Here is a 57,671-nt window from a genome sequence, read left to right as displayed (position 1 = left end):
AGATGATGGATGCTAAGGACGAGAACGGCGATCCTGCTTACAACTACGGAGTTATCCTCAATTATATGTTCAATGAGAAAGCTCTCTATGAAATCGCTCAGAAGGAACTTCCTCTTCACGTTGTTGAGAAGAAAATCCCATATATAGACGAGAATGCTAATCTCGTTAAGCCCGAGTCACCGAACGGATGCAAGTTTGAGCAGCTCGTTCTTGATATGATCCACATGCTTGATACATGCCTTCCTTATGAGGTAGTAAGAGAGCATGAGTTTGCACCTATCAAGAACAAGACAGGTGTTGATTCTGTAGAGTCTGCAAGAGAACTTTGCAAGAAGAACGGAATCGAGCTTTGATCATACGCAGAAATTTGAATGACAGAAAGAAGGTAGTAATATGACTATACTGGTAACAGGAGGAGCAGGTTACATCGGCTCTCACACTGTTGTTGAACTTCAGAACGCCGGATACGATGTTGTCATAATGGACAACCTTGCCAATGCGAGCAAGAAAGTAATCGGAAGAATTGAAGCGATCACTGGCAAAAAAGTACCTTTCTACGAGACAGATATCAGAGACCGTGAAGGTCTTGAAGAAATCTTTTCAAAAGAAAAAATTGACGGAGTTATCCATTTTGCAGGACTTAAGGCAGTTGGAGAATCTGTTGAGAAACCTTGGGAATACTATGAGAATAACATCTCGGGAACACTTACACTTGTTGATGTTATGAGAAAGCATAACTGTAAGAACATAATCTTCTCATCATCGGCGACTGTATACGGAGATCCCGCTTTTATTCCGATCACTGAGGAGTGCCCTAAGGGAACATGCACAAACCCTTACGGATGGACCAAATCAATGCTTGAGCAGGTACTTTCCGATATTTATAAGGCTGATAACGAGTGGAACGTTGTTCTTCTTCGTTACTTCAATCCTATCGGAGCACATAAGAGCGGAACAATGGGAGAGAATCCGAATGGAATCCCTAACAACCTTATGCCTTATATCACACAGGTTGCTGTAGGAAAGCTCCCTCAGCTCAATGTATTCGGTAACGATTATGATACACATGACGGAACCGGCGTGCGCGATTACATCCACGTTGTGGATCTTGCACTCGGACATGTTAAGGCGCTTAAGAAATTTGAGCCCGGAAGCGGACTTAATATCTATAATCTTGGCACAGGTGTTGGATACAGTGTTCTTGATATAGTCAAGAACTTTGAGGAAGCAACGGGAGTTAAGATCCCTTATGAGATCAAGCCCAGACGCGCAGGTGATATTGCTACGTGTTATTCTAATGCGGATAAAGCAGGAAAAGAGCTTGGCTGGCATGCACAGTATGGTATAAAAGAGATGTGCGCTGATTCATGGAGATGGCAGAGCCAGAATCCTAACGGATATGATGAATAATTAAGATGTAAAAATATGTCGGTCGTATGCTCTGTAGGGAACATGCGACCGGTTTTTACTATCGGAATAGCAGGAGATAAGATGTTTAGACTTTGGGTAAGATTGGTGGAAGACAACCACCTTATAAAAGATATGGTCGTTTGCGACGAATCAAACGATACAAGAACACATAAAGTAATGAATGCCATTGAGAAGGCATGTTATGAAATGGACCTTTCCAAACCTATTTGGCTTGATAATATAGTAAAAGATTTCCAGATCCATTCAAAGTGTCGATTCAACAAAGACGCCTTTGTGGAGCAGATTGAGTTTGATTATATGGAGATACAAGTTATCGAAGAAGACTATTAAAAATTTACGTTATTTTTTTATAATAAAATAAACACAATTTCGACACATAATGAAACTATACTTATTTTAACAAATAGAAAAAAGGAAGAAGGTAGATACTATGTATGAAGATGTTACCAAAGAAAACAGTGGTGTAAATTCGTCAAACTCATACAACAGTTATAACTACACTAACTATAATTATTCCGATGATAAGACATATAACGGAGATTTGACAGGAAAGAGCGCATATGGATATGGAAACGGCGGGAATAATTACGGAGCCTATCAATATTCAAATGCAGGAAGTACAATGGGGAATGCTATGGGTAATATGGAAAGACCGGCTAAGAAGAGAGGTCTGAAGATTTTAGTTTCAATTATTGTGTTGCTTGCGATTGTCGGTGGAATTGGCGCAGGCGGATATTTGTATCGAACATACGGTAAGGACAAGCCGTTGTTCTCATTTAATACTAAGAAGACAGAAGAGAATACCGGTGCAAATCCGGATAATATAGCTACCACGACGGTATCAAACGTGGGAAAAGCTACAGTAACGGACGTTACAGGTGTTGTTCAGGAAGTTATGCCTTCAATGGTTATCATTCATAATAACCGTATCAAATCATCAAACTTTTTCGGATACGGTCAGGAATCAGAGGGGCTTTATGCATCAGGAAGCGGAATTATTGTCGGCAAGAATGATTCGGAGCTTTTGATCGCAACAAACTTCCACGTAGTAGACGGAGCTGATTCAATCGAAGTTATCTTTTCCGATGGATCATCCGATGAAGAGGCGGCTAAAAAAGCTGTTCAGGCAGATCTAAAGGGACCAGACCCCGAGATGGATCTTGCGGTAATTGCTGTATCTCTTAAGGATATTCCTGCTGATACGGCGTCAAAGATTAAAGTTGCCACACTTGGTGACAGTAACGCGCTTACGCTTGGTGAGCCCGCTATCGCGATCGGTAATGCTCTTGGATATGGTCAGTCTGTATCTACAGGTGTTATCTCAGCGGTCAACAGAAAGTTTGATATGGGCGAGGGTTCATCCAAAATATATATTCAGACAGATGCAGCTATTAACCCCGGTAACTCAGGTGGTGCACTCCTTAATATCAAAGGTGAAGTAATCGGTATTAACTCTATTAAGATCGGTGAAGCGGCAGTTGAAGGTATGGGATATGCTATTCCTATCTCACTTGCTAAGCCTAAGATTGAAGAGCTTATGAACCAGGAGACCAAAAAGAAAGTAAAAGAAGAAGACCAGGGAGTTATTGGAATCCAGGGTATAAGCGTTTCTGCTGAAGATACAATGAAATATGGTATTCCTCAGGGCGTATATGTATATGAGACTATTCCCGGAGGCGGAGCAGAAAAAGCCGGTATCGAAAAGGGCGATGTCATAGTGAAGTTTGACGGATCAGAGATCGGTTCTATGGAAGAGCTTCATTCGAAGCTTAGATACTATTCGGTTGGAACTTCGGTTAATATAACAATACTAAGGCCTAACGGAAATCAGTACGATACGATAGATGTTACGGTTCAGCTGTCCAATAAGAATATAGGTTCATCGGATGATAATAATTCCAATGCGGAATCCGATAGTGCTTCAGATGATGAGAAGGCAGGAACAGGCGGCTGATATTAAGATAAGAAAGATAACAGAAAAGTATTAAATAAAAGAGGCGGTTCAAAATGGAAAATCATTTTGAACTGCCTCAAATTTTTTTGATCAAATCTTATACAAGAGTGGCCTGTTCCTTGTTAAATACAGGAATCTGAGGGTGAATACCTTCGCCTCGTATCTCGATAAGAGGTGAAGCTTTTCCTTCTATGTAGTCTCTTGTAATGGTTACGCGTCCGATGTTGTCATCTTTGGGAATCTCATACATGATATCAAGCATGAAATCTTCGATGATGGCTCTGAGGGCACGCGCACCGGTTTCTTTTTCCAGTGCTTTCTCAGCGATTGCTTCGAGAGCGCTGTCGTCAAATCTAAGATCGACCTCATCAAGAGCAAGGAGCTTTTGATACTGCTTAAGGATTGCATTCTTTGGCTCTTTGAGAATCTTGATAAGCATTTCTTTGGTAAGAGCCTGTAATGTACAGATGATCGGAAGTCTTCCGAGAAATTCGGGTATCATACCGAACTTCTTAAGATCCTCAACCGTTACATTGGAAAGGACGTTGGGGTCATCTGCATATTTATCCTTTAGATCGGCATCAAAACCGATTGAAGTCTGTTTATTAAGTCTCTGAGTGATGATGTCCTCGAGGTCGGGGAAAGCACCGCCGCAGATAAACAGGATGTTTCTGGTGTTTACTGTGGCAAGAGGAACCATGGCGTTTTTGCTTCCTGCTCCTACGGGAACTTCTACATTTGAGCCTTCGAGAAGCTTAAGCATTCCCTGCTGAACGGATTCGCCGCTTACGTCCCTTGCTGTTGTATTTTTCTTTTTGGCAATCTTGTCTATCTCATCGATAAAGATAATGCCGTGTTCTGTCTTTTCTACATCGTTGCCTGAAGCTGCAAGGAGCTTACTTACAACGCTTTCGATATCATCCCCGATGTAGCCTGCTTCTGTAAGTGATGTTGCATCTGCAATAGCAAGCGGAACATCGAGAAGCTTGGCAAGAGTCTTAACAAGATAAGTCTTACCGCTACCTGTGGGACCAAGGAGAAGAATGTTTGATTTTTCAATCTCAATCTCGTCCATGGTATCTGTCGCAACCCTCTTATAGTGGTTGTAAACCGCTACAGACATGACTTTTTTGGCCTTGTCCTGCCCTATGATAAATTCGTCAAGTTTGGCCTTAATCTTGTGAGGAGCGGGAATGTTCCTTATGTCTATAACGGGTTTTGATTTTGCTTCGCTTTTTTTCTTGATCTTCTGTGAGTTGGGAATGCCACCCATATTGAAATCACCGGGCATATCGCCTAAGTTGAAAAAGCTCACATTTGGAAATGTCCCCATATTCTTATTGAGTTCATTCATAAGATTGGGGTTATTCAGAAGATTCTGATAATCAAACTGTGTGACCGTATCCATTGTCTTGTGCATACAGTCTTCACAGATGCAGATATTATTGGGAAGGTGGAACATCTTGCCCGCCTTGCTCTCAGGTCTTCTGCACACGAAGCAGACATCTTCAAACTCCGACTTGTCATTATTGTCATTGCTGTCGTTGTTTGAAGTGGTGTCTTCTGTATCTTTTGTGTCTTTGTTATTTAGTTCTTCGTCTGTAACTTCTCTGAAATCGAAGTTATCGTCTCTTTTATCTTCCATATTATCTCCATAGAGAAAAGAGGTTACTCAAAAGTTATGAATGTACCTGCTTTTCCTTTGAGTGCATCAGCTACAGAAGCAAGAGAAGTAATAAGAACCGAACCGTCGTGATTTGATTCCAAGAACTCAATTGCTGCCTGAATCTTGGGAAGCATGTCAACTTCACCAAATTCGCCTGCTTCGATGTACTCTTTAGCTTCTTTAATGTTCATTTTAAGGATAGGTTCCTGATCATCCTTACCGAAATTCTTGTATACGTAAGGAACCGATGTAAGAATGATAAGTCTGTCAGACTTAAGGTCTGCAGCGAGTTTTCCTGCGATAGAATCTTTTTCGATTACCGCTGAAGCTCCTTTAAGCACGTGACCCTGCTCAATTACCGGGATGCCGCCGCCGCCGCATGCGATAACTTCCTGACCTGCTTCTACAAGAGTTTTGATAGCATCAATCTCAACAATCTTGATGGGGTTAGGAGCGGCAACGATTCTTCTGTAGCCTTTTCCGGGATCTTCTTTTACAAAGTTACCTTTCTTGATCTCTGTATCGGCGTCTTCTTTGGACATATAACGTCCGATTGCCTTAGTCGGTGCGTAGAAAGCTTCGTCATAAGGATCTACCGTAACCTGTGTAAGGATAGTACTTACTGATTTATAGATTCCTCTTCTTGTGAGCTCTGTTTTAAGAGAGTTCTGAATGTCATAGCCTACATAGCCCTGGCTCATTGCATTACATACGCACATAGGAGCGGATGTGTAATCAATATACATTCTGTGGAGCTCAGTCATTGCTTTGTGGATCATGCTGACCTGAGGTCCGTTACTGTGAGTTATAACAAGCTGATAGCCTGCTTCTATAAGGTCGGCGAGTGCTTTTGCCGTAAGCTTTGTGGCATTTCTTTGTTCGAGTGTGGTTACTCCCAGCGCTTCGTGTCCGAGAGAAACAACTGCTTTGATGTTTTCCATGTTAGCCTCATTTCTGCACGTTGATCGTGCTTAATAAGATAATAATTTATTGTACAATAACTCCGTCTTTTTTGGAAGTAATACAGTAACGCACTACACTGCTAGTCGCGGTGCAGTCTGGCGTATACATTGGGATCGAGATCCGGATTGACCTTGGTTATTTTTCTGTCATAGGTCATAAGTCCGTTTACTTCCTCTTCAACATCGCTAACCTGCGTATATACTGCGCCCGAGAGTCCCTTTGAGATAAGAGGGATAATGTTCGCGTTTATCACGTTGTAGTAAGCAACGCCGAGAGCCTCGAGGTTATCGTATTTTTTGTATCCGAATACTCTGTCGACACTTGAATGTCCGTCTATGTGGCAGGTAAATCCGCCGTATTCGGAGATGACAAAAGCCCTGTTCTTAGGATCTTTTTCTACAGCAAGAGGTCTGAAGTAGTTGTGTACGCTTCTAAAGTCGCCGCTTCCTTCGTCAAACCAGCCGCTGGCCTGGTCGATAGGTCTTGTGTTGTCGAGCTCTTTTGCCATAACGGTAGCACCTGCGGCGTTAAACTGACCCCATCCTTCGTTGAAGAGAACCCACGTTGCTATTGAAGGTACGCTGTAGAGGTATCTTATAGTGTTCTGCATCTCGTTAAGCCATTCTCCCCGTCCTTCTGCCGAGTGTCTTGAGAATGTCTTGTAGTACGCGGGGCCGTCTGACATTCTTCCGAATACTTTCGGGAAAAGAGTCGGAAGATAGGAGACCATGGGCTTTGCGTAGGATGAACCGCCGCTTACCATGTCCTGCCAGACTATCATTCCGAGCCTGTCGCAGTGATAGTACCAGCGCGCAGCCTCGATCTTTACGTGCTTTCTCATCATATTGAAATGAAGTCGTTTCATCTCAGTGATATCGAATATAAGCGCTTCGTCTGAAGGAGCGGTGTAGAGGCCGTCCGGCCAATAGCCCTGATCGAGAACTCCCATGAGGAAGTAGGGCTTGTGGTTAAGGAAGAAACGCTTTGTTCCCGTATTGTCTTCTTCAATGGTAAAAGATCTCATGGCAAAGTACGACTGAACGCTGTCGTCGCCTGCTTCTATGAGAATCGGGTACAGGTACGGATCTTCGGGGCTCCACAGATGAGCATCTTCAATTTCAAAAGAGAAGCTGTAACCTGCGGGAGCAAATTCTTTTACGCCGGCTTCGTTAGAAGGATATGTGTCTGACGAAAAGAGATCCTCGCGCTCAGAGTTAAAACTTTCGCCGGATTTCTTGGGTTTAATCGCCTCGTGTCCGGGAATTCTGACATCGATGTCGCAAGGCTTGTTTGTTGAAACTTCGATAGTCACGCTCTTTAAATCCTGTGAAGGAGTTACGATAAGCTCTCTTATGTAAGTTTCGGGAACTTCCTCAATCCAGACAGTCTGCCAGATTCCGCTCTGAGCGGTGTAGTACATTCCGCCTCGTCTTAGAGTCTGCTTACCTCTGCTGTGGTAGGAGCTGTCGCTCGTATCCCTGACTTTAACATGAATAAGAGTGTTAAGAGCGGTGCTGTCATTATCCGTAAACTTCAGATGATCCGTTATGTCCAGCGTAAAAGGAAGATATCCGCCGCCATGCGAGCCTACAAAAGATGAGTTTATATATACTTCGGCAAACTGATCTACAGCTCCGAAATGCAGTAAAAATCTTGAGTTTTCATGTTTCCTTTTAAGTGTCGGAAGTACCTTTTTGTACCAAAGAACCTGATCGGGTAGAAGTCTTTTTTCCACACCTGATAAAAAGCTTTCTGGTGAAAAAGGTACGAGAATCTCACCGTCAGTGTCCGCAGGGAGAACATTTGCCGATATATCCTGAACAATCTTGTATTCCCAGATACCGTTCAAATTCATAAAGCCGTCTCTTACAAAGCGCGGCCTTGGATATTCGGGAAGAACATTGTCTTTATCAAGGTTTTCTCCCCATACTGTATAAAGTCTGTTAAGCACATCGTCCTCGTGAGGTTTGTCGATTGCTTTTATTGCATCAATTAAGTCCATTTTCAACCTTTCCTGTATTTCCGGCAGCGATGAGATCTTGGTAGAACGCTGTCAATGTTGCATATCTGTAGACAAAAATCCACAAAAGCGGAATGAAAAAGGTCAAGCATCCGAAAATAATAAGCGGAATGAAGCTTATGTGCAAACTAAAGAGCTTAAACCTGTTCCCCTGCATAAGAGTTTTGCTGTATGCAAGGAGCTCTTTTGCCGATCTGTCAGGATAATCATGTAATAAATAAAAAGCCTGTGAATATGTAAGTGACACGTAGATGTTCACGATAAGTCCGAATAGCAGTGCGATGAAGAGTGCGACTCTGACGGAAAAAGGTGATCTCGGTGTCAGGATAAACCAAATTATTGAAGCGGGAAGACTTGAAAGGAAGTCCGCAAGTACAAAGACCGATTGAATCTTTACCGCTTTGTCGGGGTGCTGCTTAAGTCCGAAGAAAATGTCGCCTGTTGAAACCGTCTGTGAGTAGATGAGATTCATGTACAGGTAGGCTTTTCCTGAGACCAAAACACCAAGTAGTATGCTTACTATCAGGAATATTATTTGATTTATCGCAAATATAACAAGGCTACCCGAGCTTGAGATTGTCACAATGCTCGAGATAGCCATTTGCAGAACGAAAATTATAATATTTGCAAGTATTAAAATTCCGTATTTATCAAGTGATCTTTCTTTGGCGATTGCCTTTAATTCTGTCGATGTCTTAAGATTAGTCATTAAATATTGCTCCCAACTTACCCCGTAAGGTCTATATTTGCGCCGACAAGTCCCTGGCGGTGCATTGCTTTTCTCTCTTTTTCATACGGATTGTCTTCGTTTCCGTAGCGGATTTTGGTGGTTGTTTCTCCTCCGCAGACATAGGTTCGGCCACATTCCGGGCAAACGGCAGTCTTTATAGAAACTGAAGCCTGAAGAACTTTGCCGTTATTCATGGCGGCTTCTTTGTAGGCATTACTAACATGTTCAGCCTCATGACCGCGCACTCTTGCAGGAGCGGACTGCGGACTTATGTGCTGAGCGCTCTTAAAAGAAACCATCTCATCGGAACCATCCTGGTATTTGCGGTTCTTGCAGGTTTCGCACTCTGCGGGAGATGATACTCTGCCCGGTGCCTTCTCGGTGGAGGCATTGGGATTCAATATTGGTTTGTTTCCGGCTACAGCACTTGTGCCGATGGCGGCAGATCTGTATGGTGCATATCCGCTGCCTATCGCACCGATAATACTCATAACTTCAAATTACCTCGATTTTATTTCATTTAACATATCATCAAAACTTGTTCCGTACATCTGCTCAGACATTGTGTTAAGTTGCTGGCGCTGTTCGGGATTGGTAAGTACCGTATGTATGCTGGTAACCATCATGGTATATCCGAGAACTACGCCGACAGTTCCGAGTACAAGCGCTTTTTTTGCCTGCGGAAGGAATGTCTTCATGGTTCCCTTTGACAAAAGAGCCAGAACGACCGCTACACCGCCAAGAATAATGCCTGTGTAAAAGATAAGGCAAAGCGGGATTGAAAACATTCCCAGGATCCTGGCAAAAGTAGCAAGTGCCACGTGGCTGTCCAGCTCGTTATGTGCTTTGTTGTAGTTATAATTGTTGTAGTAGTATTTCTCGTCGTCGTTTTCTGCCATTTATATAAGAATGACTCCTTTTGAAATTTTTGGTTAATTACTTAAATTTTAGTATAAAACCCCGTATTTTACAATGCTTCGACATTTTACGGACTCTTGAAATACGTCCGCAAGGCTTGGTATAATATGGGAGTGCGCGGTTTATGAAAAAATAATCAAAAATTATTCTTTTTATCATAATTTCGGGGCACAAAGCATATATATACTGCGAGGTAGGTATGGATATAGTAGTAAAGATAAAAGAGGAGCTTAATGTAGAGAAGTGGCAGGTGGAAGCCGCTATTAAGCTTATTGATGAAGGAAACACCATTCCCTTTATCTCACGTTACAGAAAGGAAGTAACAGGCTCATTAAATGACGAACAGCTTCGTAACCTTGATGAGAGACTTAAGTATTTAAGAGGACTTGAGGAGAGAAGAGAGCAGGTTCTTGCTTCTATCGAAGAGCAGGGCAAGATGACCGATGAGCTTAGGGCTAAGATTGTTGCAGCCGAGACTATGGTTGCGATTGAGGACCTTTACCTTCCTTATCGTCCAAAGAGAAAGACAAGGGCAAGCATTGCCAGAGAGAAAGGGCTTGAAGGATTATCCGAGATCATTCTTGCGCAGGAAATTACAGGCTCACTGGAAGAAGCGGCCAAAGCTTTCGTTGACGCCGAGAAAGGTGTAAATGACGAGAACGAAGCCATCAGCGGAGCAATGGATATTATCGCCGAGGATATTTCCGATAACGCCGACTATCGTACGTATATAAGAGAAGCGACAATGGAGAACGGTATCCTTGTCGGAAGAGCCAAAGACGAGAAGGCTCAGAGCGTTTATGAGATGTATTACAACTACGATGAACCTGTGAAAAAAGTTCTCGGACACAGAGTTCTTGCTCTTAACAGAGGTGAGGCCGAGAAGTTCCTTGTAGTTAAGATACAGGCTCCCGAAGAGGATATCTTAAGATACCTTAATACCAAGATCATTACAAAAGATAACCCGGTGACTACTCCGGTCATTGAAGAGATCACACGAGATGCATATGAGAGATTGATAGCACCTGCTATTGAAAGAGATATAAGAAACGAGCTTACAGAGAATGCCGAAGATGGCGCTATTTCTGTATTTGGCAAGAATCTGACACAGCTTCTTATGGCACCTCCCATCGTTGGGAAAACTGTCCTTGGTTGGGATCCTGCGTTCAGAACAGGATGTAAGCTTGCAATAGTCGATGCTACCGGAAAAGTGCTTGATACAAAGGTTATTTATCCCACAGCACCTCAGAATAAAGTTGAGGAAGCTAAGGCAGACCTTAAGAAACTTATAGATAAATACAACGTAGACCTGATTTCTGTAGGTAACGGAACGGCTTCAAGAGAATCCGAGCAGGTCATTGTTGAACTTATAAAAGAACTTGATAGACCGGTTCAGTACGTAATCGTAAATGAAGCCGGAGCTTCTGTTTATTCTGCAAGTAAACTTGCAACAGAGGAGTTTCCACAATTCGATGTTGGTCAGAGAAGCGCGGCATCCATAGCAAGACGACTTCAGGATCCACTTGCAGAATTGGTTAAGATCGATCCCAAGTCAATCGGTGTAGGTCAGTATCAGCATGATATGAATCAGAAGAAACTCGGCGAGACACTTGAAGGTGTTGTCGAGGACTGTGTTAATAAAGTAGGTGTAGATCTTAATACTGCATCGGCACCTCTTCTTCAGTATATTTCAGGTATTTCAAAGGCAATTGCCAAGAATATCGTAGATTACAGAGAAGAGAACGGTAAATTCAAGAGTAGGGCAGAGCTTCTTAAAGTTCCGAAGCTTGGACCCAAGGCATATGAGCAGTGTGCCGGATTCTTAAGAATAGCTGACGGAGAGAATCCTCTTGATGCTACAAGCGTGCATCCCGAGTCATATGATGCAACACTTAAGCTTATGGATAAGCTTGGAATAACATTTGACGATGTTCGCGCGGCTCAGAAGAATGCAGCAAAGGCTGTTCTTGAAAAGCCTGCCGCTCGTTCCGAGAATAAACCTGCGCCAAAGAAAAAGCCCAAGCAGGTTGTTATCAGAAATACAAATACAGCTATGGGAGCAGCTCTTGCGGCTGCACTTGCAGGAAGCAATCTTGCAGTTGTTGAAGAAAATGCTAAGGGCGGAAACGCTTCTGCAAAAGCGGAAAGCGAAGCCGGAAACAAAACAGCATCAGTTGCCGGAAGTGCAGCAGGTTCTCTTTCACATAAGATCACAGAAAGTGAGAAAAAGAAGCTGTCAGAGGAACTTGGAGTCGGAGAGATCACTCTTACAGACATTCTCAGCGAGCTTGAGAAGCCTTCAAGAGATCCTCGTGAGAGCATGCCAGCACCTATTCTCAGAAGCGACGTTCTTGATATGAACGACCTTAAGCCCGGAATGGTTCTTAAGGGAACTGTTCGTAACGTAATTGACTTTGGCTGCTTTGTTGATATCGGAGTTCATCAGGACGGACTTGTTCATATATCGCATATTACAGACAGGTTCATCAAGCATCCGCTTGAAGCTGTGAGCGTAGGAGACATTGTAGACGTACAGGTTCTTGATGTTGAAGTTGATAAGAAGAGAATCTCTCTTTCAATGAAGCTTCGCGATCCCGCTCAGGTTGCGGCAGAGGCTGCGGAAAATGCAGCAAAGAGACCCGCACAGGAAGCGGCAAAAGCTGCTGAAAGAAAGGCAAGAGATGAAGAAGCTAAAAAAGCTGCTAAAGCGGCAGCTCCTGCAAGAAAGTCTGTAGTTAAGAGGACAACTGTTAAAAAGGCAGAGACTTCGACAAACGCTACTAAGAGTGCAAGCGGCACAATGACTACAGTTGCAAAAAAGGCTACAACAAGCGCGACATCCGATGCCGGAGCAGCTCCCGTTAAGAAGTTCAAGAAAAAAGGAATTGTTATCTTTAAAGGTAATGCAAACGATTAATTAGTTAAATCCCGACCGATTCAGGTCGGGATTTTTTTGCGTTAATCTTCCCAAACGGGTGTAGGCTGCTTCTTTGACTTGATACCGTAGATAAATAATGCGATGAGTACTACTGTGATCACTACGCAGGCAAAATGGATGTTTTACAGATTTAGAAGGAGGAATCGTATAACAATATTTAATGAGATAACAGCAAAAAATGGCGTGATAAGAAAGTGATTAATAGGTATAATGGATATGTATAATGCCGTAAAATAAGTATCTGTTTTACAATGGCATATATAAGTGTAAACAATATGTCGGCGCCTGCTATGGACGCTTATATATTTATTTAGGAGGTTACATATGCTTTATATTGGAGTAGATTTGGGAACGTCATCGGTTAAGCTCGTGCTTATGGATGAGACAGGTAAGATTCACGGAACAACATCAAGGGAATACAAGCTTTACTTCCCTCAGCCCGGCTGGTCAGAGCAGAATCCTTCTGACTGGTATAACGAGGCAATTGCAGGACTTAAGGATCTTCTTAAGGATGTTGATAAGTCAGAAGTTGCAGGTATCAGCTTTGGCGGACAGATGCACGGACTTGTAATTCTTGATGAGAACGATGAAGTTATTCGTCCCGCAATTCTTTGGAACGACGGAAGAACTCAGAAACAGGTTGATTATCTCAACAACGAGATCGGAAAAGAAACTCTTTCTAAGTACACTGCAAACATTGCATTTGCAGGATTTACAGCACCCAAGATTCTTTGGGTAAAAGAGAACGAGCCTGAGAACTTCAAGAAGATCAAGAAGATAATGCTTCCTAAGGATTATCTTGCATATAAGTTATCAGGAACATTCTGCACAGATTATTCTGATGCTTCAGGAATGCTTCTTTTGGACGTTAAGAATCGTAAATGGTCAAAAGAGATGTGTGATATCTGCGGAATCACAGAAAATATGCTTCCCAAGCTCTTTGACAGTTTTGAAAAAGTTGGCGAGTTAAAGCATGATCTTGCAGCAGAACTCGGACTTAAAGACGGTGTTGTTATCGCTGCAGGTGCAGGCGACAATGCGGCAGCAGCTGTAGGAACAGGAACAGTTGGAAACAACAAGTGCAACATTTCACTTGGAACCAGCGGAACAATCTTTATGTCATCAGACAGCTTTGCTGTAGACAGCAACAACGCACTTCATTCATTTGATCATGCCGACGGACACTTCCATCTCATGGGATGCATGCTCAGCGCAGCAAGCTGCAACAAGTGGTGGATGGATGAAATCCTCAAGACTAAGGATTATGCAGATGAGCAGAAGGGAATCGACAAGCTTGGCGAGAACCATGTATTCTTCCTTCCTTATCTTATGGGTGAGAGATCTCCTTGGAACAATCCTAACGCACGTGCTACTTTCACAGGTATCACAATGGATACAACCAGAGAGGATATGACACAGGCTGTTCTTGAAGGTGTTGCATTCGCAACAAGAGATATGTACGAAGTTGCTAAGAGCATCGGCGTAGCTCCCAAGAGAACAATGATCTGCGGCGGTGGTGCTAAGAGCCCTCTTTGGAGAAGAATGATTGCTAACATCCTCAACGTAGAAGTTGATGTTCCTTCATGTGAAGAAGGCCCCGGAATGGGCGGTGCTATGCTTGCTATGGTTGCATGCGGAGCATACAAGAGTGTAGAAGATGCTGCAGCAGCAATCGTTAAGGTAGACAAGACAGAGAAGCCCGATCCTGAGCTCGTAGCTAAGTACGAAGCAAGATACCAGCAGTTCAAGAATATTTATCCTGCACTTGCTGATACATTCGATAAGATTATTTAATAATAATTATTATAATATTCTATTGCTTTTATCGATTTATTAATGTAATATCAAAAGCGAGTCAGAAATGGCTCGCTTTTATAATTTTATACGAAGTTCTCTTATTCAGAGTGGTGGAGGTACATAGGACCTGTGAAGCCACGGCAACCCCTCGCAGTGAGGAAGGTGCCAACCTGAGCGTGCAATTCCAATAATGGATTACGAGCAATAAGAGGATCTGAAAATCAATCAGTTCCGCTTGTTTGTGCACGCAAAACAAGCGGTTTTATTTTTATAGCGCGATAGGCGCAGGAAAGGAAACAGAATGGACAAATTTATTTTCACATCAGAATCAGTAACAGAGGGACATCCCGATAAAATCTGCGATAACATCTCAGACGCAATCCTTGATGCTTGCATGGCAGAGGATCCTATGAGCCGTGTTGCTTGCGAGACAGCTACTTGCACAGGTTTCGTACTTATCACAGGTGAGATCACAACAAAGGCTAACGTTGATTATGCTAAGATCGCAAGAGAGACAATCAAAGAGATCGGTTATGATGACTCAGCTAAGGGCTTCGACGGAAATACATGTGCTGTATTCGTAGCTCTCGATCAGCAGTCAGCAGACATTGCTATGGGTGTTGATAAGGCTCTTGAAGCTAGAGAGAACCAGATGACAGATGAGCAGATCGAAGCAATCGGTGCCGGAGATCAGGGTATGATGTTCGGATATGCTACAAACGAGACAGAAGAGTACATGCCTTATGCTGTAAGCCTTGCTCACAAGCTTACAAAGAAGCTTACAGAAGTAAGAAAGAACGGAACTCTTCCTTATCTTAGAGCAGACGGAAAGAGCCAGGTTTCTGTAGAGTATGATGAGAACGGAAAGCCTATCCGTCTCGAAGCTATCGTAATCTCAACTCAGCATGATGAGAAGGTTACACAGGAGCAGATTCACGAAGATATCAGAAAGCAGGTTATCGATGCAATCGTAGATCCTAAGATGGTTGATGCCAACACAAAGATCTACATCAATCCTACAGGTCGTTTCGTAATCGGCGGACCTCAGGGTGATGCAGGACTTACAGGACGTAAGATCATCGTTGACACATACGGCGGAGCAGCTCGTCATGGCGGCGGAGCATTCTCAGGAAAAGACTGCACAAAGGTTGACCGTTCAGCAGCTTACGCAGCAAGATATGTTGCAAAGAACATTGTTGCAGCAGGCCTTGCAGACAGAGCTGAGATCCAGCTTTCATATGCTATCGGTGTAGCTCAGCCTACATCAATTCTTGTAGATACATTCGGAACAGGTAAGGTTTCAGATGAGAAGCTTACAGAGGCAGTTCGTAAGGTATTCGATCTTCGTCCTGCAGGAATCATCAAGATGCTCGACCTTCGTCGTCCTATCTACAAGCAGACTGCAGCATACGGTCACTTTGGCCGCAACGACCTCAACCTTCCTTGGGAGCAGACAAACAAGGTTGACGAGCTCAAGGCAGCAGTACAGTAATTAAGAAGAGAATTTAATATTTTTCAAATAAAGGGGTTGAGACAGCAGTTGTTTTTTGCGACAGCTGTCTCGACTTCTTTTGTTTTTAAGGGAAGAGTTATGGAAAATAATATGGTATAAATTTAGGGTTAAATTTATGGGAATATTATTGATGGAATGATATTGACGTGGTACGCTATTCATATAGCAAGGAAAGAAGGTGAACTTATGCCGAGTATAAAACCTGTTTCAGCATTAAAGAATTACACAAGTATAGTCAATGAAGTTTCTTATGGTAACAGAGTATATTTTACCAAGAATGGTCATGGTACATGTGCTTTGGTTGATATGGCAGAGCTTGATGAGCTTGATAAGCAAAAAGCACTCTTACAATTGATGACAAAATTAGCGGAAGCAAAGGTATCTGTGAGGGAAGAAGGAACCATTTCTGCAGACGATCTTGAGAAGGAGCTCGGATTATAACATGAAGTACAAGTTGGAATACTCACAGATTGTCCGAAGAAAGATGAAGATACTTAAAAAATATCTTTCAGAACAGTATGGTGAAGATTTTGCAAAGTCAGCAATAAAAAAGATAACAGCCAGAGCGCGAGAGTTACAGGATAATCCGGAACTTGGTGTTGATCTTGCAGCAAAGTACGAAGTCGACACAGATTACAGAGCTTTGTTTATTAACCATAATTATCTGTTTTATTACAAAGAAGGTAGTACCATTATTGTAGCTGAAATGATTGGAGAGAAAGAAGACTTTATGTATAAGTTGTTTGGTATCTCCGGACGAACCCAGGAATCTATTGATTACTGGGGAGAGTAGCCTTGTGGTTGCGCAAACTTTTAGTGAAAACAAAACAATATTAACAGACGTAAAAAAGGGAATGCTGAAAATCGGCATTCCCTTAATTTCTTACACTACCTGCACATTATCTTTTCCTGCAAGTTCCTCCAATCGCTCAATTATCATCTTATCCGCTTTTATCGTAGCGGAGCGTCCAAGTTTCTTAATCTGCTTGGTGTCCTTCAGGAATATTGCGATTTCATCGCGGCCGTCGGAGTCTGCGATGATGCGCTTAAGTTCCGGATCTTTTTCTTCATAAGCATTCTTGTTGTCGAATCTGAGCCACACAGTTCTTGGTATTTCATCAAAAAGAGTAACTTTTTGCGCGATGAGCTTAGCGTCGCGCTCATCTTCTACAGAAACGCGTCCTTCGATGAAGACCTTGGCATCTGCATCAAGCCTTGGGGCATTTGCTTCGTATGTCTTTGGGAAGACGATTACTTCCACACTTCCCACAAGATCTTCTACAGTAAGAAATGCCATGATCTGGTCGTTCTTTGTATATTTGATCTTCTTATCGCTTATGATACCGCCTATAATGGCTTTCTCATTGTCTTTTACCGCGGGCTCGCCCGTTTCATCGTCGAGGAAGAAATCAGCTGTTGTGTTTGAAATTCTCTTTTTCCACATTCCGACATAGTCATCGAGAGGATGTCCCGAAACATAGATTCCAAGGATATCTTTCTCAAATTCGAGAAGGAGTTCCCGAGGAAATTCTCCTACATCGGGAAGTGGAATCTCGTATTGCTTCTTGTCATCTTCGCTTACGATGTCGAAAAGAGTCATCTGCCCTGCCATAGAGTTTCGCCCGTTGTTATGCAGACGGTCCATTATCTGGGCGTAGACTGTCATCAGCTGCTTCCTTGTTCCGGGGAAACAATCAAAAGCACCTGCTTTTATAAAGTTTTCGATAGCTCTTTTGTTTACATCCGTGTCCTTGCCCTGCATGCGGGAAAGAAAATCGTTTATATCTTTGAACTTTCCGCGGATTGAACGTTCTTTTACAATAGCGGCGATAGCCGGATGACCTACACCTTTAATTGCGGTAAGAGCGTAGTGAATTGCCTTCTTCTTGCCGTGAGCCGACATCGTGGCAGAGCCGGCAGCAGAGTTATCACCGTCGCCTGCATCTATCTCGGTAACTGAGAATCCTTCAAATCCTTCGTTGATATCGGGAGGAAGGAGCGTAATGTTCATGTTTCTGCAGCTCATGATGTAACCCGAAACTTTACCCGGATTATCTATAACGGAAGTCATAAGGGCAGCCATGAATTCCACAGGATAGTAGCATTTAAGCCATGCCGTCTGAAGTGCGACAACCGCATAGCATGCAGCGTGTGACTTGTTAAAAGCATACTTTGCAAAGTCCATCATGGAGTCGTAGATTGCATTGGCTATCTCGGGATAAATGCCTTTTGAAGCACATCCCGGAACATTTTCCTCGGGATTTCCGTTTACGAAGTTGGCTCTTTCAACCTCCATTACATGCTGTTTCTTTTTACTCATGGCACGACGGACAAGGTCGGCACGGCCGAGAGTGTAACCACCGAGCTGCTGAACTATCTGCATAACCTGCTCCTGATAAACGATACAGCCGTAAGTTGGCTTAAGTATCGGTTCAAGCTCGGGTGTGAGATAGCTGATGGAACCTGCGTCGTTCTTACCTGAGATGTACTTCGGGATGAAGTCCATCGGGCCCGGTCGGTATAATGAGATTCCCGCTATGATGTCTTCCAGTGACTTGGGCTTAAGCTCTTTCATGAAAGCCTGCATTCCACCCGATTCAAGCTGGAATATACCGTCGCACTTGCCACTTCCTATGAGAGCAAGAACAGCGGGATCGTTGTAATCAATCTTGTCTATGTCGATGAAATTCGCATCACCTTTCTTTGCACCGATAGACGCGTTTGCAAAGCGAACAGCGTCCTTGATAACTGTAAGCGTGCGAAGTCCCAAAAAGTCCATCTTAAGAAGTCCCAGTTCTTCTATGGTTGTCATAGTGAACTGAGTCGTTATGTTGCCTTCTGCCGAGCGTGAGAGCGGAACGAGGTCTTCGGCGGGAGCCTGACAGATAACGACACCGGCTGCATGGATTGAAGTGTGTCTCGGAAGTCCCTCGAGTTTTTTACACATGTCGATCAGTTTGTGGACTGTCTCGTCAGTTTCGTATCTTGTGCGAAGCTCGGGATTCATCTCAAGAGCCCTGTTAAGCGTCATATTGAGCTCGTTCGGGATCATCTTGGAAATCTGATCTCCGTAGCTGTAGGGAAGGTCCATTACTCTGGCAACATCCCTGATAACGCCCTTTGCGGCAAGCGTACCGAAAGTAATAATCTGAACAACCTTGTCGGTGCCGTATTTTTCGGTAACGTAATCAATAACGTCCTGTCTTCGCTCGTACTCGAAATCCACGTCGATATCGGGCATGGATACACGTTCCGGATTCAGGAAACGCTCGAAGAGAAGATCGTACTTGATAGGGTCGATATTTGTTATGTGCATACAATAGGAGACGATACTTCCGGCAGCAGAACCTCTACCGGGACCTACTGCGATACCGTTTTCGCGGCAGTAGTTTATATAATCCCATACAATAAGGAAGTAATCGACGTAGCCCATTCTCTTGATGACACCGAGCTCGTAGTCGAGCTTTTTCTTGAGTGTTCCGTCATCATCGGGATATCTTTCATTAAGACCGTCAATACACAGCTTATTAAGATATGTCCATGAATCGTAACCTTCAGGAACCTCGAAGTGAGGGAGCTTTGTGACGCCGAACTCAATTTCGACGTTGCATCTTTCCGCAATCTTTGCCGTGTTGTCGATAGCTTCCTGCGCATATGGGAAAAGAGCTCTCATTTCCTCTTCGCTCTTTACATAGTACTGACCGCCTTCATAGCGCATACGGTCTTCATCGGAAACTTTTTTGCCCGTCTGGATGCAAAGAAGAAGGTCGTGAGCCTCTGCGTCATCTGCGTAGGTGTAGTGGCAGTCGTTTGTTGTGACAAGCGGAATATCAAGCTCCTGAGAAAGAGAGAGAAGCGCACTGTTTACCGTTCTCTGAGCGGGAATGCCGTGATCCTGAAGCTCCAAGAAAAAGTTGCCGTGTCCGAATATATTATCAAGCCTTAAAGCAGCCTCTTTTGCCTTGGCGGGAGTGCCCTTAATGATGTTCCTTGGGATCTCACCGGCAAGACAGGCACTGAGGCATATAAGACCTTCGTGATACTGCTCAAGGAGTTCCATATCAACTCGCGGCTTGTAGTAGTAACCTTCGGTAAAACCGCGGCTTACGATGTGGGACAGATTGGCGTATCCTGTATTGTTCTCGGCAAGAAGAACGAGGTGGTAATAGCGCTCGTCCATACTGCCTGTTTCCTTTTCAAACCTTGATCCGGGGGCAACATATACTTCACATCCAAGGATGGGATTGATTCCGGCCTCCTTGCACGCTTTGTAGAAATCGATGACGCCGTACATGACGCCGTGATCGGTGATTGCGCCCGAAGTCATGCCAAGGTCTTTTAGGCGCTTGACATATTCTTTTATTTTATTGGAACCGTCCAAAAGACTGTACTCTGTATGGACGTGAAGATGCGAAAAAGCCATATAAATACTCCCTGTTTTTCAGATGAAAAAATTATATCATATGAATTGAAATTTTTTATGAAAACACTCCGTCAATCATTGCATTTTAAAAAAAATTGCTCTAATATATGAAAAGAGTATGTCAATAAATTGTCAAATGTGAGCGTTTGACATTTTTAAGGGTTTTAATCTATAGAATCGAGGAAATAATTATGGCAAAGCAGATCAAAACAATCGGTGTACTTACCAGTGGTGGCGATGCACCGGGTATGAACGCAGCTATCAGAGCGGTTGTACGTAAGTCACTTGCGAACGGTCTCAAGGTAAAGGGAATCAAAAAGGGTTACATGGGACTACTTAATGAAGAGATCGAGGATATGGACAGAAGAAGCGTGTCTGATATCATTCAGCGCGGAGGAACTATCCTTGGTACAGCACGTTGTATGGAATTCACAACTCCCGAGGGACAGGCTAAGGGCGCAGAGATCTGCCGTAAGCACGGCATTGACGGCGTTATCGTTATCGGTGGTGACGGATCATACCGCGGAGCTCAGAAACTTTCACAGCAGGGTATCAACACTGTAGGTATCCCGGGAACAATCGACCTTGATATTTCATGTACAGATTACACAATAGGTTTTGATACAGCTATCAATACCGCTATGAGTGCTATAGATAAGATCAGAGATACATCATCATCTCACGAAAGAGTCAGCGTTGTTGAGGTTATGGGACGTCATGCCGGATATATCGCTCTTTGGTGCTCGATTGCCAACGGTGCGGATGACATACTTCTTCCTGAGAAATATGATTACAACGAGCAGCGTATTATCGACAACATCATCGATAATCGTAAGAAGGGTAAGACACATCACATCATCGTAAATGCCGAGGGTATCGGACATTCAACATCAATGGCTCGTCGTATCGAGGCTGCTACAGGCCTTGAGACAAGAGCAACTATCCTTGGATACATGCAGAGAGGTGGAAGCCCTACATGTAAGGACCGTGTTTATGCTTCTATGATGGGATGCTACGCAGCAGATATCCTTGCAGCAGGCAAGACAAACAGAGTAGTAGGATACAGAAACGGTCAGTTTGTTGACTATGATATTGATGAAGCTCTTGCTATGAAGAAGAACATCAACGAGTACATGTACGAGATTGCTCGTATTCTTTGATCAAAAAATATAATAGATATTTAAACTTTACCCCTTGCCGGTTAATTCGGTAAGGGGTTTCTTGTATGCAAAAAAGTAACAAACTATTCGCTCACGAAAAAAATCTGCTGTTTACTCGATAGTGATTGACCGCTAAAGCGTATTGTAATAGCCTTGTTGATGGTTACATATAAAAAATATATGTGGGTGGAGAGATGATCAACAAGGAAAAGATTGAGCAGGCAGTTAAGCTTTTGCTTGAAGGAATGGGGGAAGATGCCACAAGACCGGGGCTTGTCGAAACTCCCGAGAGAGTGGCGAGAATGTACGAGGAGATTCTTTCGGGTTACGGAGACTGCGCCGAGAGGCATCTATCAAAGACATTTCCTGTTGCGGAAAGCGGAATGATCCTTGAGAAAGACATTCAATTTTATTCATTGTGCGAGCACCATCTTCTGCCATTCTTCGGTAAGGTGCATATCGCTTATGTTCCGGTAGATGAAGTTGTCGGCATCAGTAAGCTGGCAAGGACGGTCGAGGTATTTGCCAGAAGGCTCCAGATTCAGGAGCAAATGACCGGCCAGATTGCGGATGCTATTGAAAAAAATCTTAAGACCAAGGGCGTTATGGTTCTTGTCGAAGCTGAGCACATGTGCGTCTCTATGCGCGGTATAAAGAAAAGCGGAAGTAAGACCGTGACTATCGCGTCAAGGGGCTGTTTTGAGAACGATCAGAATTTAAGAGAAACTTTTTTTAAACTAATCAGTTAAAAACAAGGGCGGTGAGAAGAGATGAAGATAGGGAAAAAATTTTTCGATCTAGATTCAGACAGATCACTTATCATGGGAATTTTGAACGTTACACCCGATTCTTTTTCTGACGGAGGGAAGTATTTAGACGTAGACAGCGCACTCTTTCAGACGGAAAAGATGATAAGGGACGGTGCAGACATAATTGATGTAGGAGGTGAATCAACGCGTCCCGGTTACACGAAGATTTCATGTTGGGACGAAATAGCAAGAATTAATCCGGTGATAAAAGCTATAAAAGAGCGGTTCGATGTACCCGTTTCTGTTGATACTTATAAGTGGGAAGTTGCGGAAGCTGTTATAGAAAGCGGTGCGGATATGATCAATGACATTTGGGGGCTTGATTATTACGAAGATACTGAGCATCGAATGGCACAGGTCGTTGCTGCTGCGGAGATTCCGGTCTGTATCATGCATAACAAAGCAGACAGGATCATAAGCATGGACAGATTCTCTTTTGAACGGGAAATAATTGAAGACATGGAAAAGAGGATTAAAATAGCCACGGATAACGGCATTTACGACTGGAATATCATCCTCGATCCCGGAGTTGGATTTGCCAAGAATTTTGAAGAGAATATGTGGTGTATATCTCTTATTAGTCAGCTCAAAAAACTTGGTTATCCCGTGCTTCTTGGAATATCGAATAAGTCGCTCATGGGCAATATCACAGGACTTGAAGTGGATCAAAGAAAAGAGGGAACGATAGCACTTAACGTGCTTGGAAGAGAATTTGGAGGCAAGATTTTCAGAGTGCATGATGTATTGGCAAACAAACGCGCACTCGCTGTTGCCGACAGTATTTGTGGATAAAACGAACAGGAGGGGGAAATATGGATTGCATTAAGATTGTTGATCTCGAAATTTTTGGAAATCACGGACTTTTGAGAGAAGAAAATGCTCTTGGGCAGAAATTTCTCATATCGGCAAATCTGTATTTGGATACGAGAAGAGCCGGAATGTGCGATGCAATGGAGTTTTCTGTAGATTATAATGAAGTTTGCCATCTTATATATGATTATGTTAAAGGAAATACCTACAACTTAATAGAAACCGTAAGCGAGGAGCTTGCTGAGGAGATACTGTTAAGTTTTCCGCTTTTGGAAAAGGTTGATATAGAAGTAAAGAAGCCATGGGCGCCGATCGGTCTGCCGCTTAGTTATGTGTCGGTTAATATTTCAAGAGGCTGGCATACGGCATATCTGTCGGTTGGTTCCAACATGGGTGACAAAGAAAAAAACGTAGAAGGAGCTCTGGAGGAGCTTTCAAAAGATTCTCTTATAAGAATCGGTAAGAAATCCGGGCTTATCACGACAAAGCCTTACGGATACGAGGATCAGGAGGATTTTTTGAACGGAGCGCTTGAGATAAGCACTCTTTACACTCCCGATGAACTTCTTGATAAGGTACATGATGTCGAAAGACAATTCGGAAGAGTCAGAGATGTCCATTGGGGACCGAGAACTCTGGATCTTGACATAATCATGTACGATCATCTGGTAATAAAAAATGAAAGACTTACGATTCCGCATATAGATATGCAGAACAGACAATTTGTATTAAAGCCGCTTGCCGAGATAAATGAACAGCTTGTTCATCCCGTATTACATAAGACGGTTGGGCAGATGCTCAGAGAAGTGCAAGCATAAATAATGGAGCGCCTGTAAGATTACTCTTACAGGCGCTCCATGGGTTTTGCTTTGGGAGGATCAACGTCCTGTGATCCAGTCCCAGATATCCATTAAATACATCATTGTGGTCGTCGTAAACCTCTTTCCTTTCCCCAAAATTTTAATTTCACATAGATTAGAGTATAATATTATCGAAAAAAAGAAAAGAATAAGTTAGTAAATGACATATTTTTTGTGTAAATGACATAAAAACCGGTGGTCAAAAATTGCAGATATGCCCGTTGTTAGGCTTTTCACAATGTGTTAATATTGTATCAATAGCTTTCTCAAGTGGATTGGGGGGTGGCAATATGGTGAATTTAAGTGTTGGTATATGCGACGACGACCCGAAATGTCATCGCAAGATCATGGAAATATGCGAAAAGCATTTTACCGACAACGGTATCGCCTGCGAGATTTTTTCTTATTATTCGGGCGAAGAAGTGATAAATGAGCACGATAATCACATCGATTTGCTTTTTCTTGACGTTGAGATGGAGGGCATTGACGGACTTAGGGTCATGCATAAGGCCGAAGATATGCAGAACATCCATAGCATTGTCTTTGTTTCCGCTCATGCCGAAGCGGTTTGGGATTCTTTTGGATACAAAACGAGGGGATTTCTTCAAAAACCTGTTGATGAAAAAAAGATATGTAAATGTCTTGATCAGGCGTATGAGCGCAAAAAAAACGATTCTTTTATAGATTTTCCAAATTATAACGGTTCAATTTTTTATAAAAAGTCAGATATTGTCTATGTTAAGTCAGACTCGAATTATGCGATATTATATCTTGGAAACAACGAAAAGATAATAACTTGTACTTTAAAAGAATGTGAAAAAAAACTTGGTGGAATGCCCTTTTTGAGAGTTCACAGGTCATATATCGTAAATCTCAATCATATAAAGAACATTACCGGGGAAACGGTATGCTTTAAAGACGGGTCTGCAATAAGGATAGGCAGAAGTTATAGAGAAAAAGTAAGAAAAGGATACAATGATTATCTGTTGGGTGAGCTGAAAAAATGAATGAGTGCGTGATTGCAGTAGTTTATTGTGTATTGGATATGCTTAAATATTACTTTTGCCTGTTATATGTATTTGATATACGTATAACACGCAGAAAGTATGCTGTTGTTGCGCTGATTACGACTGCTTCCATAGTAAGCGGACTCTGCTATTGGCTGACCGGAGGATCGGATAATTGCTGCGTCATTCCGAATGTTTTTATGCTGCTTTTTGTCTTTTTGCTTCAGAAAGGGAACCGGCTTAAAGGGGCATTATATGTTGTTCTTGCATGGATGATAATGGATACGCTTACGGAACTTGTCAAAATGTTTGCATCGACCGTAGGATTCGGACAGGATATTTTGTTTAAAAAGATAGCCTGGGAGTCAATAAATGCAAAGCTTTGTGCCATTTTGATAATCTTTGCGTATCACGGAGTGGTAAATATACTCATCCGAAAACGACTGGATTATTCATTCAGGACTGCTCAGTGGGGAGTAATCTTTGTGTGCTTTTTGGGACTTGTTTTGATTATTCCGCCGCTTGAGAGAATGAGTAACGGAAGAAATCTTTCTTCCGAAGAATACGTTAGAATGTGCATTTCGCTGATGCTTGTGCTATTTCTTTTTATCGGAGTTATGCTCTGGCAGAGCTATATTGTAAAAAAGAATCTCAGCATGAATGAACGTGAGCTCAGATATCAGTATGTTGTAAAGTCTCAGGCTGCTTATTTTGAGGGGCTTTTAAATGATTATACCGAGATCAGAAAGTTCAGACATGATATGAAAGCGCATGTAACGGCGCTTACAGAACTAGCTACGGACAGTAAAAATGAAAAGATACTTGAATATCTTAAGTCTATTGATGCCAAGCTTGCTTGTTCCGCAATAAAGAGCTATACGGGAAATAAGGCTGTGGATGCGGTCATAAACGAGCTTGCAAAGCACATGGAAGAATCAAAGATTAAATTTGAGTATGAAGGTGTCCTCAGGAACAGAGAAGATGTTCAGGATTTTGATTTTTGCACTATTTTTTACAACGTTCTTCAGAATGCCATCGAGGCATCGAAAGCTCTCGACGAGGACAAGCGTGAAGTGAGTGTCGAGGTCAAGAGCGTGGGCGATAAAGCGGGCATTCTTATAAGTAACAACACACTTCTTGAAAAGATTCCTGTAGAGAAGGAAGGGCGTTTTACGACCAAGAAAGATAAGGAAAATCACGGCTTTGGCATCCAGAATATCAAGGATGTTGTCAAAAAACATGATGGAATCTACGAAGCACGCATCGCTGACTCGCGCTATATAGTGACAATCGTGATATAAGCTCTTTTAATGTGGTATAATATTTATACACGTCGCTAAATTATCGCGTGAAATCGGTGACCAAAAGAGGTATATATGATCAAGAGTGTGAACAACGAACGTGTGCGTAAAGTTGTAAGCTATATACAAAAAAGTAAGGCCAGAAAAGAGGAAAACGTATTTGTCATAGAAGGCATGAAGATGCTTAGGGAAGCGCCTGTTCTTCAGGTAAGAGAGGCGTATGTGACAGAGAAGTTTCTGGATGAAGCTTCGGAGGAGGACAAAGAGATTCTTTGGAGATACGGAGCTGAAACGGTAACGGCCGAAGTTATGAAGAAAATGGCGGATACGCGTACACCGCAAGGGGTTTTGGCGGTAGTAAGCATGTATCATTACTCGGAGGAAGAGGTACTCGAAGGTTACAAAGAGATGGGGAATGAGAAACCTCTTTTACTCATACTTGAGAATATTCAGGATCCCGGGAATCTGGGAACCATGCTTAGATCGTCGGAGGGCGCGGGTGTAACGGGGGTTATACTGAGTAAGGGCTCTGCCGACGTTTATAATCCCAAGGTAATTCGCTCAACCATGGGATCTATATTCAGAATGCCCTTTATGTATGTGGATAACATCGCTTCATATGTGGAAAAGCTCTCGGATAGAGGGATAAAGACATATGCTGCGCATCTTAAGGGGAAAAAGAACTACGACAAATTTGATTATACGAAGCCTACGGCTTTTCTCATAGGAAATGAAGGAAACGGATTGTCCAAGGAGACAGCGGATGCGGCATCAGAGTATGTGCTGATACCGATGAAAGGGCAGGTTGAATCGATGAATGCTGCGACTTCGGCGGCTATACTTACATTTGAAGCATCCAGACAGAGGAGGAAATGAAGAAATGACAATTGGATTTATCGGACTTGGAAACATGGCAAAGGCGATGATCGGCGGGATTATTGCCAAAGGACTTATGGGACCTGATGAGATCATAGGAACTGCGGCAACCGAAGAGACATGCACTAAAGTTTCCGAAAAATACGGGATTCAGACACGCACCTCAAATGCTGCCGTGGCAAAGGAGGCTGACATCATAATTCTTGCCGTTAAGCCTCAGTACTTAAAGGTTGTTATTGCAGATATCATGGACAGCGTCGATGACAGCAAGGTAATCGTAAGCATTGCCGCAGGAAAGACAATAAGCTGGCTTCAGAACGAATTTGAGAAGCAGGTAAAGATTGTAAGAGTTATGCCAAACACACCGGCTCTCGTACTTGAGGGATGCTCGGCGGTTTGCAGAAACGATCTTGTGGATGACGATAATTACAGCTTTGTAAAAGAGCTTCTCGGAAGCTTTGGAAAAGCCTACACGGTTCCTGAGTCTCTCATGGATGTGGTTGTAGGAGTAAGCGGTTCTTCACCGGCTTACGTATTTATGTTCATAGAAGCAATGGCAGATGCTGCCGTAGAGGGCGGAATGCCCAGAAAACAGGCATATGAGTTCGCTGCGCAGTCGGTTCTTGGAAGTGCCAAGATGGTTCTTGAGACAGGAAAGCATCCCGGTGAATTAAAAGACATGGTATGCTCACCTGCCGGAACAACAATTGATGCAGTTCATGTTCTTGAAGAAAACGGATTCAGGGGCACAGTCATGAATGCGGTAACCGCCTGCATTGAAAAGAGCCGAAGCCTTTGAAATACCTGCATTTGCAGACTTGAAAAAGTATAAAATTTGACAAAAAAAGATATATTTGCTAATATCTCTACTACAGTGTTTTGCTAACGTTAACAAGTCGAAACATAAATGTAATAATATTTATTAGGAGTTTATAGGAAACAAAGCAATGAATAGAGTTATGAAGTTATTCTTGGAGGTTTCGAAGCTGCTATTTACCTGGGCTTTGATCATTGTGCTTTTTATATCTCAAGGAATAACAACAGAGGCTAAGAGAAGTTCGCTCAAAGCTAAACCATGTGCGGATCTCTCAGCAGGAATATCCGATATTGTCAGTCCGGTAACGCCTCTTGGTGTTGATAAAACTTCAACGGAAGCAAGAGTACTTGGGAATAGCAACAAATCCTCCGAAGCCATGAGCGCATCGTCTTCAAGCACGAGCAGTGAAGAAAACAAGCTTGTAATGTCTAAAGGAGCAGAGGCTATGTACATTTTGGCATCGCCTGACAGCGTGTCAAATGATGATAGCAACAAGGTTGGTGTTCTTTACAAGGATTGTGGCGGAAAAATTTTAGAAAGAAAAGACGGATGGACTAAGATCAGTTCCGGTGACGTGATCGGTTGGGCCAAAGATGACAATCTTTTGTTCGACGATGATGCGGAAAAGCTTGCATCCGAAGTAGGAAAGCAGATCGTAACCAATCAGAGCAGCGCGCTTAAAGTAAGATCTAGCGACTCTGATGACGCAAAGGTTATAGGTGTGCTTGGTGAGAAGTCTTTTGTGGACATGCTCGAAGATATGGGCAACGGATGGATCGCTGTTGATTACAACGACCATAAAGGTTTTGTCCAGGCCGAGTATGTAAGCACAGACTTTAAGATTGACCAAGGTAAGTCGATGGCAGCGATCAAGATGCGTGAGATCGACAAGAAGGGCAGACAGGCAGCTAAGGCACCTGAACTTAGAGAGAACAGAGGCGCTGTAGATGCAAGTGCTGACGAACTTAAACTTCTTGCAGCACTTATCCAGTGTGAAGCCGGTAATCAGCCATATGACGGCCGAGTTGCTGTCGGAGCGGTTGTTATGAACCGTGTTAAGAGCGGTGCATATCCTAACAGCATTTACAATGTTATCTACGCTTCAGGTCAGTTCACACCTGCACTTAACGGAACAGTTGCTAAGGTTTACGATAGCGATAGAATATATGATATGAATTATCAGGCTGCTCAGGCAGCGCTTAACGGTGAAACAACAGTCGGATCCGCTCTTCACTTCAGAAGAGTCAACGGACGCGAAGGAATTGTCATCGGTGAGCATGTATTTTGGTGATATTATGAGGGATTGCAGAAATGCAATCCCTTATTTACAATATAGAGACAGAGTGTAATAATAGTGCATAATTATTTTGAACGGAGGAGCATGACATGAATTTAAAGGGACGCGATTTTTTGAAACTTCTTGATTACACTGCTGAGGAGATTGAGTACCTGATCGACCTCGCTGCTGAGCTCAAGAGAAAGAAAAAAGAGGGTATTCTTCACGATGAACTTAAGGGAAAGAATATTGCTCTTATCTTCGAGAAGACAAGTACGCGTACCAGATGCTCTTTTGAAGTTGCAGCTTCGGATCTTGGAATGGGATCTACATTTCTTAATCCCACAGACTCTCAGATCGGTAAAAAAGAGAGTATCGCCGACACTGCACGAGTTCTTGCAAGTATGTACGACGGAATCGAGTACAGAGGCTTTGAGCAGGAGAAAGTTGAAGCTCTTGCCAAGTACAGTAAAGTTCCTGTATGGAACGGACTTACAAACGAGTTCCATCCCACACAGATGCTTGCAGATATGTTGACCATTAAGGAACACTTTGGCAAACTTAAGGGACTTCACCTCGCATATATGGGTGATGCAAGATACAACACAGGTAATTCACTTATGGTCGTATGCGCTAAGCTCGGTCTTGATTTTACCGTTGTATCTAATAAGAAATATTTCCCTTCAGAGGAACTTGTAAACACATGTAAAGAAATTGCCGCACAGTCAGGCGCTTCTATAAACTTCAGCGAAGACCCCATGGAGGGAACAAAGGGCGCTGATATTGTTTATACAGACATATGGGTTTCAATGGGTGAACCCGACAGTATCTGGGAGGAGAGGATAAAAGACCTTCGTCCTTATCAGGTAAATATGGATATCATGAAGAATGCGGGAGAGAAGAGCGTATTCATGCACTGCCTGCCTTCATTCCACGATCTCAACACAGGAATCGGAATGGAGATCAAAGAAAAATTCGGTCTTGATGAGATGGAAGTTACGGATGAAGTGTTTGAGTCAGAAAGGTCTATAGTGTTTGATGAGGCTGAGAACCGCATGCACACTATAAAGGCTGTGATGCTGGCAACAATAAAAGGAAATTGCTAATGCTAAATGCAGAAAATATAAGGGGGCAGCTCGGTACTAAGTGGGCTGCCCGTAACCTTATTTTTAAGGAAATTACGGAATCCACAAATGACGATGCCAAGATGCTCGGCGAAGAAGATGCACCTCATGGTACACTTGTTGTCGCGGATGTTCAGACGAGCGGACGAGGCTCAAGAGGAAGAAACTGGGAGACTCCCGGCGGAAGCAATATTGCAATGAGTCTCCTTGTAAGGCCTACGGCGCCACCTGACAAGATATCAGTTCTTACGCTTATTATGGGACTTTCGATCGCGCAGGGCGTTGAGGATCTTTTTGCCGACAACGAAGAGTTTGCGGATTATCCCCAGATCAAATGGCCCAATGACGTTGTCATCGCGGGTAAAAAAATCTGTGGAATACTTACGGAACTTCATATGAATAACGACAACACCATAAACAACGTGGTTATCGGAGTAGGAATAAACGTCAACATGAATTCTTTTCCGGAGGAAATCGAAGATATAGCAGGTTCTATCTATACTCAGACCGGATTTAAAGTTGACAGGGCAAGCGTTGTCGCTGCATGTATGAAGAGATTTGAGGAAAACTACGAGAAATTTGAGAAGACTTATGATCTGTCTCTTTTAAAAGAAGAATATGAGGATAGGCTCATAAACAGAGACAGAACGGTTAAGATACTTGACCCTCGCGGAGAGTACGAGGCGGTTGCCTTGGGAATCGGAGATGACGGTGCGCTTAAAGTGCGACTTTCTGACGGGAATGTCGTTAATATAAACGCCGGAGAGGTGTCGGTACGAGGACTTTACGGATATGTATGAGAAAAAGACGGAGGAAACTATGATTCTGGTAATTGATGTGGGAAACACCAACATTACTTTCGGAGTTTTTTCACAGGATGAGCTTGTGAGCTCCTTTAGAATGACAACACAGATGCCCAGAACTTCCGATGAGTTTGGAATTAATCTTGTGACGCTTCTGAGTTCAAACGGAGTTACGACGGATGATATTGAGGGCGTAATGATAGCGAGCGTAGTGCCTAAGACAATGCACGCTCTTGTAAATGCGATAGAGAAATATATCGGTAAGAAACCTTATATTGTAGGCCCAGGCATTAAGACGGGTATCAAGATCGCGACGGATAATCCGAGGGAAATAGGACCCGACCTTATTGCAGGCGCTGTCGGAGCGTATGAGCTTTACGGCGGACCTGTTATGATAATCGACTTTGGAACGGCGACGACCTATGTTACCGTAAATGCCGAAGGTGAGTTTTTTGCCGGAGTTGTTGCACCCGGAATTGGGATATCAGCCAAGGCGCTGTGGCAGGATACGGCTAAACTTCCCGAGATTGAGATTGCAAAGCCCAAGAGTATTCTTGCAAAAGAGACTATCTCAAGTATGCAGGCCGGACTTGTTTACGGACAGATTGGGCAGACCAAGTACATTATTAAAGAAATGAAGAAAGAAGCCAAGATGCCCGATATGAAAGTTGTGGCAACGGGAGGCCTTGGAAGGCTCATTTCCAATGAGACCAAAGAGATTGATATATACGACCCGATACTTATACTTGAGGGACTTAAGGTCCTTTATGATAAGAACAAAAGAAAATAATAAATGGAGATTTTAGTATAGATGGCAGGTTTTTTTGAAAAATTTAGTAAGAAGTTCAGTGAAGAGCCAAGCTTTGCTGAAGAATATAAGGAAGTTGAGATTAAGCCGAGTTTTTCGGAAGAAAATGATAAGGAAGTTCGCGGCGAGACTGATTTTGAGAAGGAATACAAAAGAGAATTCCGAGAGGATAATGGCAAGGAAGATCTTCACATAGACAAGATGGATAAGACCAATAAGGGACGAGTTTTTGAAGCGAATGCGAATGGAAGAGTGGTTCTTTGCGGCGCGAATGCATATGAGCTTAAATACTACTTCAATCCTCTTTTCAGACAGATTCCCGAGAGTATAAAGAAAGAGCTCAATATTATCAGCGTTCTTTTTACCCAGGAAGCCGGAGGCATATTTACCATACTCTTTGAGGAGGATGGATCAATCAGCATAGAGACAAATGCAGATGAAGAGGATATCACTTATGATGAGATCACAGCTGGGCTTCTTGTCGGTGAAGTGAGAAGAAAGAGACAGGATCTTTTCGAGGCGCTCGGACTTTATTACAGGATCTATGTGTTACACGAAGATCCGGCTGAACTTTTAGGGGAAGACGACTGATGCCGGGATATGGTAAGTTGCAGATTGGCAACGTTATACTCGACAATAACATAATATTGGGGCCTATGGCAGGAGTATCGGACCTTCCGTTCAGAATCCTGTGCCATGAGATGGGCGCGGGGCTTGTATGTATGGAGATGGTGAGCGCCAAGGCTATAATTTACAAGAATAAGAACACGGACATGCTCATAGAGATACATAAAGATGAGCATCCCGTGTCTTTGCAGCTTTTTGGGTCAGAACCTGCCGTGATGCAGGAAGCGTTCGGAATGATAAAGGACAGACCTTTCGATATCCTTGATATTAACATGGGATGTCCGGTTCCAAAGGTTGTAAGTAACGGAGAAGGATCGGCTCTTATGAAAAAGCCTGAGCTTATCGAAGAGATAGTTGCAGCGCTTGTGAAAGTTTCTGACAGGCCTGTCACTGTCAAGATAAGAAAGGGCTTTAACGACAAGAGCATAAATGCCGTTGAATGTGCACTTGCGGCGCAGGAAGGCGGAGCGGAGGCCATTGCCGTTCACGGAAGGACCAGAGAGCAGTATTATACCGGAGATGCGGATTGGGATATTATAAGTAAGGTCAAGGAAGCGGTCAGGATACCGGTTATCGGAAACGGCGACGTTACGGACGGCGAGAGCGCAAAGAGAATGTTCGAAGAGACCGGATGCGACGGAGTTATGGTAGCAAGAGCCGCTCAGGGCAATCCTTTTATCTTTAGGGAGATAAAGAGCTTTTTTGAAACGGGCAAAGCATGTGAGAGGCCAAGTGCCGAAGAGATTTATGATACTGTCATAAGGCATGCGGATCTTCAGCTTAAATACAAGGGCGAATATATCGGGATAAGAGAGATGCGAAAACATGTATCCTGGTATACTTTCGGAATGCCCGGAAGCGCAAGATTCAGGAATGAAATTAACCAAATGACGGACATGGATTCATTAAAAAAAGCATGCAAAGCGGTAATGCTTTCGGAGGCATTACATTAACGGTAGATTTTTATATGATTGACACAGAAAATAATTGACTGTATAATATCCAAGTTAATATAGAATGCTGATTTGAATTTTTTTTGATATAAATTTGCGCAACGCGCCAGACCTGAATATTTAAAGGGGTAGGAGACGTAACAATGGAAGAGAAGAAGAATATTTTAACTTACGAAGGACTTAAAAAATACGAGGACGAGCTTCACGAGCTTAAAGTTGTAAAACGTAAAGAAGTTGCAGAGAAGATCAAAGAAGCAAGAGAGCAGGGCGACCTTTCAGAGAACGCTGAGTATGATGCAGCCAAAGATGAGCAGCGTGATATCGAAGCAAGAATTGAGACGCTCGAGAAAATCTTGAAAAACGCAGAAGTAGTTGTAGAGGAAGATGTAGATCTCAACAAGATCAGCATCGGATGTAAAGTAAAGATTCGCGACCTTGAGTTCAACGAGGATCTTGAGTACAAGATCGTAGGTTCATCAGAGGCAAACAGCCTTAAAGGTAAAATATCTAACGAGTCACCTGTTGGTAAAGCACTCCTTGGAGCAAAAAAAGGACAGACTGTTTCAGTAGAGACACAGGCTGGCGTTATCAAGTATAAGGTACTTGGAATTGAGAGATTTGAAAACTGAGTAGCTGTACCTGTTTGAGTGTATGCGTGACTCTCAAAGAATTGGTGATTTAAAACAGTGAATTTTTTGGAGCCGGCGATTTTTACATTCGCTGGCTCTTTTTTGAGATTATATTAGATTGATGCGGAGGAATCAAAAATTGGAAGCCAATAATCAGCAGAATAACCAGAACACACAGGAAGACGTTGGACGTCTTCGTCAGGTCAGAAGAGATAAGCTTTCTGAGCTTCAGGCAGCAGGAAGAGATCCTTTTCAGATTGTGAAATATGACCAGACTCATCATACACAGGACATCAGGGATAAATTCGATACCCTTGAGTTTGTAGCTCCTGTAGATGCAGATGGAAGACCTGTGGTAGTGCCTCTTTCGGATGTTCCGGCAGAGAAGATCGTATCACTTGCAGGTCGTATGATGAGTAAGCGTGTAATGGGTAAGGCTTCTTTTGCTAACCTTCAGGATAGAGACGGACGCATGCAGCTCTACATCTCAAGAAATGATATCGGAGATGAGGCTTATGCAGATTTCAAGAAGCTTGATATCGGAGATATCATCGGTGTTAAGGGCTTTGCTTTCAGAACAAGAACAGGAGAGCTTTCTGTTCATGTTAAGGAGCTTGTTCTTTTATCCAAGTCACTCATGCCTCTTCCTGAGAAGTTCCACGGACTTACAGATACAGAGATTCGTTACAGACAGAGATATGTCGATCTTATCATGAATGAGGAAGTAAAGGAGACATTCAAGAAGAGATCTGCGATCATACGCGAGATCCGTAACTTCCTTGCAGGCAGAGACTTCATGGAAGTTGAGACTCCTATGCTCGTTGAGAATGCGGGTGGTGCTGCAGCCAGACCTTTCTTCACTCACTACAATGCTCTTGATGAAGAGAGAAAGCTTCGTATCTCTCTTGAGCTTTACCTTAAGAGACTTATCGTAGGCGGCATGGAGAGAGTATTCGAGATTGGCCGTGTATTTAGAAATGAAGGAACAGATACAAGACATAATCCTGAGTTCACACTTATGGAACTCTATCAGGCATATACAGACTATGAAGGAATGATGGAACTTACAGAGTCCATGTTCCGTTATCTTGCCGAGAAGGTATGTGGAACAACACAGATTCCTTACGGCGACAACATTATCGACCTTGGAAAGCCTTTCGAGAGACTTACCATGAACGATGCAATCAAGAAGTATGCAGGCGTTGACTTCGACGCTGTTGAAACAGACGAAGAAGCTAAGGCAATCGCTAAGCAGCGCGGTGTTGAATTTGAAGACCGTCACACTAAGGGCGACATCATCAACCTCTTCTTTGAGGAGTATTGTGAAAAGAACCTGATCCAGCCTACATTTATCATGGATCATCCTCTTGCAATCTCACCTCTTACCAAGAAGAAGCCCACAGATCCCGAGAAGGTTGAGCGTTTCGAGCTCTTCATCAATACATGGGAGATGTGTAACGCATACTCAGAGCTTAACGATCCAATCGACCAGCGTGAGCGTTTCGCAGCTCAGGATGCCAATGCGGCAGCCGGCGACGAAGAAGCTGAGCACACAGACGAAGACTTCCTCAACGCCCTCGAGATCGGTATGCCACCCACAGGTGGTATCGGCTACGGTATCGACCGTCTTTGCATGCTGTTGACTAACAGTGCGGGAATAAGAGACGTGTTGTTGTTCCCGACTTTGAAAAGTTTAAATTAACATTTGGACTTATTACGACTCACCGTTATCCATAGACGTACAATGTAATCCAAAAACGCCATGAATGTACAACAGATTCATTGGATTTCTACGGAGCTATTCGGACCAGTATGTAGTTTTTTCAATAAAATATCAGGACAAACATGGTGTGTCAGAGGAATGATCAGTTCATAAAAACCATGATATAGAGACCACATTTTTCTAAAAAAGGAAGATGTGGTTTTTTTGTACCCAAAATCTTCTAATTGCATCTCGTAACTTAGAAAAACGGAGGTTACGGATGAATCGCGGAAAATCCCCACCAATCAATTTAGACAAGTATCTTGTCGGAAAAGAACATCGTTATTGTACTTACAATGAAGGAGCAAGGCTCTACTGCATGAATTATTGGGGCTTTGTAACGTTCTGTAAGGAAGCGGGAGCAAATTTCAAGCTTCGTAAGACCGCACTTGTGGATCTGAACATTGTTGATAAGTACATTGAAGAGAATTTTAAAGAAGAATATGAAAGAGAGGTTTCGGAAATGGCTAGTAGAAGAAAGATTGAAGACTTAGCTGACGTTGTTAAGAAAGGTAAAAAGAAATATGTGAGATATGCAGAAGGAGCGGAGCTTTATTCCATTGGCCTGCATACTTTTGAGAATTTGGCAAAAGAAGCAAAGGCAACTAGGAAAGTAAAAGGTGTGGTTCTCTGTAACACTGAAAAGATTGATGCATTTATCGAGTCGTTTGAGGAATAAGGAGGAAGAGCAGATGTCTAAAGTAATTGCGGTAACAAATCAGAAGGGCGGCGTAGGAAAGACTGTAACAAGTGTAAATTTGGGAATCGGGCTTGCAAGAGAAGGCTACAGTGTATTGATGATAGATGCAGATCCGCAGGGCTCGATGTCAATTAGTCTTGGATGTGATGAACCTGATAGCTTGGATTATTCATTGGCAACGGCGCTGGTAAATATCATAAATGATGAACCCGTGGATGTTGCAAAGGGGCTCATCAGACACCCTGAGGGAGTTGACTTTATGCCGGGAAACATTGAGCTTTCAAGTTTGGAAATCAGTATGACCGGAGTGATAAGCAGAGAGACAATCCTCAAAGAATATGTGGATAAGGCAAGAGAACTGTATGACTTTATCATAATTGATTGTATGCCATCACTTGGAATGTTGACAATAAATGCTCTGGCTTGTGCAGATTCTGTTGTTATTCCTTGCCAGGCTGCTTATCTTCCGGTAAAGGGCTTACAGCAGCTTATCAGAACAATAGGAAGAGTAAAGCGTCAGCTCAATCCTAAGCTTGAGATTGAAGGAATACTCATCACTATGGTTGATAACAGAACAAATTACGCAAAAGATATTTCAGCTCAGATATATGAAGCGTATTCATCAAGCATAAATGTTTTTAAAACAGAGATTCCATTATCTGTACGAGCAGCTGAGATAAGTGCTTCAGGAAGCAGTTTATATCAGTATGATCCCAAAGGAAAGGCGGCATTTGCTTATTCAGCGTTTATCAAGGAGGTTATGAACAATGGCACAAAGAATTGGGCAGAAGTTAAAGCTATCTAGTATAGATGAACTCCTCGGTGTTCCAAGCACCGAGGGGACAGTAGATCTTGATGTATTAACAATATATCCTTTCGAAAATCATCCGTTTAAGGTAATTGATGATGAAAAGATGGAAGAGCTTGTAGAGAGCATCAAGGAAAGCGGGGTTCTCACTCCGGTACTTGTAAGACCTGATGATGAAGGTACTTATGAAATGATTTCCGGTCATAGAAGACTTCATGCGGCGAAAAGGGCAGGACTTAGGAAGATACCGGCAATTATCAAGGAAATGACCAATGATGATGCGACTGTGGCAATGGTTGATTCAAACATGCAAAGAGAGGAAATTCTTCCAAGTGAAAGAGCATTTTCTCTAAAAATGAAAATGGATGCTTTGAATCATCAGGGAAAACGTACAGATTTAACTTTGTCTACTGAAGAGACAAAGTTACACTCTGCTACAGAAGTAGGTGAATCTGTAGGTTTAAAAAGAGCTCAGGTTCATAGATATATCCGCCTTACTTATTTAATTCCCAAACTGTTGGATATGGTTGATACAGGAAGATTAGCGTTATCGGTAGCAGTAGAACTCTCTTATTTCAATCATACTTATCAACAATGGCTCTACGAATACATCCATGAAAACGGGATGCTAAAGCAAGAACAGCTTTTAGATTTGCGTCAGTACCGTGATGATGATTCTCTTACACAGGAACAGATGATAGAATTCTTGATTCAGAAAAAAGCCACACCACAGACAAGAAAGAAAATCACGATCACAGAGCGGAAGCTCAATAAGTATTTTCCTGCTTACTATTCGCAGACGGAGATAGAACGAGTGATTGTTGGACTTTTGGAACAGTGGAAAGCTTCACAGGAAAGCGAGGAAAAATGACATGATGGAATACTTTTATGGCGTTCAGTCTGAGCAATATGCATCTGTAGAGATTCCTAAGGAACTGCTTACAGGGAAGAATTTCTCTTCCCTGTCCGTTTCATCAAAGATGCTTTACGCAGTCCTTCTGGACAAGATGGGAGAGGCCAAAAAACATAACTGGTTCGATGATGAGAACAGAGTTTATATCATATATCCTCTTAGCAAGATTGAGGAAGATATCAATTTCTCAAGGCATAAGATTATTGATTGTATGAATGAATTGGAAGAATTCGGGCTTATCTATAAGCTTCAGGCAAAGGGTAAGCCAAGCAAAATCTACGTTAAGAATTTTAATCTGAAAAGAAGATTTCAGCTTATAGGGTAGTGCAGAAATTGCACCACTCAAGTCCACAGAACATCGTGGAAAGTTATTGAAGGGAGGAAAAAGGATTGAGCGAAAGAATTGTATTTGACTATTTTACCGGTCAAGAATCTGAAATGCTTGCCTTTTACAGAATACCAAAGCTCTTATTTACAAATGCATATTTTAAAGGGCTTGATGCGCTTGCCAAGACTCTATACGGGCTTATGCTTGACAGAATGTCACTTTCTCTTAAGAATAAGTGGTTTGATGAGCTTCAGAGAGCTTTTATATATTTCGCTCAGAAGGAAGCGGCAGAAATGTTGGGATGCGGTGAGGATAAGATCAGGAGTTTGTTTAAGAAGCTTGAGGATTATGGGCTTATAGAACGTCAAAAGCAGGGACAGGGAAAACCAACAAAAATCTATCTTAAAAACTTTGCTTCTGTAGGAAATAAAGATAGTTCAGACCACGGAAATATCAGGGTCAAGACCACGGAAAAATCGGGGTCAAGACCACGCGATAATCAGTGTCTAGACCACGGAGAATCCGACACTAATAAGAATAATATAAATAATACTAATAGAGTTAGAAGTACTAATCATATCTCTTCGATGAAACAGGATATGAATGATGAGTATGATGCATATGCTGAAATTGTAAAAGAAAATCTAGATATTGATAGTATGTGTGAACGCTATCCACAAGATGTAGAGATTATTGAAGGAATTTACGACCTTGTACTTGAGACAGTTATCTGCAGGAAACCAACTATCTGGATTTCAAAGAATGAGTACCCGACTAATCTCGTTAAATCCAAGTTCCTCAAGCTCAATCATATGCACCTTGAATATGTCATGGAATGTATGAAAGATAATACAACCAAGATCAGGAATATAAAGAACTATCTGTTATCTGCACTATTTAATGCTCCTACAACTATGGGAAGCTACTATCAGTCTGAGGTCAGTCATGATAGGGCATGCAGAGTGGGATAGAGTGTTGTGTATGTGATACAGACTGATATATGTTAACGTTTGTTCGCTTCAATGCAGTATTGGATTCGTTGAAATAGTGAGATGTATATGCTAACATGTTAATAATGTATTTGCATACAATTAATTTGTTGACATAAAAGCGAGGAGAGTAGGAAAAGTTGGGGACACAGAATGAAGTTTTCATGGATACCAAGGTATTCACGGGTATTGTCGATGGAATTAGAGGAGCAGCATCTGATTGTGTGCTCTCGGATAGGGCGTTGAATAGTCTGGATGCTTGGGAAGGCACAGATGCCGGAGCAGCAATAATAGATTTGATTAAGGAAGTCTACAAATCATCAGCATTATATAGAACAGAAGCTTCTGAGGCACTTCCAAGTGCTCTTAATACTCTTAGAGATGGTATGATTGCGGTTGATGAAGAACTGAGCAATAGCCTTACTGTAGAGAAAGTATCGGGAGGTGGCAGGATTGAGCAGAAGAGGTGAAATTAGGTCAGAAATCCATCACTTGGAGCGTACGATTTCAAAATACCGAAGCTATATCGGAGAACTTGAAGCCGGGCATGAATATATGGCACAGAAAAGAAATAAGATAGAAAATGAAGTTTATGAGCCGGAAAGGGCGTATGACATGACTTTGGGAGATTTGTTTCGCGGAAATCTTGAGTCAGAGTCGGAAAGGTATCGTGAACAGATTGTTCAGCAGATAGGGATGGCTCAAAATGATACAACCGAATTTTTGAGTGCCATAAACAGGGCAATAGATAGACTTTATGAGCTTATAGAAGAGTGTGAAAGAGAAATAAGTAGTCTGGAAGACGAGCTCAATTCGCTTTCAGAATATGATTAAAACGGGGATTTGAAATAATGGGAAAAAGATATGATGCAGAACGCGTTTCTGCAGCTATAGATGATCTTGGCTCAGATTTGGAACAGTACAAGACAAAGGCAAAAGCGCTTGAAGCCGGATTTGGAAGATATTATCATAATGAAGCTTATAGAGGAAAAGCGGCTGAGGCGTCAAAGGAATTTATCGCACAAGGGCAGATGGATAAGCTTCATGTCGAGAATCTTGATATACAGAGAGAACTTTATAGAAGATGCCTTGAAACTGATGAAGTATTTAAAGAAATGGTAGATTCTTCGCCAGTTGCACGTATAGATACCGATGTGCTTTTACATTTAAAGAAAGATCATCAGATATTTAGTGACAACATTGATGTTACAGGGTATGAGCTTGAATGCAAGGCAAGAGAGCTGATGGATAAATTTGGGGAATACTCTGATTTTTACCCGATAAGCTATCATAGGGCAAGAAATGCATATGACGAGCTTTCGGGTTCCGGCGGACATTATGATAAGTGTTTAGAAAGAGTCGAAAGGTTCGACGATTATGCAAAATCATATATAAATAACTCCGGTTTAAAGGAGCGTACTTATGATCTTCAGAATAAGATTGTAAATATGACCGGAGCTCTTCAATCTATACAGGTATTTTCACCAAGCGTGGCAAAGAATTCCTTAACTCTTGCCGCTCTTTGGAATGGTGCGATAAATGGTTCTGCTAATATATTGGTATTTGCCAATGATAAAGAAAGGGCAGAGTACCTTGATACACAGCTTAAGAGATTATGTGACGGTGATGATTCAAATGACGCGGAGGCAACTGCAAACATAAATGCTTGCCTTAATGGATTTTTGTGCGTAAAAGAAGTTAATGGCAAAAAGTATGTTGCTTACGATCAGCAAAAGATCCGAAACACGTTGAATAATTTAGAAGTTTGTGGTCTTGGTTATCAGCTGTTGACTTCTATAGACAATCAGATAGAAGAAAATAAAGCAAATAGAGTTGCAGTTCCAGAGGCTATAACAAAGTTAGGGTTTGGGGGAAAGCTTGAAAATACAAAGCTTGAAGTGAGCAAATATGGAGCCGGAGTAAAGCTGGAAGTTACATCAAATAATGATTTATTCCCTCTTAACGAGATAGATCATAAGTTAGTGTCTTACGCTGCTACAAAAGCTTCTTCTGACCATTATTTCTGTAATAAAGATGGAAGCCTTAATTGGGACAATATCACTGAATGGATCAAGATGGATTCTATAGATGAGACCTCATATGAATATGACGTTTTTAGTGCAAAAATGATGGATATGTCAGATGAGGATATTGAGAAATTGCTTAATTTGGGTATGGTTGCCAATACCGACAACATGCCGAAAATTGTAGAATGGACAAGTGACTACTATGGCTCGAAAAAGTATATCGAAAGCCAAAATATCCAGATTACTGCAAGAAGATATGCTGAGATAATGAATGTTGCAAGAAACCGTGAAGGTTATAATTATCTTTCACTCTCAGAACGCGCGTATATTGACGATAACGAAACCCGTTCAATAGCGTTCTTGGAAGCAACACAGGCAATGTCAGATGGCGGCGGATTAAATATGGTTGCTGATATAACAACAGAAGGTACAGATGGCGAGAAGGTTTACAAGGTTCAAATAAATGTTATTCCGGGAAGTGGTAGTAACATTACAGAGGGCGAAGTACTTGTTGATTCATATGAAACGTTTGATAAGACCAGAAATATCACAGTATATCCAAGGGCTTCAGCAGATGTTATTGATAAATACTTGGATGATCAAGCAAAAATCCAGATGGGACATGATGTGAAATTCATTTATTCTCATAATTTAAAGGATGTTGATTATGAGAAAATCGTAATGCAGACATTGGATGTAGCTTCTGAGTATGCACCTGAGCCGGTTCAGATATGCATGAAGGGGGTAGATGTAATTTCTTTGGGTAAGGAAATGGCTCAGGATTATAAAAATAGCGTTGAGGCTTCAACTGCTATGAAGGGACTTGATACCGGAAACGGCGCTATATGTATGGGCGTTGAAGGTTCTGTCGTTTACAATGTTTCTGGAACTTCGGGTTCAGTTATTATAAACGATATAGAATATAACGAAACAGAACTAAAGCTACGAAGCGGTGCATATGATATAGCAACCGGAGCTGATGTTACACCCGATGAACTGAAGGAACATTATGTTAATGGCGATGATGATTATCATAAGTATTATGATTGGTATTACAATCCTAATAGATCGGAACAGATGGAAACGTATAGAGATGCAGTAAGATATTCGCTCGCAAATAAAGGGATTTCTTTGGAAAATGCAACAGATATCCAACTAAATGAAGCGATGAAACAAGTTTCAGAAGCAATAAAAGAGACTAATTCGTATGAACTTAGGAACGTTGATAAGCAAGAAATAAAGAACTGGATTCAGGAGAATGGCACGTAAGTATGGAGAAAAGAGCGTTTTCAAAAAATGGGCATAAATACATTGTAATACTGCTTGTTATATGTTTGGTTTCTGTGTGTATATATCACAATTATAATGTAAAAAAAGAAAAGGAAAATGCCAATCTAAAAAAAATGTATGAACAGCAGAATTTTGCTTTTTGTATGGATATGGAGCCCTATTATAAAGACTTTAGCGAAGATCATATTCAATCATTGATAGAAAACCTGGGGGCATATGAGGAAGATACTCAAACAACAGATATAGTTACTGTTGAAGATGTAAAAAATTATTTGTCTAGTGAATATACAAAAGATAAAAAACTGGCAATTCTTAATAAGCCTTCAAATATTGGAGCTTATATTGATTGGTTCTGGCACGGAGGCGATAGATATGCTGAAGAATATAGGTTCTGGTTAAGCAATTATATGGAAGAACATCCAGATGAATACAATTATGGTTCTGCGACAGTTTTATCCGAAGAAGAATTATACGAACTGATTGATAAGTTTAAGAACAGTCCGGACAAAAAGAAATACGAGTATTCTTTTGGATATAAAAATGGCGAATTTAGGTAATCAAAGACTATGCTGAAACTAGCGTTGATTGCTATTATACTACGGCATATTGCTGAAGTAGATAGATTAGAGGGTTACAGATGAGGAAAAGGGAAGATATTCGCTTAGAGATAAAAAGAATAGATGAACAAGTTAAGGAATACTATAATGATATCCTTGAGCTTGAGGAAAGTTATAAAATCGTTAAGATGGATTACAATGTGATAGTTGAAAAGGTTTACAAACCCGAGAAAGAGTATGATTTAACGCCACTTTTGGTGTGTGGAAAAGAGACATATGAACAGGCAGAAGAATATCGTAACAGAATTACAGTAGCGTTGGAAAAAAGCCTTAATGACACATTAAAGTTTTTATCGAATGTTCAAACTGCGATAAAGAACGTCCAAAAAGAAATAGAGAAATGTGAAAATAAAAAGAAAGCGCTTGAAGTAGAGCTGAATGATTTTGGGGCGGGTAGATAGGTTGATTTAAAGGTATCAGAAAATGAGTGACAAAGAAGAATTTGGTAAGATTCGGCAGATAGTTGATTCAGATGAATATCCTGAAGAAAGGAATTTTGCAGATAAAGTTGTCAAGAAGTTCAACAGGACAAGAAATCTGTTTTATATTGTAATAATTGCAGAAAGTTTTTACCTGTATCAGGTGGGGAAGTTATTCCCTGAAAACATAATGCTGGAATTTGTTATTGTAATTGCTATACCAGTGATTTGTTTTATGTATCTTGGGCAGAGAAATGCTATGAGACGAGAGCTGAACAGGTATATATTCAGGGAATGTCGACCGGATATCGCTATTTCAAGATATTTGAGTTTTGTTTCAAGGATTATAAATAAACAGGTGGCTTGGAATGCTGTTCAGTATAATTTGGGCTGTGCTTTATACAGGTACGGTAGAATTGGTAAAGCACATGCTTGTTTAAGCCTTATGCAGGAATCGTGCGAGACAGCCAATAGCATGATGTTGGCTGAGCATTTAAAACTGCTTATAGCTCTATATTACAAGGATTATGATACGGTTATATCCTGTGCAGAGGAAGCTAATACGCTTTATCCTAAGGCAGTACATAATATCTGGATTAAAAAAATATATGGCGATATGCAACGAGCCGGTGATTACGCAAAGTGTTGCAAGAATAATGATTATGCTCAGGCGTCTTCTATTCTTCAGAACACAAATGAACGTCCGTTGGATGAAGTGACAAGAAATTACTATTTGTTCCTTACGGCAAGAGAACTGCATGATTTTGAAAAAATAGAGACCTATCGGGATTATGTTAGAAGACATGCCGGAACTACATGGTATGGACAGGCTGTTGAAGATGGCTTTGTGCCTGAGGATAAGCCTGAGAACTATCCCGGTTTTTATGTGGCTTCGGAAAAGCTTAATAAGCCGCGCAAGGTTGATAGAAGCAGATTCAAATATTTTCTTATCGGTGTGTTGATTGCATTATTACTATATTTTTTACCAAGGCTTCTGTGGTAAATATTGGAGTAGATAGAAGCCGGCAAACATACAGTGATGTATGGGCGCAAAGTCGTAAATCTTTTATAGAAAGATGGTTTGACTGCAAAATGGCGGAGGAATCTGCTGTGTTGCAGTCTTTTTTATATGTATAGGAAATTGGAAAGAGAAAAAAAGTGAAACGTAATATTTTATCTAAGATTATAGTGTTTTTGCCGCTTTTATTTATTGTACTGATAATCTCGTTATATTTTGTGTGTCCGGTCATAAATGATTTTGTTGCGGCTGGAGTGGTTAAGGATTTAAAGAGAAATCCGCTTCCTGAAAATACTATCATAGTGGATGAAAAGTCTGCGGCCGGCAAACTATGCGGATGCGGAAACGGCATGCAGTATTTTGGGGCGCTTTTGCTAAAGAGTGACCTGTCGCTTGAGGAGCTGAAAGTATACTATTCTCAGTTCAGCGATAAAGAATGGGATAATATTGTGGAACAGCAATGTGGTAACAGAATAGAAGAAGTCGAGCATCAAGATTTGGATTTTGAAGCAGATATAGATGGTGATGATTACTACATTTTATATGAATGGGGCAGTTATCACGGATTGGCAAGTGAGTTTGATCTGCGCGGGCATTGATTAAATTTGAGGTTTGTTATGTTTATGATTATTTTTTTATCAGTACCAATACTTCTGATTATATGGGAATTGGTTTTGTTTGTTCGTGAGTGTGTAAATAATCCATTCGAAGCAAGTGTGGCTGCCGATGCATTAGTTTTTTTGCTGGGGGCCATATATTTGCGTCTATTTCTATTAAGTAAGTGGACTACGTTGTTTGACTGGGATGAACAGATTATAAATGCAGAAAGACATACGCCGATTTATACGGGCTCACTTTTTACAGTTGTTGTTATTTTTATAATTGCATTTACAGGATATGTACTTCTTCAACGTGTTGATCTGACAGATCTTCCACCATTGATTGTTGTGCTTTCGATTTCTGCCATGTACTTGGGAATGATCCAATTATGTGTTTTTACTTTCCAGCTGGTTGGTACAAGTATAGAAAATGATGAGATGGATTATTTTGTTATTGCCTTGCCGGTATGTTGTGGCATTATCACTGCAAGAACTATACTCAGGAAAATTCATGAGTGGAAAGAACTGGAAATAAAGAATAGTAAGATTCAGGAAAACAAGATATTGCGTATTGCTGACGAAATATTGCAAAATGCAAATCTATGGCCTGCTTTGGCAATTTTGCTGATATTTCCTCTTCTTGGAATACTTATCATGATTCTTGCTTTATTTGGACAAGCTCCGGATTCTGTTATAAAGGCGTGGACAGAAACGAGCGAATGGGCTTTATCAACTAAGCAGAGCCCGCCAAACTTGCATGTTGATCAGCATTATCTTTGCACGGTTGCAGCAGGAGGACATACGAGAGTAGTCAAACCGATTCGAAAGGGAATTCGTCATGGGCATGAAGTGATCGTTAATAGGCAGCTTTGCATAGCAAATGCGTTTGAAGAAGTATTGCAGGAAAAAATGCCGCGTGCGCATAGAGTAATACGTGATTTTTATGATAGATACGGATTTCCTATTGCAAAACTTATAAGACATAAGTGGTCGGCAGATCTTGTTTATATTCTAATGAAACCATTGGAATGGATATTTCTGATTGTATTGTATTTTACTGATGTTCATCCTGAGAACAGGATTGCTGTTCAATATATGGGCGACAGAAAATAAGCATATTAGATACAGCATCGAAGGAAAAGGATCCGATGCTGTATTTTTTTCGATTGAATTTGACATATCTGCACAACACTCATATAATCATGAATATAAGATGTTTGCACAATACTCATAGGAGGATTACATATGCCAAGAGTAAATTTATCAATCAGTGAGGATTTATATAAACAGCTACAGAAGGATGCAGACAAGAGGAATATAACCGTTAATAATCTTATTCTTGATATGATTGAGGATAAGTACAATCCGTCTATCAGGTACGATTATACGCTGGCTCTGAATAACATGATATCTGAGTCAAAGAAGACGCAGGGTGAATATACTCTTTCGGATCTTCCGACGTTTAAAAATGTCGAGCAGATACTTATCGAGAATCATGTGAGCGAATCACCTGCATCAGTGAGAGCTAGGCTTGGTAAGATGTATAACGAAGCAGTGAAAAAGGGCTCTATCAAGGGAATTGAAAGAGCGGTTGTAAATAGGAACGGTGTCGAGGAATTGAAGTTCCTGTGCCGTGCGGCTGTTTATTACAATAAGCTGAACAAGCCTAGAAAAGAGGGAAAAGAATGAGTTATTATGATTGGGATTATTATTATGGTAGGTCGGGATGTGGCATTATAGGAACTATAATTCTTTTTCTATTGAACATGCCATTTATCAATGCTGTACTTGTTGCACTTGTTCCGGTTCTTCTTACGAGAACTAACGGCTATGAGAAGATATATTATTGGATCATGTTTGGAGTGGCATTTGTGATTTCAATGTTCTTGCAGCTTCGATTTGTTCTTTTTAGGATAATATATGGACTGTTTACATGTCTTGTGGTGGCTTTTTTCTGCTATGTATGGGATAAAAAAGTGCCTATGTTGACAAGATATACCGCAGTTGCTGTGGGAGTTGGGATAACAATAATATTTAACTTTTTAAGCTGGATGGTTATTGACTAAACACTTTTATAAAACTATTTGCCATTGGGTGAAAAAGCACCTGATGGTTTTCTTTTTTATGATGAAAAGCAACACTTTTAAATTGTTAACAAAAACGTCCCCAAATGTCCCCAAAAGTACACCAAATGGCTACTAAATGGCTACCAAATGGCAATTTTCAATCGATTTAAGGCATGATATTATTATAATGAGCCAAGAAATGAACGAGAGAGAAATCAATCGATTCATTCCTTGGTTTTTCTTTTGCAAAAGAAGCAACTAAATGTATAGCGCTATTTCTGGATTTATTCAGAGATGGCGTTTTTTTGTCCTCAAAAGGAGAAAGGAAAGAGCATGGATTTTGAACAATTTAAAGAGAAACTTGCCGATGAGATCAAGGAGCTTCTAAGTTCCCTGTTTGGAAGGGAGACAACAATCGAAGCAAGGACGGTAGAGAAGACGAATACTACCTATGATGCGCTGACGATCAAGCCGATTGACAGCGATGTTGCTGTAAATATTAACGCAACGCATCTATTTGAACTGTATGAAAAGGGCGAGGACTTTGGCGTTATAGCTTCAGATGCGGCTAAATTTGCTGATAACGCGCTTTATCACAGCCCTGACTTTGATATCGATTCCGTCAAGGACTACGGACAGATGAAGGAAAGACTGACAATGGAAGTCATTTCTGCAGAAAAGAATGCGGATCTTCTTAAATCGGTACCGCACAAGGAGATTGAAGATCTTGCGGTTGTGTACCGTTTGGAACTCGCCAAATGCGAGCAGGGAGTAGGAACGGTTCTTGTAACGAACCAAATGATCGAACATTACGGGATTACTGCCGAGCAGCTTCACGAAGATGCGCTGGCCAATGCTCCGAAGTTTAAGCCGCTCGTAATAGAAACTATGGCGGAAGTACTTTCGAGGCAGATGGGAATCGAAGATGTATCAAAAGAGATTGGTCTAGATGATATTCCGAAAGAAAACCGTATATATGTAGCTTCTGTCGAAGGATATGTCAATGGTGCCGGAGCTCTTGCATATCAGGATTTCATGGAAAAAGCAGCAGAGAGGGCAAATGGCTCGTTCTTTATTCTTCCGAGTAGCATCCATGAGCTTTTGATTATTCCTGATACCGGCAAACATGACCTGCATGATTTAGAGAGCATGGTCAGGGAAGTAAATGCCACAACTGTAGATCCTAAGGAACAGCTTACGGACAATGTTTATCACTATGATGCCAAAGACAAGATCTTTGAGCTTGGTGAGAAGTTTGTGGCACGTCAGAACAACAAAGAAGTTAAGAAATCTCTTTCTGCGCAGATCAAGGCAAAGAAAGAAGAAATTGCCAAGGCTCCCAAGAAGGATGAACCCGTCAAAGAGCCTAAAGCAAAGGAAGGAAGAGCGAAATAATATGATTTTTTCAAAGGATAAGCCAAAGAACTGCCGAGGCTGCAAATATAAAGATGTTTGCAACGGCATAAAAAGAAAATGTGTGTACCGACAAAAGGGCTTGGAAGCTTATTTGAGAAGTGATTATCCATGTCGTGGCTGCCCTTACGGCAGAGACAACAGGATATGCTATCCATGCTATAAGAATCTTCTGGGTCAGAAAGGAATAAAGGAATGGAAGGAGAAGAATCCCAAGATATGCCTGGAGTGAGCTTTGGCTTTCCTTTGCACAAAAAGCGGAGGGAGGTGATGAATAAGTGCAAAATGAGCAACTTACACAGGAGGCAATCAGATTTTGCTATCGATTTACAAAAGAGTCATATGAGCTTACAGAAAAGAATGTGATGAAGCTTTTGGAGGTTGAAGATAATCTAAGGCAGGGTGTAAAGAAACTCTTAAGTAAAGATCCCAAGGTAAAACATGGCAAGATGAAGATCAAACAACTTATCCGTAAGGACGAGGGTGCAACAAGCGTAGATATCGCCAAGACGGAGCTACGGGATTTTCAGAAGGTTGCAAAAAGATACGGAGTAGATTTTGCGGTTGTAAAGCATAAAGGCTCGGAACCGCCTGTCTACTCCGTTTTCTTTAAGGCAAGAGATCAGGACGCGATAGCTGACGTGATTCGTTATTACACGGAAAAGAAGCTCATGAAAGAGAAGAGACCTTCGCTCCATGAAAAGATAAAGGAGTTCAAGCAGAAACTTGCCAACATGCCAAAGAAAACAAGGAGCAAGGCAAAGGAGAAGAGCAGATGATAACGTATGAAACTTTGCTCAAGAGTCCAAGAGTTCTTGTCGGAATCATTGGATTTGCGATTCTGATGCTCATTCTTTTCATCTGGGATAAAAGGGAGAATAAAAAGAAATACAGGCACAGGGTGGAATTCGGCTCAGCCCGGTGGGGCACAAAGAAAGACATAGAGCCGTACATTGACCCTGTGTTTGAAAAGAACGTTATTCTTTCAGAAAGTGAGATGCTTACCATGAATTCAAGACCGTCAAATCCCAAGTATGCGAGGAATAAAAATGTCCTCGTGATAGGCGGTTCCGGTTCAGGTAAGACGCGCTTTTTCATAAAGCCCAATCTCCTTCAGATGCATTCATCCTACGTGGTAACGGATCCAAAGGGTTACCTTTGGATAAGACAATGACGATATCACCTTGAAAAAGAAAGGATGCTCATATGAGTAAACACCAGTACACAGCCCTGTATGAACGCCTTTCAAGGGATGATGAATTGCAGGGCGAGAGCAACAGTATCACTAATCAGAAGCAGCTTTTAGAGGACTATGCTAAGAAGCACGGCTTCGATACCGTCCGTCATTTCACCGATGATGGAATTAGCGGTACCACCTTTGACCGTAAAGGCTTTAAGGCAATGATCGAAGAGGTTCTTGAGGGGAACATATCCACGATCATCGTTAAGGACATGAGCCGTTTTGGTCGTGACTATCTGAAAGTCGGTTACTACACCGAGATCATGTTTGTCGAGAAAGGTGTCCGCTTCATCGCTGTTAATAATAACATAGACAGCGCAAATCAGACAGATTCAGACTTTACCCCGTTCTTGAATATCATGAACGAATGGTATGCTAGAGACTCAAGCAGAAAGATCAATGCGGTATTTACCGACCGAATGGAGCGGGGATTGCGTTGTAGCGGTGCCATTCCTTATGGCTATTATCGCAAGCCGGAGGATAAGCAGACTCTGTATGTTGATGAAGAGGCAGCTAAGGTTGTCAGACGCATCTTTGACATGGTTGTGCAGGGATATTCGTATAACGAGATTATTCGTATCTTTCACGATGAGAAAATCCTTATTCCGGCAGAATACGAGAGAATACACTCACCATCCGATTGCAGACATAATCCGGTGCCGGATCCTTATATGTGGAACTCAACAACATTGGGATATATCATCCACCGGCAGGAATACTTGGGACATACGGTACTTAAGAAATCAAAGGGAGTATCGTATAAATCCAAGAAGAGAGTAAACGTGGCAGCTGAGGATCAGATGGTTTTTAAGAATACACATGAACCGATAATTGACGAGGAAACTTGGAGGCTTGCCAATAAGATAAAGGCACGCAGGAAGAAAACACCTTATACTGAGGATCCATTTAATCTTACCGGATTGTTATATTGTGCCGATTGCGGATCAAAGCTTATTCGCCATGATGCGCAGCCGACCACGCGGGAAAAGATGGATTCTGACCGAGCGTACTGTTGCGGGATGTACCGTAAGGGAGTGAACAAGGTATGTACCATGCATTACGTTAAGCGGAACGATATGCTTGAACTGATCCGCAAGGCGATACAGAGAGCAAGCAAGTATTCGATAATTAACGAGCAAGAATTCCGAGAAAAGATTATGGCAGAGTTATCGGTAAAGCAGGAACTTGATAATTCGGAGAACGAAGAAAAGCGAGTTCCCGCCGAGAACAGAATGCAGGAGCTTGATGTTCTGATTGGCAAGCTGTATGAAACATTTGCCTTGGAGAAGATAGCGCCGAAGCAGTATGAGCGCCTTATGAGCCAATATAACGCTGAATATGAGGAGCTTGAAGCGTTGTTGGCTGAGTTATCCCCCAGAGCGGAAGAACGTAATCCCAAGGCTGATATGGAGTCATTTATAACGCTTGCCAAGAAATATGCGGACTTTGAGGAACTTACACCGTTGATGATTAGCGAGTTTATCGACAAGATCATCGTACACGAATCCAATGGAATCCGAGGTTTTGGCAGAAAGCAGAAGATAGAGATCTATTTCAACTTCATCGGTCAGTTCATCCCACCGATCCCCGAAGAAGAGATACGGGAGGAAGCCGAAAAGCAGGTAGCCATACAGGCTGAGAAGAACCGGATCCGTGCTGAAAAGAGAAAGGCTACGCTTATCAGATATAACGCAAAAAGGGAAAAGAGGCTTGAAGAACTCAGGCTTGCTGCAGAATCCGGTGATTCCGTGGCGAAAGCGCAGTATGAGGAGCATTGCAGGAAAGAAGAGGAAAAGCGGGAGCGAAGCAAGGCATACTTCAAAGAGCGTTATCGCAGAGAGCAGGAGAAATATGCAAATACCAAAGCACTTGCAGAGCAGGGAAATCCGCAGGCTATTGAACTGTTGGCAGAGTATGACCGCAGGAGAGCATACCGGAAGAAGCGTGTTAGTGAGCAGGGAAAGGCAAAGCGAAGAGCTGAGAAAGAAGCACGTGCAAATATGACGATAATTACCGCCAATGCATGACCTTACAATAAGGCAGTTGGGGAAATATCCAAAGAGCATAACGTAACTTTCAATCAATCGATAATTATCGTATGAACTAAGAGTAAAAAGGCATCTGAGAAGATCTGTAGATACGGATCCCCAAAGGTGCCTTTTGTTATGTGGATAAGTGGTATGCGGGACATACCCGAAAGGGAGCCTTCCCTTCCCTGCCTTCCTTCTTCCTCTTCCCCCTTAGAAAGAAAAACGAAAAGAAAGAAGCAAAGAAAAGATAAAAGAAAGATATACCCCTATTATCTTTATCCATCCTATCCTATCCCATCCGTCCGTCTTCCGTCGGGGAACGGCTGCGCACGTTCCCCTAAGAGGAAGACGGAATATACGCGCGCGTGCGCGAGAAAGGAGCCAAACAGAGAATGAAGCTAACACGATATGAGCAGGAGACCATAATCAATTTCAATGCAGAGGAACTTAATGCCACAGTTTACACCCGTGACAAAGCCGTTATGAGGAAACTTGATGCGTTAGTTACCGAGTATCCGGACACCTTTAAGTGCATAGGTGAAACAGATATCGATAAGACATATTCAATGCCTAAGTCACGCATTAGTTACCGTAAGCCTAGAAAGATATCTGAAGCTAAGAGAGAGCAGGCAAGGATTAATATGATGGAGATTAATCACAACCGCAAGTAGAATTTATCCCCCACTTTATCCCCCACATTTGATATACTGATGTGGGGGATAAAGTGGGGGATAAATTTGTCGAGCGGAGGATAAGTGCTTGAATAATACAGAAGAACTGAAGAAGATTATCAAAGATTTAATTGCGCATTATTCTGAAGAGGAATGGTTTGAATTTAAGGAAAATTGGTATGAACCAAATGCATTGGGCGAGTATATTTCTTCAATGTCAAATGTTGCAGCGATGTTAGGAGAAAAAACGGCATATCTGGTTTGGGGAGTAACTAACGATACTCATGAAGTGGTCGGAACAACTTTTAATTATCATCAGGATGTCAAAAATGAACCGCTTGAGCATTACCTTAGTAGAAAGGTTTCGCCTGACATAGGGTTTGAGTTCGTCACCTTAACGATGTATAGAAAACGTATTGTCGTTTTAATTATACCTGCAGCAACAAAAGTACCGACAAGTTTTGATAATACAAGATATTTGAGGGTGGGATCTAGCAAAGCTAATCTTAACAAGTACCCGGAGCGTGAATCCAAGCTTTTTGATATTCTCAGAAACGGCATGCCGTCTTTGGTGACCGAAAAGTCTGACTGGCAGGATTTGAGTTTCAAGAAATTATTCTTGTACTATGAGGATCGTGGCATAACACTGAACAAGAAGAATTTTGAACATAATCTCAAACTGCGAACAAAAGACGGTGAATACAATATGCTAGCTCAGTTATTATCTGATGATAGTCATATTCCGATAAGAGTATCTATTTTCAGAGGGATTGATAAAGCATCACCATTGTATTCAGTCCGCGAGTTTGGAAATAATTGCTTATTGATTTCACTTGATAAGGTTATTGAGTATGCTGATGTTTTGAATGTACTTCAAGCAGATGAGACTAATCGAAGGATAGCCAGAGATGAAGTGGCATTGTTTGATGAAGATGTATTCAGAGAGGCAATTATAAATGCGTTTGTGCATAATAAGTGGGTTGACGGCAATGCGCCGATGATAACGATATATTCAGACAGAATGGAAATTCTTTCAAGAGGAACGCTGGCACCAAAACAAACGATGAAAGGATTTTACTTAGGCGAATCAGTTCCGGTCAATCAAGAGTTATCTGATGTATTTTTACAGTTACATATTAGTGAACGATCGGGACGAGGTGTTCCCAAAATAACAAAGAAATATGGAAAAGAGGCATATGAATTCAGAGAAAACTCAATAGTGGTTAAGATACCCTTTTTTCGCATATCTCTAAATGTGGGGGATAAAGTGAGGGATAATGTGGGGGATAAAGAAAAGAAACTGAATCCTACACGAACCCGAATTTTAGAAGAAATGCGCAACAATCCCAATGTTACGCATGAACAGTTAGAGAAACTCGTGGGTGTTGGTAGAACAGCCATTCAGAATAATATTTCATATTTGAGAAATAATGGTTTTATAGAGCGAATAGGATCAAATAAAAATGGTTGGTGGAAAGTGCTGTAGTATAAAAGCAGTACACTAATCAAATAGTTGGGACGACGATAGCGGATAGCAAATCTGAAATGATGAGCTACCCGCTGTTTTTATACCAAAAAAACTGCCGGAAACGGCACATCAAAGAAAGGAGATTTACAAAATGGAACAGCAACAGATTTCAGCAAAAAAACTGAAGGCAATGGAGAAGGTGAAGAGAGCCAATGCGGAGCTTGCCAAGGTAGTGCGTGAGGAGAAGGAGCAACTCAGAAAGACTCAGGATCGCCACAAGTACATGATGGGCGGTTGTGTAGTGAAATACTTCCCCGAAGCTTATGACTTTAGCGAGCAGGAAATGAATCGGATCATAGCGTGCGCTTTTTCACTTAAAGATGTGAAGAACATGATCGCAACGGTTCTGAAAGAGCGACCGGATCATGCGGTAAATAACGATGAAGAGGAGGAAGAAATCGATGATTTTGATTCTGATGAAACCAAGGAAAATGATCCTGAAGAAAATGACGATGACGAGGGTGGAGAAGCCTAAGGTCTTTCACCGAGATTTTCTCGGTGCGCACAGATATACCACCGTAGGTGGTACTGCGCGTCCTGCCGGAGGCGTCCTGCGGACAGCTGTTGTCTGCCGAGGGCAGCCAAGAGGGGACACTACGTTTCCCCTCCGGTGCATTCGCACCTACCCCTATGTGTACTTTGCGCTTAGCAAAGCTCTAAAGAGCAGAGCTTCGCCAGGCACAAAGTCTGTCCTGTCAGTCCGTCCATGTTTTGGTATGCCGTCAAGGTGGAAAGCGAGGTGCGGACATGACAGTTAAAAACATCAGCACCCGTGCCAAGATATGTGGCAGGAGTGCCAAGTGTACGGGCGGTCATTCTGCCGTTGAGCAATCATCATATATCAGCAGAGAGAAAATGTACTGCGAGTATGACGGTCAGACATATTATCCAAAGTATTCCGAGGATCTTGTTCATTGCGAAGTTTTGCTACCGGAGAATGCACCCGAAGAATACAAGGATCCGTATGTCTTATGGAATAGTGTGGAGCTTGTCGAAAAGTCAAAGGATGCTCAGCTTGCACGCACCTTCCGCATAGAGCTGCCGAACGAGTGGAGCTATGATCTTGCCAAGGAAGTGGTGAAAGATTATTGCGAGCGGAACTTTGTCAGCAAAGGTATGTGTGTTCAGTATGCCATCCATGATTCTGAAAACAAGCAGGGACAGAGGAACTTGCATTGCCATATCATGCTCACATTACGGAGCATTGATGAACAGGGAAAGTGGATGCCGAAACAGAAGAAAGTTTATCAGAGGGATGAGAACGGAGAACGCATCCCAGACATTGATAAAAAGACCGGACAGCAGAAGGTTGATAAGCAGAACCGTAAGCAATGGAAATGCACTACGATCCAGACCAATGATTGGAACAGCAGGGAGAATGCAAAGATATGGAGAAAGGATCTTGCCGATACCATAAATGCGGTCAATGCAAAGATTGGTATGACGGATAAGTTTTGGGAGCATCGTTCCTTCAAGGAGCAGGGACTTGATATCATCCCTCAGATCCATCTTGGAGAGAAGGCAAGTGCAATGGAGCGCGCGGGGATCCGGACGATCCGAGGCGATATCAACCGAGAGATCATAGCGAAGAATGCTGTTATAAATGCTGCCCGTGCTGCTTATGAAAGAGCCAAGGAAGAACTTGTGGAAGTAATGGCTATTCCGGTTACCGTTGCAAAGGCATTTAAGAGTGAGATCATTGACGTGATCCGTAAGATAGCGGAGCGTAACAATAACCGTCTTACATTGCCGATAATGAAGGGCAAGTTTATCGGTGCCGTTTCAGATCGTGCTTCTCTGCAGGACAAGGCAAAAATGGAAGCCTATGTGCAGAGCAAGGGATGGACTACCTTTGATGAAATGCAGGCGGAGCGTAAGGCAACGCAAGCCGAGTATGAAAAGCTTGGAAAGAGCCGAGGCGATATGATCGCACGCATGGATTATCTTGAGAAGCTGCTTGGTTTCCATGAACAGTATGAGCCGTATCAGAAGGTCAATGCGGAGTATTGGAAGTTGAAAAAAGCTGAAGAGAAAAACGGAAAGCCGCTTGGATTCTTTAAGAAGAGTCAGGCAGAGGAATATAAGAGAAAGCATCAGACGGAACTCAATACTTACAAGATCTATCGCAATACGCTTAAGAGCATGATTGTGGAGCCGGACAAGAAGATCAATTCCAAGGCATGGACGAAGGAGCTTGACGGTCTGAAAGAGAGCTATCGAAAAACTGAAAGACCGTTATCGGATGCCATCGTGGATCTTGCCAAGATGGAAGTGCTTAATCACAACAAGCGGGATCTTGAGAGAATGCTTCAGAACGAACGAAGCGAGAGGAACCGGACACACATCAGAAACAGAGATCAGATACTGTAAACATGAAAAGCATATTAAGGAGCAAAAGGCATGGTTATCATAGCGGTAATCGTGCCTTTTCTTTTCGGAGAGGAGGATTATGGAGAATACCGAACAGAAATACAATGCCGGAGGATCTTTTGAGACTATCATCGGCAAAACACAGTACGAAGTCGTTATGAACTTCAAGGAAGAAGGCATGAGTATGCAGGAAAAGGCGTTGAGAGCCCTAAAAGAGAACTCTGGGAGAAAGATTAATTCAGAATGATAGCTGTTTTATAACAATTATTCAAATATTTATTGGTATGTATTGGAAGAAACTAGTCAATGATATAAGCAATGGGAGCTTGTGGACGGTGAGTTTTACGCTGAAGGAGTTCTAAGTAGAGTCTCATTAATCATGATAATCATTGACAAAACAGGGGTAAATCAGCTACAATACTTATACCCCTAACGGTATGGAGGCGATTTCATGAAAAAGTGTATGGATTCCGACAATCTGCATCGAAGGCTGGCAAAAATCATGGGGCAGATCAAGGCGATAGACCGTATGATCGATGAGGATGTTCCCTGTGAAGATATACTATCGCAGATCAGTGCGGCAAAGTCTGCACTAAACAAGGCAGGTCAGGTTGTTCTTGAAGGACATATCAATCACTGTATCAAAGATGCAGTTGAAGAAGGCGATGAG

57 protein-coding genes, 1 pseudogene and 2 riboswitches (1 of these 60 running past the window's edge) are annotated in these 57,671 nt (G+C 42.0%); of the genes and pseudogenes, 51 read left to right on the top strand and 7 right to left on the bottom strand.

The window, feature by feature from the left end; translation table 11 throughout:
- From BM398_RS14120 to BM398_RS14105, 4 genes are all read left to right on the top strand, one after another.
- On the top strand, nt 1-353 hold the end of the coding sequence (locus BM398_RS14120; RefSeq protein WP_026656128.1) for a UTP--glucose-1-phosphate uridylyltransferase. It extends 877 nt beyond the left edge of the window; only the last 353 of its 1,230 coding nucleotides appear in the window; the start codon falls outside the window, past its left edge; the stop codon is at nt 351-353.
- 40 nt (nt 354-393) lie between these two features.
- Entirely contained in the window at nt 394-1,410 is a 1,017-nt protein-coding gene (galE, locus tag BM398_RS14115; RefSeq protein ID WP_092338473.1) for a UDP-glucose 4-epimerase GalE, read from the top strand.
- An 81-nt stretch (nt 1,411-1,491) separates the two neighbouring features.
- Nucleotides 1,492-1,761 carry a hypothetical protein gene (locus BM398_RS14110; RefSeq protein ID WP_026656126.1) on the top strand — a complete coding sequence of 90 codons (270 nt, stop codon included), beginning with the start codon at nt 1,492-1,494 and terminating at the stop codon, nt 1,759-1,761.
- A gap of 100 nt (nt 1,762-1,861) precedes the next feature.
- Nucleotides 1,862-3,385, top strand: a complete 1,524-nt coding sequence (locus tag BM398_RS14105) for a S1C family serine protease (RefSeq protein ID WP_051594178.1) — start codon at nt 1,862-1,864, stop codon at nt 3,383-3,385.
- A gap of 97 nt (nt 3,386-3,482) precedes the next feature.
- On the opposite strand, the gene clpX is transcribed toward BM398_RS14105, so the two are convergent.
- The 6 genes from clpX to BM398_RS14075 form a co-directional block, all read right to left on the bottom strand.
- Nucleotides 3,483-5,030, bottom strand: a complete 1,548-nt coding sequence (gene clpX / locus BM398_RS14100; protein ID WP_092338471.1) for an ATP-dependent Clp protease ATP-binding subunit ClpX — start codon at nt 5,028-5,030, stop codon at nt 3,483-3,485.
- Between the two features lie 23 nt (nt 5,031-5,053).
- Nucleotides 5,054-5,992 (bottom strand): carbamate kinase, encoded by a 939-nt coding sequence (gene arcC, locus BM398_RS14095; RefSeq protein ID WP_092338469.1) that lies wholly within the window; start codon nt 5,990-5,992, stop codon nt 5,054-5,056.
- Between the two features lie 101 nt (nt 5,993-6,093).
- Complete coding sequence (locus BM398_RS14090; protein ID WP_092338467.1) at nt 6,094-8,016, bottom strand: glycoside hydrolase family 2 protein; 1,923 nt, start codon at nt 8,014-8,016, stop codon at nt 6,094-6,096.
- Nucleotides 8,003-8,743: a DUF975 family protein gene (locus BM398_RS14085; protein ID WP_092338465.1), complete on the bottom strand. Its 741-nt coding sequence runs from the start codon at nt 8,741-8,743 to the stop codon at nt 8,003-8,005. Before BM398_RS14085 ends, BM398_RS14090 begins: the two co-directional genes overlap by 14 nt.
- Before the next feature lie 17 nt (nt 8,744-8,760).
- On the bottom strand, nt 8,761-9,255 hold the full coding sequence (locus tag BM398_RS14080; RefSeq protein ID WP_026656121.1) for a hypothetical protein: 495 nt from the start codon (nt 9,253-9,255) through the stop codon (nt 8,761-8,763).
- Between the two features lie 9 nt (nt 9,256-9,264).
- Nucleotides 9,265-9,663: a hypothetical protein gene (locus BM398_RS14075; RefSeq protein WP_026656119.1), complete on the bottom strand. Its 399-nt coding sequence runs from the start codon at nt 9,661-9,663 to the stop codon at nt 9,265-9,267.
- Nucleotides 9,664-9,881: 218 nt separating this feature from the next.
- Here BM398_RS14075 and BM398_RS14070 point away from each other — a divergent pair, with 218 nt between their 5' ends.
- The 5 genes from BM398_RS14070 to BM398_RS14050 all read left to right on the top strand — a co-directional run bounded on the left by BM398_RS14070 (nt 9,882) and on the right by BM398_RS14050 (nt 16,723).
- Nucleotides 9,882-12,599 (top strand): Tex family protein, encoded by a 2,718-nt coding sequence (locus tag BM398_RS14070; RefSeq protein ID WP_092338463.1) that lies wholly within the window; start codon nt 9,882-9,884, stop codon nt 12,597-12,599.
- A gap of 345 nt (nt 12,600-12,944) precedes the next feature.
- Nucleotides 12,945-14,414 carry a xylulokinase gene (gene xylB, locus BM398_RS14065; RefSeq protein ID WP_092338461.1) on the top strand — a complete coding sequence of 490 codons (1,470 nt, stop codon included), beginning with the start codon at nt 12,945-12,947 and terminating at the stop codon, nt 14,412-14,414.
- 98 nt (nt 14,415-14,512) lie between these two features.
- A riboswitch (SAM riboswitch) is annotated at nt 14,513-14,628 on the top strand.
- A 90-nt stretch (nt 14,629-14,718) separates the two neighbouring features.
- Nucleotides 14,719-15,909 (top strand): methionine adenosyltransferase, encoded by a 1,191-nt coding sequence (gene metK, locus BM398_RS14060; RefSeq protein ID WP_092338459.1) that lies wholly within the window; start codon nt 14,719-14,721, stop codon nt 15,907-15,909.
- Between the two features lie 207 nt (nt 15,910-16,116).
- On the top strand, nt 16,117-16,371 hold the full coding sequence (locus BM398_RS14055; RefSeq protein ID WP_092338457.1) for a type II toxin-antitoxin system prevent-host-death family antitoxin: 255 nt from the start codon (nt 16,117-16,119) through the stop codon (nt 16,369-16,371).
- A 1-nt stretch (nt 16,372) separates the two neighbouring features.
- A complete protein-coding gene (locus BM398_RS14050) occupies nt 16,373-16,723 on the top strand; it encodes a type II toxin-antitoxin system RelE/ParE family toxin (RefSeq protein ID WP_092338455.1) in 351 nt (116 codons plus the stop codon).
- 90 nt (nt 16,724-16,813) lie between these two features.
- Here the strand turns inward: BM398_RS14050 and BM398_RS14045 are convergent, their stop codons facing one another.
- The gene (locus BM398_RS14045) at nt 16,814-20,353 is read right to left on the bottom strand and encodes a DNA polymerase III subunit alpha (RefSeq protein ID WP_092338453.1); all 3,540 of its coding nucleotides are present in this window, start codon (nt 20,351-20,353) and stop codon (nt 16,814-16,816) included.
- Nucleotides 20,354-20,544: 191 nt separating this feature from the next.
- Between BM398_RS14045 and pfkA the strand changes: the two genes are divergently transcribed.
- The 42 genes and pseudogenes from pfkA to BM398_RS13835 all read left to right on the top strand — a co-directional run.
- Nucleotides 20,545-21,513: a 6-phosphofructokinase gene (gene pfkA / locus BM398_RS14040; protein ID WP_092338451.1), complete on the top strand. Its 969-nt coding sequence runs from the start codon at nt 20,545-20,547 to the stop codon at nt 21,511-21,513.
- Nucleotides 21,514-21,707: 194 nt separating this feature from the next.
- On the top strand, nt 21,708-22,262 hold the full coding sequence (folE, locus tag BM398_RS14035; protein WP_092338449.1) for a GTP cyclohydrolase I FolE: 555 nt from the start codon (nt 21,708-21,710) through the stop codon (nt 22,260-22,262).
- Between the two features lie 21 nt (nt 22,263-22,283).
- Complete coding sequence (gene folP, locus BM398_RS14030) at nt 22,284-23,114, top strand: dihydropteroate synthase (RefSeq protein WP_092338447.1); 831 nt, start codon at nt 22,284-22,286, stop codon at nt 23,112-23,114.
- Nucleotides 23,115-23,134: 20 nt separating this feature from the next.
- On the top strand, nt 23,135-23,950 hold the full coding sequence (folK, locus tag BM398_RS14025) for a 2-amino-4-hydroxy-6-hydroxymethyldihydropteridine diphosphokinase (RefSeq protein WP_092338445.1): 816 nt from the start codon (nt 23,135-23,137) through the stop codon (nt 23,948-23,950).
- 332 nt (nt 23,951-24,282) lie between these two features.
- Nucleotides 24,283-24,999: a LytR/AlgR family response regulator transcription factor gene (locus BM398_RS14020; RefSeq protein WP_092338443.1), complete on the top strand. Its 717-nt coding sequence runs from the start codon at nt 24,283-24,285 to the stop codon at nt 24,997-24,999.
- Nucleotides 24,996-26,300, top strand: coding sequence for a GHKL domain-containing protein (locus BM398_RS14015; RefSeq protein ID WP_092338441.1), 1,305 nt, complete (start codon nt 24,996-24,998; stop codon nt 26,298-26,300). Before BM398_RS14020 ends, BM398_RS14015 begins: the two co-directional genes overlap by 4 nt.
- 75 nt (nt 26,301-26,375) lie before the next feature.
- Nucleotides 26,376-27,176 carry a TrmH family RNA methyltransferase gene (locus tag BM398_RS14010; protein WP_092338440.1) on the top strand — a complete coding sequence of 267 codons (801 nt, stop codon included), beginning with the start codon at nt 26,376-26,378 and terminating at the stop codon, nt 27,174-27,176.
- A gap of 4 nt (nt 27,177-27,180) precedes the next feature.
- Nucleotides 27,181-27,975, top strand: coding sequence for a pyrroline-5-carboxylate reductase (gene proC / locus BM398_RS14005; protein ID WP_092338438.1), 795 nt, complete (start codon nt 27,181-27,183; stop codon nt 27,973-27,975).
- A gap of 148 nt (nt 27,976-28,123) precedes the next feature.
- On the top strand, nt 28,124-29,284 hold the full coding sequence (locus BM398_RS14000) for a cell wall hydrolase (protein ID WP_092338436.1): 1,161 nt from the start codon (nt 28,124-28,126) through the stop codon (nt 29,282-29,284).
- Between the two features lie 95 nt (nt 29,285-29,379).
- Entirely contained in the window at nt 29,380-30,375 is a 996-nt protein-coding gene (argF, locus tag BM398_RS13995) for an ornithine carbamoyltransferase (protein ID WP_092338434.1), read from the top strand.
- Nucleotides 30,375-31,193 (top strand): biotin--[acetyl-CoA-carboxylase] ligase, encoded by an 819-nt coding sequence (locus tag BM398_RS13990; RefSeq protein ID WP_092338432.1) that lies wholly within the window; start codon nt 30,375-30,377, stop codon nt 31,191-31,193. Before argF ends, BM398_RS13990 begins: the two co-directional genes overlap by 1 nt.
- Before the next feature lie 19 nt (nt 31,194-31,212).
- Nucleotides 31,213-31,986, top strand: coding sequence for a type III pantothenate kinase (locus BM398_RS13985; RefSeq protein ID WP_026656101.1), 774 nt, complete (start codon nt 31,213-31,215; stop codon nt 31,984-31,986).
- A 21-nt stretch (nt 31,987-32,007) separates the two neighbouring features.
- Nucleotides 32,008-32,595 (top strand): DUF6145 family protein, encoded by a 588-nt coding sequence (locus BM398_RS13980; protein WP_242949822.1) that lies wholly within the window; start codon nt 32,008-32,010, stop codon nt 32,593-32,595.
- On the top strand, nt 32,595-33,584 hold the full coding sequence (dusB, locus tag BM398_RS13975) for a tRNA dihydrouridine synthase DusB (protein WP_092338430.1): 990 nt from the start codon (nt 32,595-32,597) through the stop codon (nt 33,582-33,584). The genes BM398_RS13980 and dusB overlap by 1 nt, the downstream gene beginning before the upstream one ends.
- A 143-nt stretch (nt 33,585-33,727) precedes the next feature.
- A complete protein-coding gene (greA, locus tag BM398_RS13970; protein ID WP_026513575.1) occupies nt 33,728-34,213 on the top strand; it encodes a transcription elongation factor GreA in 486 nt (161 codons plus the stop codon).
- A gap of 139 nt (nt 34,214-34,352) precedes the next feature.
- Nucleotides 34,353-35,915 (top strand): lysine--tRNA ligase, encoded by a 1,563-nt coding sequence (gene lysS, locus BM398_RS13965; RefSeq protein WP_026656098.1) that lies wholly within the window; start codon nt 34,353-34,355, stop codon nt 35,913-35,915.
- A 280-nt stretch (nt 35,916-36,195) separates the two neighbouring features.
- Nucleotides 36,196-36,654, top strand: a complete 459-nt coding sequence (locus BM398_RS17545) for a DUF6462 family protein (RefSeq protein WP_330390590.1) — start codon at nt 36,196-36,198, stop codon at nt 36,652-36,654.
- Nucleotides 36,655-36,667: 13 nt separating this feature from the next.
- Nucleotides 36,668-37,480 carry a ParA family protein gene (locus BM398_RS13950; protein ID WP_092338428.1) on the top strand — a complete coding sequence of 271 codons (813 nt, stop codon included), beginning with the start codon at nt 36,668-36,670 and terminating at the stop codon, nt 37,478-37,480.
- Complete coding sequence (locus tag BM398_RS13945) at nt 37,443-38,354, top strand: ParB/RepB/Spo0J family partition protein (RefSeq protein ID WP_092338426.1); 912 nt, start codon at nt 37,443-37,445, stop codon at nt 38,352-38,354. Before BM398_RS13950 ends, BM398_RS13945 begins: the two co-directional genes overlap by 38 nt.
- A gap of 1 nt (nt 38,355) precedes the next feature.
- On the top strand, nt 38,356-38,721 hold the full coding sequence (locus tag BM398_RS13940; protein WP_092338424.1) for a replication initiator protein A: 366 nt from the start codon (nt 38,356-38,358) through the stop codon (nt 38,719-38,721).
- A gap of 65 nt (nt 38,722-38,786) precedes the next feature.
- Complete coding sequence (locus BM398_RS13935; RefSeq protein WP_092338422.1) at nt 38,787-39,695, top strand: DUF6017 domain-containing protein; 909 nt, start codon at nt 38,787-38,789, stop codon at nt 39,693-39,695.
- Nucleotides 39,696-39,853: 158 nt separating this feature from the next.
- Nucleotides 39,854-40,183 (top strand): hypothetical protein, encoded by a 330-nt coding sequence (locus BM398_RS13930; protein ID WP_092338420.1) that lies wholly within the window; start codon nt 39,854-39,856, stop codon nt 40,181-40,183.
- Nucleotides 40,167-40,547, top strand: coding sequence for a hypothetical protein (locus BM398_RS13925; protein WP_092338418.1), 381 nt, complete (start codon nt 40,167-40,169; stop codon nt 40,545-40,547). The genes BM398_RS13930 and BM398_RS13925 overlap by 17 nt, the downstream gene beginning before the upstream one ends.
- Nucleotides 40,548-40,564: 17 nt before the next feature.
- The gene (locus BM398_RS13920; protein ID WP_092338416.1) at nt 40,565-43,009 is read left to right on the top strand and encodes a hypothetical protein; all 2,445 of its coding nucleotides are present in this window, start codon (nt 40,565-40,567) and stop codon (nt 43,007-43,009) included.
- A gap of 2 nt (nt 43,010-43,011) precedes the next feature.
- On the top strand, nt 43,012-43,587 hold the full coding sequence (locus BM398_RS13915; protein ID WP_092338414.1) for a hypothetical protein: 576 nt from the start codon (nt 43,012-43,014) through the stop codon (nt 43,585-43,587).
- A gap of 80 nt (nt 43,588-43,667) precedes the next feature.
- Complete coding sequence (locus BM398_RS13910) at nt 43,668-44,048, top strand: hypothetical protein (RefSeq protein ID WP_092338412.1); 381 nt, start codon at nt 43,668-43,670, stop codon at nt 44,046-44,048.
- 22 nt (nt 44,049-44,070) lie between these two features.
- On the top strand, nt 44,071-45,069 hold the full coding sequence (locus tag BM398_RS13905; protein ID WP_092338410.1) for a hypothetical protein: 999 nt from the start codon (nt 44,071-44,073) through the stop codon (nt 45,067-45,069).
- Nucleotides 45,070-45,080: 11 nt separating this feature from the next.
- Nucleotides 45,081-45,159: riboswitch (cyclic di-GMP riboswitch) on the top strand.
- 65 nt (nt 45,160-45,224) lie between these two features.
- A complete protein-coding gene (locus tag BM398_RS13900; RefSeq protein WP_092338408.1) occupies nt 45,225-45,683 on the top strand; it encodes a hypothetical protein in 459 nt (152 codons plus the stop codon).
- Nucleotides 45,684-45,701: 18 nt separating this feature from the next.
- The gene (locus tag BM398_RS13895; protein ID WP_092338406.1) at nt 45,702-46,796 is read left to right on the top strand and encodes a DUF6688 domain-containing protein; all 1,095 of its coding nucleotides are present in this window, start codon (nt 45,702-45,704) and stop codon (nt 46,794-46,796) included.
- Between the two features lie 132 nt (nt 46,797-46,928).
- Nucleotides 46,929-47,372, top strand: a complete 444-nt coding sequence (locus BM398_RS13890; protein WP_092338404.1) for a hypothetical protein — start codon at nt 46,929-46,931, stop codon at nt 47,370-47,372.
- The gene (locus tag BM398_RS13885) at nt 47,369-47,749 is read left to right on the top strand and encodes a hypothetical protein (RefSeq protein ID WP_092338401.1); all 381 of its coding nucleotides are present in this window, start codon (nt 47,369-47,371) and stop codon (nt 47,747-47,749) included. Before BM398_RS13890 ends, BM398_RS13885 begins: the two co-directional genes overlap by 4 nt.
- Nucleotides 47,750-48,082: 333 nt before the next feature.
- Nucleotides 48,083-49,144, top strand: a complete 1,062-nt coding sequence (locus BM398_RS13880) for a DUF5688 family protein (protein WP_175531962.1) — start codon at nt 48,083-48,085, stop codon at nt 49,142-49,144.
- Nucleotide 49,145: 1 nt separating this feature from the next.
- Nucleotides 49,146-49,394: a hypothetical protein gene (locus BM398_RS13875; RefSeq protein ID WP_092338399.1), complete on the top strand. Its 249-nt coding sequence runs from the start codon at nt 49,146-49,148 to the stop codon at nt 49,392-49,394.
- Nucleotides 49,395-49,440: 46 nt separating this feature from the next.
- A complete protein-coding gene (locus tag BM398_RS13870) occupies nt 49,441-49,941 on the top strand; it encodes a PcfB family protein (RefSeq protein WP_092338397.1) in 501 nt (166 codons plus the stop codon).
- A gap of 32 nt (nt 49,942-49,973) precedes the next feature.
- Nucleotides 49,974-50,327: pseudogene (locus tag BM398_RS13865) on the top strand (type IV secretory system conjugative DNA transfer family protein); the annotation flags it as partial.
- Nucleotides 50,328-50,368: 41 nt separating this feature from the next.
- On the top strand, nt 50,369-52,429 hold the full coding sequence (locus tag BM398_RS13860; RefSeq protein WP_092338395.1) for a recombinase family protein: 2,061 nt from the start codon (nt 50,369-50,371) through the stop codon (nt 52,427-52,429).
- A gap of 395 nt (nt 52,430-52,824) precedes the next feature.
- Nucleotides 52,825-53,103, top strand: a complete 279-nt coding sequence (locus BM398_RS13855; RefSeq protein ID WP_092338393.1) for a hypothetical protein — start codon at nt 52,825-52,827, stop codon at nt 53,101-53,103.
- An 88-nt stretch (nt 53,104-53,191) separates the two neighbouring features.
- Nucleotides 53,192-54,589, top strand: a complete 1,398-nt coding sequence (locus BM398_RS13850) for an RNA-binding domain-containing protein (RefSeq protein ID WP_092338391.1) — start codon at nt 53,192-53,194, stop codon at nt 54,587-54,589.
- Nucleotides 54,590-54,722: 133 nt separating this feature from the next.
- Nucleotides 54,723-55,106: a hypothetical protein gene (locus BM398_RS13845; RefSeq protein WP_092338389.1), complete on the top strand. Its 384-nt coding sequence runs from the start codon at nt 54,723-54,725 to the stop codon at nt 55,104-55,106.
- Nucleotides 55,107-55,378: 272 nt separating this feature from the next.
- A complete protein-coding gene (locus BM398_RS13840; RefSeq protein ID WP_092338387.1) occupies nt 55,379-57,001 on the top strand; it encodes a MobA/MobL family protein in 1,623 nt (540 codons plus the stop codon).
- A 79-nt stretch (nt 57,002-57,080) separates the two neighbouring features.
- On the top strand, nt 57,081-57,248 hold the full coding sequence (locus tag BM398_RS17220; protein ID WP_175531961.1) for a hypothetical protein: 168 nt from the start codon (nt 57,081-57,083) through the stop codon (nt 57,246-57,248).
- Nucleotides 57,249-57,452: 204 nt separating this feature from the next.
- Nucleotides 57,453-57,671, top strand: a 219-nt coding sequence (locus BM398_RS13835; protein ID WP_092338487.1) for a metal-sensing transcriptional repressor, incomplete at its 3' end; no start/stop codon positions are given.

This window comes from Butyrivibrio sp. M55, from assembly GCF_900116865.1.
Taxonomy (GTDB): Bacteria; Bacillota; Clostridia; order Lachnospirales; family Lachnospiraceae; genus Butyrivibrio.
This window is presented reverse-complemented; position numbering and strand designations above follow the sequence as displayed.

What these genes read in the sequence shown, in the direction of transcription:
- galE (WP_092338473.1), top strand. Translation starts at nt 394, where the DNA reads ATGACTATACTGGTAACAGGAGGAGCAGGTTACATCGGCTCTCACACT.
- BM398_RS14110 (WP_026656126.1), top strand. Translation starts at nt 1,492, where the DNA reads ATGTTTAGACTTTGGGTAAGATTGGTGGAAGACAACCACCTTATAAAA.
- BM398_RS14105 (WP_051594178.1), top strand. Translation starts at nt 1,862, where the DNA reads ATGTATGAAGATGTTACCAAAGAAAACAGTGGTGTAAATTCGTCAAAC.
- clpX (WP_092338471.1), bottom strand. Translation starts at nt 5,030, where the DNA reads ATGGAAGATAAAAGAGACGATAACTTCGATTTCAGAGAAGTTACAGAC.
- arcC (WP_092338469.1), bottom strand. Translation starts at nt 5,992, where the DNA reads ATGGAAAACATCAAAGCAGTTGTTTCTCTCGGACACGAAGCGCTGGGA.
- BM398_RS14090 (WP_092338467.1), bottom strand. Translation starts at nt 8,016, where the DNA reads ATGGACTTAATTGATGCAATAAAAGCAATCGACAAACCTCACGAGGAC.
- BM398_RS14085 (WP_092338465.1), bottom strand. Translation starts at nt 8,743, where the DNA reads ATGACTAATCTTAAGACATCGACAGAATTAAAGGCAATCGCCAAAGAA.
- BM398_RS14080 (WP_026656121.1), bottom strand. Translation starts at nt 9,255, where the DNA reads ATGAGTATTATCGGTGCGATAGGCAGCGGATATGCACCATACAGATCT.
- BM398_RS14075 (WP_026656119.1), bottom strand. Translation starts at nt 9,663, where the DNA reads ATGGCAGAAAACGACGACGAGAAATACTACTACAACAATTATAACTAC.
- BM398_RS14070 (WP_092338463.1), top strand. Translation starts at nt 9,882, where the DNA reads ATGGATATAGTAGTAAAGATAAAAGAGGAGCTTAATGTAGAGAAGTGG.
- xylB (WP_092338461.1), top strand. Translation starts at nt 12,945, where the DNA reads ATGCTTTATATTGGAGTAGATTTGGGAACGTCATCGGTTAAGCTCGTG.
- metK (WP_092338459.1), top strand. Translation starts at nt 14,719, where the DNA reads ATGGACAAATTTATTTTCACATCAGAATCAGTAACAGAGGGACATCCC.
- BM398_RS14055 (WP_092338457.1), top strand. Translation starts at nt 16,117, where the DNA reads ATGCCGAGTATAAAACCTGTTTCAGCATTAAAGAATTACACAAGTATA.
- BM398_RS14050 (WP_092338455.1), top strand. Translation starts at nt 16,373, where the DNA reads ATGAAGTACAAGTTGGAATACTCACAGATTGTCCGAAGAAAGATGAAG.
- BM398_RS14045 (WP_092338453.1), bottom strand. Translation starts at nt 20,353, where the DNA reads ATGGCTTTTTCGCATCTTCACGTCCATACAGAGTACAGTCTTTTGGAC.
- pfkA (WP_092338451.1), top strand. Translation starts at nt 20,545, where the DNA reads ATGGCAAAGCAGATCAAAACAATCGGTGTACTTACCAGTGGTGGCGAT.
- folE (WP_092338449.1), top strand. Translation starts at nt 21,708, where the DNA reads ATGATCAACAAGGAAAAGATTGAGCAGGCAGTTAAGCTTTTGCTTGAA.
- folP (WP_092338447.1), top strand. Translation starts at nt 22,284, where the DNA reads ATGAAGATAGGGAAAAAATTTTTCGATCTAGATTCAGACAGATCACTT.
- folK (WP_092338445.1), top strand. Translation starts at nt 23,135, where the DNA reads ATGGATTGCATTAAGATTGTTGATCTCGAAATTTTTGGAAATCACGGA.
- BM398_RS14020 (WP_092338443.1), top strand. Translation starts at nt 24,283, where the DNA reads ATGGTGAATTTAAGTGTTGGTATATGCGACGACGACCCGAAATGTCAT.
- BM398_RS14015 (WP_092338441.1), top strand. Translation starts at nt 24,996, where the DNA reads ATGAATGAGTGCGTGATTGCAGTAGTTTATTGTGTATTGGATATGCTT.
- BM398_RS14010 (WP_092338440.1), top strand. Translation starts at nt 26,376, where the DNA reads ATGATCAAGAGTGTGAACAACGAACGTGTGCGTAAAGTTGTAAGCTAT.
- proC (WP_092338438.1), top strand. Translation starts at nt 27,181, where the DNA reads ATGACAATTGGATTTATCGGACTTGGAAACATGGCAAAGGCGATGATC.
- BM398_RS14000 (WP_092338436.1), top strand. Translation starts at nt 28,124, where the DNA reads ATGAATAGAGTTATGAAGTTATTCTTGGAGGTTTCGAAGCTGCTATTT.
- argF (WP_092338434.1), top strand. Translation starts at nt 29,380, where the DNA reads ATGAATTTAAAGGGACGCGATTTTTTGAAACTTCTTGATTACACTGCT.
- BM398_RS13990 (WP_092338432.1), top strand. Translation starts at nt 30,375, where the DNA reads ATGCTAAATGCAGAAAATATAAGGGGGCAGCTCGGTACTAAGTGGGCT.
- BM398_RS13985 (WP_026656101.1), top strand. Translation starts at nt 31,213, where the DNA reads ATGATTCTGGTAATTGATGTGGGAAACACCAACATTACTTTCGGAGTT.
- BM398_RS13980 (WP_242949822.1), top strand. Translation starts at nt 32,008, where the DNA reads ATGGCAGGTTTTTTTGAAAAATTTAGTAAGAAGTTCAGTGAAGAGCCA.
- dusB (WP_092338430.1), top strand. Translation starts at nt 32,595, where the DNA reads ATGCCGGGATATGGTAAGTTGCAGATTGGCAACGTTATACTCGACAAT.
- greA (WP_026513575.1), top strand. Translation starts at nt 33,728, where the DNA reads ATGGAAGAGAAGAAGAATATTTTAACTTACGAAGGACTTAAAAAATAC.
- BM398_RS17545 (WP_330390590.1), top strand. Translation starts at nt 36,196, where the DNA reads ATGAATCGCGGAAAATCCCCACCAATCAATTTAGACAAGTATCTTGTC.
- BM398_RS13950 (WP_092338428.1), top strand. Translation starts at nt 36,668, where the DNA reads ATGTCTAAAGTAATTGCGGTAACAAATCAGAAGGGCGGCGTAGGAAAG.
- BM398_RS13945 (WP_092338426.1), top strand. Translation starts at nt 37,443, where the DNA reads ATGGCACAAAGAATTGGGCAGAAGTTAAAGCTATCTAGTATAGATGAA.
- BM398_RS13940 (WP_092338424.1), top strand. Translation starts at nt 38,356, where the DNA reads ATGATGGAATACTTTTATGGCGTTCAGTCTGAGCAATATGCATCTGTA.
- BM398_RS13920 (WP_092338416.1), top strand. Translation starts at nt 40,565, where the DNA reads ATGGGAAAAAGATATGATGCAGAACGCGTTTCTGCAGCTATAGATGAT.
- BM398_RS13915 (WP_092338414.1), top strand. Translation starts at nt 43,012, where the DNA reads ATGGAGAAAAGAGCGTTTTCAAAAAATGGGCATAAATACATTGTAATA.
- BM398_RS13910 (WP_092338412.1), top strand. Translation starts at nt 43,668, where the DNA reads ATGAGGAAAAGGGAAGATATTCGCTTAGAGATAAAAAGAATAGATGAA.
- BM398_RS13905 (WP_092338410.1), top strand. Translation starts at nt 44,071, where the DNA reads ATGAGTGACAAAGAAGAATTTGGTAAGATTCGGCAGATAGTTGATTCA.
- BM398_RS13895 (WP_092338406.1), top strand. Translation starts at nt 45,702, where the DNA reads ATGTTTATGATTATTTTTTTATCAGTACCAATACTTCTGATTATATGG.
- BM398_RS13890 (WP_092338404.1), top strand. Translation starts at nt 46,929, where the DNA reads ATGCCAAGAGTAAATTTATCAATCAGTGAGGATTTATATAAACAGCTA.
- BM398_RS13885 (WP_092338401.1), top strand. Translation starts at nt 47,369, where the DNA reads ATGAGTTATTATGATTGGGATTATTATTATGGTAGGTCGGGATGTGGC.
- BM398_RS13880 (WP_175531962.1), top strand. Translation starts at nt 48,083, where the DNA reads ATGGATTTTGAACAATTTAAAGAGAAACTTGCCGATGAGATCAAGGAG.
- BM398_RS13875 (WP_092338399.1), top strand. Translation starts at nt 49,146, where the DNA reads ATGATTTTTTCAAAGGATAAGCCAAAGAACTGCCGAGGCTGCAAATAT.
- BM398_RS13860 (WP_092338395.1), top strand. Translation starts at nt 50,369, where the DNA reads ATGAGTAAACACCAGTACACAGCCCTGTATGAACGCCTTTCAAGGGAT.
- BM398_RS13855 (WP_092338393.1), top strand. Translation starts at nt 52,825, where the DNA reads ATGAAGCTAACACGATATGAGCAGGAGACCATAATCAATTTCAATGCA.
- BM398_RS13845 (WP_092338389.1), top strand. Translation starts at nt 54,723, where the DNA reads ATGGAACAGCAACAGATTTCAGCAAAAAAACTGAAGGCAATGGAGAAG.
- BM398_RS13840 (WP_092338387.1), top strand. Translation starts at nt 55,379, where the DNA reads ATGACAGTTAAAAACATCAGCACCCGTGCCAAGATATGTGGCAGGAGT.
- BM398_RS17220 (WP_175531961.1), top strand. Translation starts at nt 57,081, where the DNA reads ATGGAGAATACCGAACAGAAATACAATGCCGGAGGATCTTTTGAGACT.